Here is a 57,671-nt window from a genome sequence, read left to right as displayed (position 1 = left end):
GGCAACCATCCTTCCATTGGCGATTTTCTTTATAGTAGAGCACGATTTTTATTATGGGATTGCTTTTTTTGTTCCAGCACTCATCTATCTTGTGAATGTCTTAATGCTGTGGGCCTTACCATTTCCGAATCATCGCAAGGTGGAACAAGTCCAGGTGACGGAGCATGACGAACATCCGCGTTTCTCGTCTGAGCCTACGTTTTGGAGAGAAGGAATCGCCCTCATTGTGATCAGCTTTACGTCAAATGGGCTATATGCGTTGCCGCAAATTTGGCTTCCTACGTACGGTGAGGCCATATTGGGGATGACGTCTGGCAGTGCTGTGAAACTGCTCAGTTTCTATAGCATGGGCGGGCTGCTGTCCGTCTTATTGCTCGCATTTCTTTTGCGTCGTTTTGTCCGTCCTGTGACTGTGCTACTGATTTATCCAATCATTACTTTTGTTTCTATCTGTGTCTTATTGGTCGTGAAATCCCCAGTCATCGGAACCGTTAATGCCTTTGTATTGGGATTTTCAACAGCAGGAGTTTTTCAGCTGACGTTAACCGTGATGGCTGAATTTTTCTGGAAGAACAAAGGAACGATGACGGGAATTATATCCACAGCTGGCGGGGTGTCGGCGATCGTCATTCCGGTCGTCACAGGTTTAATTGAAAGTCACGCGACCATTTTACAAATCTTTATGTTTGATGCGGTGGTAGCAGCTGGCGCCATCATCGGCGCACTATATATCCTGAATCGATACCGAAAAATCATGGTCCGTGCATAAAAAAGAATGACCTCCGCATCAAGAGGGATTTCTCCATTAATTGATGAAATGTGGAATGAAGAAAAGGATAAAAACCGTTGGAAGATGAAGTTTATTTTGCCAGAACACAATGAAGCTCTTCGGCAACTTCATCTGAAGAAGCAAAAAATAGATCGGCCAACATTAAGCCCAGAACAGATTGAGGAATTTGAATATACAATTGCAGCTGCTATGAGCGAAGACTTATCCCTTAGTTTCGATCTGTACGACAATGGGTTTGTTCGTGAGATCACAGGGAAAGTCGGGTATGTGGATCATCTAAGAAAAGAATTCAGGGTTAAGGATGATCGTGGCGATACCAATTTCATTCGATTTATGGATATATTAAATGTCAAAACACCCTAACATTAGTTAGGGTGTTTTTATGTGCTTGTACATCATTCATGAGCAGGAGCAATTTTGGCTACTGGCGCACCACAAAACAGCATGAATATGGCTGGATTTTGCGGTATACCGAAAATTTACATATAGAGAGCATCCGTTCGATTTTAGAATAGTTAGACATGTTATATTGTATATAAATGGTTTTATAGGAATTTGAAGGGGGAGTAAATATGGGTGCTTCTATCACTTATGACGAAGTGGCGATCAAACTGAATGAATGGTATTCAGCCATTAAAAAAGATCAAATAACTGATGCAGAATTTTTAAAAGCAGATGTTCAACGACTCTTTGACAGTATGGAAGAAAATCAAACCGTTTTATTATATTTTAGTCTGCTGGATTTTCGACATGACTTAATGCTAAGTTACCTCAAACCTAAGTTATCTAGCCGAGAGTTAGATGAATATATGGTTCAGATCAATGAGCAGAAACATAAAATTGATCAATCACTTCATGAAGACAAAGATCAAATTGAAAAGATGTTAGATTTTTATTTTTGGTTTTTTAAAGGAATGCACGAATTTAGGAAAAAGCAATTTGACGAGGCGATCAGTTCTTATAAATCTGCTGAAAAAGTTCTCCTGGATATTGAAGACCCTACTGAAAAGGCCGAATTTTACTACAAATTATCAGAAGTGTACTACCACATAGATCAGTATCAAATTTCTGTCATGTATGCACATAAAGCATTGAGTCTATTTACAGAGCAACCATTAATGCAAGAAAAAATAGCCTGGTGTTATTCAGTCATCGCTGGAAATTATCTGTCTAAACTACAATACGCTGATGCACTTACTTACTTTGAAAAATCCCATTCTTTTGCACAGCAGACGAAAAACGAATACCTTATATCCTCTACGATCTTTAACTTAGGCAAGTGTTATTTCCACTTAGAAAAATATACAGATTCCCTGTCCCACTTTGATACTTCTTGTGAACTTTTTGAAAAGAATGAAACATCACATGTTCCAAAAGCCTATTTTAACAAGCTATACACCCTCTTGAAATTAGGACAAGTTGTTCCAGCAGCCGAAACATATGAGAAAGGAGTATCGGCAGCCCAACAACTGAATGACAAAATTTATGAAGAAGAAATGAAATTTTTATATTGCCTTTATTTTCAATCTAAGACACCAAATGCGATCACAGAGTTAAAACGTTGTCTTGACAATATACAAAGCAAAAATCTTTACGAAGATGTGTACCAACTAGCTTTTGAAGCTGCGCGATACTATAATAAAAGTAGGCAGTTGGAAATTGCTGTCGTTTTTTATGAAAGAGCACTTGAAGCAAAGTCGTTAATTCAAGGAGGGGAATTGTTAAATGTTGAAGAGTAAAATTTTTGTTCCCATCATGCTTGTAACTGTAGCATTAGCGTTACCAATTTTTCATTCTGCTGCTGTCTCACATGAAGTGGCTGACAAAGTGATTACATCGAGTGTAGGGAAAGAAGCTGGAAATACAATATAAGATCAAAGAAACGGTTCTGTGACATCCATTGTCATAGAACCGTTTTTTTAACTAACTGCTTTTGTAAACAACTTAAATCAGTGGTACGATATTGAAAAACATATAATTATTCATTAGGGTTCTTCTTTCAAGGGGGCAAGACAAATGTCTTTCTGGCTACTGACAACCATCCTATCAGTTATTATACTAGGTGTTTCTTTAATCTTTAAAAAAAAGAAGTCATCTTTCCAGTATGGATTTCCATCAGTTTTAATGCTGGTAAGTATCATCTTATTGCTCATAAGCTTTTTTGTGGGAGGATGGGAAGGTTTAGGGTTAGGAGCGATCAGCGTTTCTTTGTTAGTTTCATCAGTTATCACTTTAATTATTACAAGCATTTTGAGTTATTTTAGTGGTATGAAACAAAAATAAAGCTTATGTTTGTGGACATAAGCTTGTTGATTATGCTTTTTTATAGCGAATATACATGTCTCGAATAATTTTTGTAATTACAGAGGTGCACATGCATAAAAAAGTCACCACCCCTACCCAATACATATTTGACATGTCAAACCCAGTATAGGCAAATATAAAAATGGTTGAAGTTATAAATGTGATAGTTAAAACCACATGAACCTTCTTAAAGATTAAATATCCAATAAACCCCCAAGCCAAATACAACAATGGCAATGTGAATAACACAAGCCTCATGGGTTCAAGATAATGTAAGTTGATTTACTCCACACTCCTCGTCAGTTATTTTACAACTTCCAAGCTTGTCATTTCCCAATCTCTATCAGATTTTAGAGATATCTCTTTAGAGTCTTTGCTTTCAATATTATATTCAATAATTCTGCCAATAACTCCATCCTTATCTCTATCAAACATTCTTACCAATGCATAAATCTTGCCGTCTAAAATCTTGACCTCTTCTAAACGTTCGTCATCTGCTTTAAAATTAAGTGGAATTTTTTCAGAAGATATCTCTTTGAGGTCTTTGTTGAATGTCTTGACTTCTCCTTCATAGGAAACTATCGTGACTCTATCCTTGTCTACATTGATCTTGTAGATAATGAATCCTTTATCCATTACTATTTCTCTCTTCTTATCGAGATTTTTTTTGTCGAGTACAACCAACATCGATTCTTTCTTACTGTCAACGCCATCGTTTACGGCAAGAATTAATTCTTCATTGTTTAATGACTTCAAAGATTCATTATTGTCAGGAAAGAAGACTGAGTCGACGTCTAACTTTTTTCGTTTTTCTTTATGAGTTTTAGGGTCTATTGAAGACACTGTGACACTTTCATCATTACTGAGAATGGCATAGATTTTTTTGTCTTCAAATATAGCTGTTGTTAATTCTCCGTCTAATTCAACTTGATTTTTATCGTTGTCATCTTCATTCCAATATACTAATTCTCCTACTAAGCCATCCTCTGTAAAGCCAACGTTAATGTCGTGTATAACATACCCATTAGAGTAGTTAATAAAGAATGCACCCTCGTCATCTGTAGACTTTGAAAGTGATTTTGTATTCAAAGGCTCTACCTTCCCAGTCTTCTTATTTAGAGATACATGATAATTAGACCTATTAGATGAAAAGTACATATTATTATCGCTCTGAGTAGATGAGGTAAATCCCACACAGTCTTTCATTGTAATACTCGACAATTTCTTTCCTTCGTTGTTATAGTTGACCACCTCGCATCCTCTATCCATTACCTGCGAATAAATGATAGCAAATTTACTGTCTTTCATATTGCTCAATTCTCTCTTAGGTGAGTCAACAGCAGCCTCCTCTTTCTTTGAGCATGCTGCACATATTAATGCAATGGCACAAGCTGAAACAAGTAGTTTTAAGTATTTCATTCAATCATCTCCTTTCAATTTTAAACAAGTAAAGCAATCGAGGGAGTCCCCCGACTGCTTATTGACTTACTTTTTATGATAAAAGACCTTCGTGTTGTTAGAGTTGACTAATTCCATTGGCGACACAACCGAATCAATTTTTATATTGTCAATGTCGTGCCCTTGGTTCTTCCAAGCTCTCCAGGCCAATTGAGAACAATAGAATTTTTTTGTAGTTTTCTTGTCAAAGAAATTCATGTTGTATGGCTTCTTTTGGTCAGCTTGTTTTTCAGCATACTTAGCCGCATTTACATATTTGGTATTATTAGACTTCTTCACCCATAGCCCGTAAACCTTCTTTCTAGAACCCCAATTATTATTATATCTTCTGACTCCATGTTGTTTAATAGGACTCCAACTTTTATGCCAAGCCTCTACGGTCTTAGCTGCTTTTCTTGAGACAATTGCGGCGTGTCCGAAGCCAATTGCGGAGCTACCTGAATTCAAGTCATAGCCCACTAATACATCGCCCTTAGTGCCTAAATTCTTGGCGTTTACGCTTATCTTATCTTTCTCTTCGTTGTACTTAGGTAAATACTCGTCAATCACGCCTTCTTTAATATATTGATCGATATCTTTCTGCGACTCTTCGAATATAGCTTCTGCTTTTTCTTCTGTAGATACAGAGTTATACTCCTTTTTGCTCATCTCGTAAAGCTCATTAATCTGTTCAGAGGTCATACCCTCTGCTTTCATTTCTTCTATTTCTTCTTTGGCTCTTTCATTGTTCATAGAAGGGTATACATCTGTCGCTTGTGCATTTCCTTCCAATCCAAACCCAGTGAATAATACAGATGCTGACAACAAGGATGTGACAATAACGTTTCGTTTTTTCATATTATTACCTCCAATTCCTTTTTTAGCGTGGTCTACATTTACCATAATAATGGTTAATATGGATCATGTAAACATTACTAGAATTTTAAGGATATTTTAATATCTGATGAATTGACATGTTAAATTTGAGTGAATTTTTACATTAAAAAAGAGACTACTCGTAATAGTCTCCCTTTGAACATAAAGGACGCTTTTTCTTGTCTTGATACCGAAATGTATGAGAAATTAAACATATATCCATTAATCACTGTGATTTCATTGACGATTACATAATTAAAAAGTAAGAGGTGAATAATTATAACTTTACAAAAAATAACTTTTCTTAAAGATAAAGTGGCGTCCTATAATGAATATCCTTTTTGTGTTCCGGTAATAAAAAATTTAGATGAAATCAAAATCACAAACAATGTAACATTTTTTGTTGGTGAAAACGGATCAGGAAAGTCAACTTTACTAGAGTCTATTGCAGATAGTTGTGGTTTTAATATAAATGGTGGTGGCAGAAATAATTTGTATACTAATAATATAGATGAAACTACACTAGGTTCCTATTTGCGTTTATCTTGGCAACCTAAATTAACAAACGGTTTCTTTTTAAGAGCTGAATCTTTCTATAACTTCGCTGCATATTTAGATACTTTAAATCAAGAAAGCGGTGAAGATGTTTATGCTCCTTACGGAGGTACACCACTGCATAAGCAGTCTCATGGAGAATCTTTTTTATCTTTGTTTAATAATCGTTTTAACGGAAAAAGTGCTCTTTATTTACTTGATGAACCAGAATCTCCACTTTCTCCAGCAAGGCAGTTGGGATTATTGAAGATTATTCATGACCTTTCTACAAAGAGTAACTCTCAATTTATAATAGCTACCCACTCTCCAATTTTGTTAGGATATCCGGAAGCAACCATTTTAAATTTTGATGGAAAGAAAATAGAGGAAATACGCTATGAAATGACTGAGCATTATCAAATTACCAAATATTTTTTAGAAAATCGTACAGCTATGTTAGACCATTTGTTAAATGAAGATTGAATTTTTCAATTGTTGCTTAATTATTACCAGCCTTTTAAGAAATAAACCCCATTCTTAAAATGAGAATGGGGTTTATTTCTATTATACTCGCACTGATGTTGCAGGCTGTTCATCCCTTTTATCTACTCGATCCAGCATCTTGATGACTCGCTTGTAATAGCGCCCCGTTTCTTCTAGCTCTTCTCTTGAAACGTCAATTACTAGGACAGGTTTCTTTTTGTCTTGAGATTCAACCAAGACAATGTCACCTTGTTGTATCTGTCCTCTTAGTCTTTTGGGAATATGCCACTTGAAAGGCCTTGGTTTAACCTTCAATTCACCGTTCCTTCTCCAACAATGGAACGCTGTAATTGTATTTTTTTCATTGGTCATGTACACACACTCCCTCTGCGCTTTTACTCTAAGGATAACAACATAAAATAAAAAGAAGTAGGTCTAGCTCCTTCTGCTTCTTTTTCTCTCTTCATTAGATTTAATTAAAAGCAAAGATGAAACACCTAGAATGAGTAGTCCTACTTCAAACAGATTGATTACTACTTCTATTTTCAAATTGTCTCCTCTCTCAATCAACATTTCCTAAATTATAACATGTACCATACATTAGCCATCAAATGCAAAACAACGTCAGGATGAAAAACATTTCTTCTGCCCTGAAAACTCAATTCTTTTGCCCCTTTTTATATGACCTCTTATACCGATCTAACTCAATCTTAAATATTTTGAATACTTCTCCTGTATCCTCATCAGTACTTTTACATACCTTACAACTTAAATCATGCCCCCTCATCAATTACACACTCATATATTTCATTCCATAAATCACTATATTTCTTCCACTTGTTTTCAATATTATTTAGCGTCAAAATCATTATCTCACAAGGTTCTTTTAACATTTTCAGCCCACTACATGCCAACCTCAACATTGAAGCTCTTTGATCACGTTCCCCCACATTATCAATGAACACGTATTTATGTTTTCCCTTATATTCTAGTAACAGACAGCCTATGTATTTTATTCTTAAATTCTCTACATTTCTCACTTGATGAACCCTTATATATAAATTTACTTGTTTAATAATCCTCACCTGCACTCAAGATAGTACTTATCACCATAGAGCTTGTAATAGCAACCTGTTTCCTCTAGTGAAGTCAGCTAGAGTGACAGAAATCATAAAAGATTTCCATTGACAGCTTTCTTCTAGAGGCGTAAAATATGAAATTATTCAGAAATAGCAACATTTTAAGTAAATAACGAAGGCTATGATTGCTGTGGGTCACACTATGGCAGGAGCAGCTTCTGGAGAGACCGCATGTATGTGCGGCGCCGAAGGGTTCACAATCTCAGGCAAAAGGACAGAAGAGTACGAAATATTGTATTTGTAATGCATGGATGACGCCGTGTATTGCTTTTCTCTATTTTGCTATTCTTTTATGACCGTGAGATTGGAGCGCATCCAATCTCTTTTTTTATGGACTTTTTGAGGGTTCATTATTTCAGTATAAGATCGTGTCGTAGGAGGGCGTTAGCATTGGCACAACAAGAATTAAAACGAGATTTATCAAACCGCCATGTTCAGTTGATTGCAATTGGCGGAACCATTGGAACTGGGCTGTTTTTAGGCTCTGGAAAGGCCATTCAATTGGCAGGTCCATCGATCATTTTTGCTTATTTAATTGTCGGAATGGCGATCTTTTTTGTCATGAGGGCACTTGGTGAATTACTCTTATCGAAGGCGGGCTATCAGTCATTAACCGATATTGCAGAGGACTATCTCGGACCTTGGGCTTCCTTTGTGACAGGGTGGACGTATTGGTTTTGCTGGATTATGACAGCGATGGCAGATGTCATTGCTGTCGGAGTGTATGTGCAGTATTGGTTTGACATCCCGCAATGGATTCCTGCCATCATTTGTTTGTTGATTTTACTAGGGTTTAATTTATTAACGGTGAAGCTTTTCGGAGAAATGGAATTTTGGTTTGCACTCATTAAAGTGATTACGATTCTATTATTGATCGGCGTAGGAATTGTCCTTTTAATCATTGGTTTTCAAACAGATGCAGGTCCGGTGACGGTAACGAATCTTTGGTCACACGGCGGACTATTCCCGCATGGTGTCACAGGCTTCTTACTGTCATTCCAAATGGTAATCTTTGCGTATGTGGGAGTGGAATTGGTCGGTGTGTCCGCAGCAGAAACAGCCAATCCGCAAAAAAACATCCCGTCTGCGATTAATAAAATTCCTTTGAGAATTCTATTTTTCTATGTGGGTGCCATCTTTGTTTTACTATGTATCAACCCATGGACTGAGCTCAGTGCATCAGAAAGTCCTTTTGTAAAAACATTTGGGCTGATTGGGATACCAGTAGCAGCGGGACTTATTAATTTTGTTGTCTTAACGTCTGCGGCTTCAGCTTGTAATAGCGGTATGTTCTCAACAAGCCGTATTTTATATAATCTCAGTCATCAAAAACAGGGACCAGCTTCCTTTGGACGTCTGAACAAGCACGCTGTTCCAAGTAATGCACTTTTCGTTTCAACGATTGTGGTATCGGTCGGTGCTCTTTTAAGCAAGCTGATTCCCGAACAAGCCTTTGGTATTGTCACAACCATCAGCGCCATTTGTTTCATTTGGGTATGGAGTATTATTTTAATTTGCCATTTGAAATATAAAAAAACACGGCCTGAACTGCATGCGGCATCTACTTTTAAAGCACCGTTCACACCTTTTGTGAACATTTGTGTTCTTGTGCTCTTTGCTGCCATTCTTGTGATCATGCTGTTTGCGGATGCAACACGTCCGGCGCTCTTATTAACACCGGTTTGGTTTGGTTTCTTATTATTGATTTATGCACGAAAGAAACGCCGTGCGTCATAATGGACGGAAAAAAGCACAGACTTTGCATTAGGCTGTGCTTTTGTTCATTTAACGATTTCTAATCCTGAACATATAATTTGCATTCAAAATGATTAAAACAAGTCCAATCACCATGATTGAGAAGAGCTGAGAGTGATTGGCCCCAAGGGAATACACAATCAAAATAAACATGGCACCGATCAACAGGATATTCATCAATTGATATGTGTGAAACAGTCCGCCAAGCATCACATGCTTTTCACCTTCGTCAGAAATAGCGAGCAGCTTTTTACTATAATCTTTGTCAGATGGGCTTGGTAGGTTGCGATTAGGGTAGACAAGCTTTAGAACGGATATCGCTACATAAGAACTGATAATGGTGACGATAAATAAAGTAACATTGACCAGAATCAGCCAAATAGGCTGCTCGGTTACGATGGCCATACCGATGGCAATAATGGACAAAATGGTACTCACCGTATTGGCTAACGTCAAATCAGTAAAGGTTCGATACTGTTTTGCTTCCAGTTCATCCTCCTCATCACCAGATACCGAAAGTGATACTCTTTTTTTCATACGTGAAATCCCTGAAAAACAATAAATAATCAATAGAATCGTCAATCCGCTGATGACAAGAGTCGCTTCGAATGCAACATCAAGAAGTGTCATCTCAAATTCGGCTGCCAGCAGACAGTAAGCGCCGAGAAAGCCAAGGAGAGCACCTAAGAGCATTTTGTATACAGTTTTCATGTGAGTTCATCCTCCTCGAATAGAAAAATACGTTCAATGGGTTCCTGAAAAATTCGTGAAAGCTTAACAGCGAGCAAGAGAGACGGCATTAATTCATCTCGTTCCATCAAGCTGATGGTCTGACGAGAAACCTTTGCACGCTTTGCAAGCTCAGTTTGGTTCAACCCATCACGCGCACGAAGCTCTTTTAGCCGATTTTTCATTCTGTCACCTCAACTTTGATCGAAATCTTTCTTTAATTGTAAAGTATTGTATTCAATTTGACAAGTATAGTTGTCAAATTGATAAAAATAATTGTCAGAAAGATCATCTTTAATCAAAAGGTGAACCATGATACGCTAAAGGAAAGAGAAACAGAAAACAGGTGATGTCCGTGTTCATTGACCAATTAAAAAATGACTTACATCAATCACAACCGTTATTTATTGGAGAAGAGACAGCGTTCAAAGCTGCGGTCCTTGTCCCTTTGGTGCAAGTAAACGGGGAATGGCATATATTATTTGAGGTGCGATCGCTGACCATGAGAAAACAGCCGGGTGATATTAGCTTCCCTGGTGGCAAACTCGACGGCAGCGAAACAGCACAGGAAGCTGCATTGCGGGAAACATATGAGGAGCTGGGCATTCCGCCAGAATCGGTGGAGATTCTTGGACAGCTCAGTCCTTACATTGCTTCTCCATCCTTCGTGGTCTACCCATATGTCGGGATCATTGATGAACAAAAAGTGAAACACTCCTTCAATCAAGAAGAAGTAGAAGAGACCTTTACCGTGCCTCTATCATGGCTCAGCCAATATGAGCCGTACTTACATCATGTATCCGTTCAGCCAACACCAGGTGAGGATTTCCCTTATGAAAAAATCATGAATGGTGAGAAGTACCGCTGGGGGAGCCGATCGATAGAGGAATGGTTTTATGATTATGAAAACTACACCATTTGGGGATTAACAGCCCGCATATTAAAGCATTTTGTGACCGTTGCAAAAAGAAATTCCTAGAGATTCGCTCTCTAGGAATTTGTTGTTTTCAGCCGTTCTTTCGCTGTTTGTTTTCCTTTACCAATTGGAATAGGAGCTCTCGCTTGGCTCAGTCCGTAGGAAGGCATGTTCATATAGACGGATTCATACGAGCCGGCTTGAATTTGATAGGTTTCATGATAAATGCCCACTGCGTCATTGTTCTGAGCCTTCTGATGGAAGTTCTTCCAAGCCGCCAAATGTTTTTCCATCTTCGCATAGGCAAGGAGGTCATCTGTTGATTTCCAATATTGGATCATCGCTGTCGTGCGTAAGCCAAAGTAATTCTCTGTCCCGAGGAAACCAAGCTCATCTTGATGGGTATACAGCTCTTTGATCATGCCAGGCATCGCCATGAACACAGGCAGCCATTGATGAACTGCCCAGCGTTTGTTAATCCGCATGCCGATAATGAACACAACAATCGAGTCAGAATTCTCTGTTGTAAACCTGCCAGCACGTATGTCTTTTTTCATTCATTTACCCTTCCTTCTTCATCAAATGGGATGTTTCCACGCACCAATCAATTCCCGCTTGAGCCACTCTTTTTCCGTAATCTAAAGTAAACAGCCAATACTTCGCATCCGCTTCATCTGGATAAAGCTCTTGAATGTTTTCTTCAATCGAAACATAGGTCTCATAACGGATACGAAGCTGCCTTTCATAATCCTGTAGAAGCACCAGCTTTTTCTCAAACGAAAGATATTGTCCAAAGAATAACTTTAATAACACTTCATTTCGTTCTGTTGGTAACTGATCGAGCGGCTGCGCTAACCACTGCCTTAACGTCTTCAGCCCTTTTTCAGTCAAATGATATTCCCGCTTGTCTGAGCGGCCAGACGTAGAAGCGGGTGAAACCTTAGCAAGACCTTCCTCGACTATAAACTTTAAAGCTGGATAAATTTGTCCATAACTAATTTTCCAAAAATGATGCAAGCTCTTATCAATTAATTGCTTCACTTCGTACCCTGACTTACAATCTGTCGTTAAAATACCTAAAATTGCATACGTCGTATCATTGTATTTTTTCATATCAGCACACCTATCTAAAAGATATATCAATTAGATATATAATAAATTTGAAATGAATAAAAAGCAAGAAAATAATAATTGATAGATTTATATTTTTGAAATACAGGAGATAAATCATAAATATGGTAATATATACTTGATGTGTAAAGTGCTTGCGCATCTATTCATAAAAGAATGGAGGGTGTACAAATGAAGTTGAGGAACATAGGAATATTGTTCATGATTGTTGCACTATTGATTGGTGTTGGAAGTTTTGGAGGAAACAAAGCATCTGCTAAAAAAGAATCACTGAATCAATCTTATGCATATGCTTATAAAACAAAGGACAATGTCAGTTGGCTGAAGGTGATTGAAAAGAAAGGCAAGGTCACGGGTTACCTAAACGGTAAGGGTGTTAAGATTGATCCAATTGAACCTTTTATGGTGAAAACAAAATACAAACTAACGGGGAAAACCACCAAAAAAGGATACAAACTTAAAGTCCAACAAAAGAAGAAAACAATCGTATATGACATCTATTTTTCTGGAAAAGATCTCATGGTCAAAAAGCAAGGAGCAAAGAAAAGTAAACGCTATCAAGCTGTTGATGAGAAGAAATTAAAAGAATACAAAAAAGCCATAGATAAGCGCTATGATGAGTACGTGGATACAGCAGAAGACCGTTACTATGAGGTCATAGGGAAATACACAGATAATTTAAATAAAGCCTACGGCTATCTGTATACAGCAAAAAACAATTCATATCAAATTTTCCTTGATATCGAAGAAGCCGTTTTTGAAGGGGATTTTTCAGGGGCTATTACAATCTCCAAAGCCACAGGGAAGAAAAGTAAGCCATTGAAAAAAGAAAAATATCAAGCAGTTGGAACCACAGGTTTTAAAAACTTTTGGGTATATCCCACACCAAAAATAAAGTGTGGCTTGTCTAAGATGATAGGGTCATCTGATGTAGAGGCTTCCTATATTGAGTTACCGATTTGGAAAAAGAATGAAAAAATGAAACTGAAAGCTGTGAATAAGAAACAATATCAAAAGCAAGAAGAAGCATTTAAAAATGCCGCAAAGAAAAAAGCAAAGAAAAAATAATGATAATAATTAAGTCAGATAGGACATTTGAGACTATCTGACTTTTTCGATTTAAATTTCCTCTAAAGTAAAATGAGGTCGTTTTGATGACATTAGACTTGTAAAAAAATATTTTTTAAATTCAAAAATATATGTTGACGCTTACATTAACTCAATATATACTAAAATCAAATCCAATATTGATAAATTAGACATGTGACTGGTCATGCAGGCAGGATCTAAAAACGATGAATTTCTTTAATTTGTCGTTTTAGGTCCTTTTTTTATTGCCGAAATATAGGTCTCATGTATGAGAAAAGGGGGAGAAAAAATGGATTACAAACAGGTTGCCAAAGACGTTTTACAGCATGTAGGTGGCAAAGAAAACATTGCGCACCTTGAGCACTGTTCAACAAGACTTCGCTTCACACTGATTGATCAGAAGAAGGCAGATGTACCGGCTCTAGAAAAAACGCCAGGTGTCATAGCTGTCAGAATGTCAGGTCAATGCCAAGTGGTCATTGGGAATGACGTCATCGAAGTGTATCAAAAGTTAACAAGTTTAATAGGTAGCAGCTCATCAGGGAAAGACGCGCCTTCCAATCAGCCAAAAGAAAAAAGAAAAGCAGGCACAGTTCTGTTAGATTTCATTGTAGGTGTCTTCCAGCCGCTTGTTCCAGCTATCGCAGGCGGAGGGATTTTAAAATCATTTCTTCTCCTTTTCTCTTTATTAGGCTGGATGGATGCAAAGGGCCAAACCTATCAAATATTGAACATGGTAGGGGACGCACCTCTTTACTTCCTCCCTTTACTAGTCGCTGTAACGACTGCCAATAAACTAAAAGTAAACCCACTGGTCGCATTATCAGCAGTCGGTGCGCTCCTTCTTCCGAACATGACGGCTATGCTTACTGAAGGTGCGCAATTGATGACATTCGACGTAAAAAATATAGCTTATGCGTATCAAGTGTTCCCAGCAATCCTTTCTGTATTGCTTTACGCTCAAATGGAAAAATTCTTTACACGATTTTCACCAAAACCAATTCGGATTTTCTTTGTCCCAATGATGTCATTGGTCATTACTGTACCAGTTACGTTACTTCTATTAGGACCGATTGGTTTTACAGCAGGACAAGGTTTTTCATCCATCATTCTTGCAATGTTTAATACAGTAGGCTGGGTAGCTGTCGCAATTTTAGCAGCAGTCCTCCCATTCATGGTCGCATCAGGTATGCACAAAGCAATGGTCCCTTATGCAGTCACAACAATGGGGACCCTTGGGAAAGAAGCGCTTTATTTACCTGCATCACTTGCGCATAATATTGCTGAAAGTGGAGCGTGTTTCGCTGTGGCACTACGCACAAAAGACAAGGTACTCAGATCAACAGCTATTTCGGCAGGGATTTCAGCATTTTTTGGCATCACAGAGCCTGCTTTGTATGGTGTGACACTTCAAAATAAGCGGGTCCTTGGAAGTGTCATGATTGGTTCGTTTGTTGGCGGAATCTTCATTGGATTAGTTGGTATACAAGCCTTTGTACTTGTTGGCCCTGGATTAGCAAGTATGTCGATGTTTATCTCAGATGAGCTCCCGCGAAATCTGATGTTTGCTGTCATTGGAGCAGTCATTTCGTTTATTGTCGCCTTTATCGCTGCTTTTGTATTAGGTAAGGATAAAACAGGAGAAGAAAAGACAAATGATCAAGCTGCATTTGCTGAACAAATTGGGGCAGGTGAAACATTCAAAAGCCCTGTGATTGGTCAAATGATCTCTCTATCTGAAGTAAAAGATGATATTTTCTCTTCAAAGGTCATGGGTGAAGGAATTGCCATAGTACCTTCAAAAGGAGCGCTTTATGCACCAGTAGATGGCGAGGTGACCTTGCTGTTCGAAACAAATCACGCACTTGGTATGAAAACGGACCAAGGGGTTGAAGTATTATTCCACATTGGCATCGATACCGTTCAGCTGGAAGGACAGTATTTTCATCCAAAAGTGCAGGCAGGAGAACGTGTTCAAGCAGGAGATTTACTGATTGAATTTGATGTAGAAAAAATCATAGCAGCAGGATATGATCCAGTTACACTTGCTGTAATCACAAATACAGATCAATATGATATTAAGGTACAGCCATTACAAGAGGTCAATCGTCAAGATACATTGATGGTTGTCACACAATTAGGAGGCTAATCATATGACAACAATTAAAGGTTTTCCAAAAGGATTTTTATGGGGCGGCGCCATTGCCGCCAACCAGGCAGAAGGCGCCTGGAATATAGATGGAAAGGGACCATCAGTTGCAGATATTGCAATGTATCGTTCCAATTTAAGTGTAGAAGATTATGAAGGACATCTTGCTGTTACTTCTGAAAATATAGACCGTGCAATAAAAGATCCAGACGATAAAAAGTACCCAAAACGCAGAGGTATTGATTTCTATCATCACTATAAAGAGGATTTGGCTCTATTTGCTGAAATGGGCTTTAAAACACTTCGCATTTCTATTGCATGGAGCCGTATCTTCCCTACTGGAGAAGAAGCTGAACCGAATGAAAAAGGGCTGCAATTTTATGATCGTGTATTTGCCGAAATGAAAAAACTCAACATAGAACCGATTGTGACACTCTCTCATTATGAAATGCCTTTAGCCCTTAGTGTGAAATATAACGGCTGGGTTGAAAGAAAAGTGGTCGATCTCTTTGTGAAGTTCGCCAATGTTTGTTTCGAACGTTATCAACATGATGTGAAATATTGGCTCACTTTTAATGAAATTGATAGTATACACCGCCACTCATTCATTACTGCAGGAATTATTCCTGATCGTTGCCCAGAAGGAAAAGTAGAAGAGACGGTGTCTCAAGCGCTTCATCATCAATTTGTCGCATCTGCTCTTGTAACAGCAGATTGCCATCGTATTATCCCAGGCAGCCAGGTTGGGTGTATGCTGACAAAATTGACAACGTATCCGCATACATGTCATCCGAATGATGTGGAACAAGCCTTGAAACAAAACTTAGAAAACTACTTCTATGCAGATGTTCAGGTGTTTGGCGAATATCCGCCACTGATTACACGTATGCTTGAGAGAAAAAATATTCATATTCATATGGAAGCAGATGATCTAACCATTCTAAAAGAAAACACAGTAGATTTTATCTCATTTAGCTACTATATGTCTTTAACTGAATCAGCCCAAGAAGGATTAGAACAGACAGAAGGGAATACGATTCGTGGAGTCAAAAACCCTTATCTTCCTTCAACTGACTGGGGCTGGCAAATTGATCCGGTTGGTCTGAAAATTTCTTTAATCGAATTGTATGATCGCTATCAAAAACCTCTTATCATTGTCGAGAACGGAATGGGTGCAAAGGATGTAGTTGAAAGTGATGGCTCTATCCATGACGACTATCGTATTAACTATTTTAAAGAGCATTTCCGTCAGATGAGAGAAGCGATTGAAGAAGGCGTCGATCTCTTTGGATATACGAGCTGGGGCTCAATTGATATTATTAGTGCAGGTACATCACAAATGTCAAAACGCTATGGCTTCATTCACGTAGATCAAGATGATGATGGCAACGGAACCTTAAAACGATCTCGAAAAGACTCATTTTATTGGTACCAAAAAGTCATTGAGACAAATGGTGAATCGCTTGATTGAACACCACAATCATGAAAACAGGTGATGACGATGTTTAAAATCAAAAAAGTTTTAAACTCGAGTGTGGTCCTGGCTGAAGATCAGAACCACCAGGAGATGGTTTTGTTTGGCCGAGGGATTGGCTATGGACAGAAACCGGGTCAAATGATAGAAGAGAAAAAAGCGGACCAAGTCTTTATGTCAGTCGATAACATGAGAGCAAAAGAATTTCTTCAACTGTTAGATTCAATGCCTCAAGAGTTTATCGATTTAACTCAGCACATCGTCCAATATGCAGAAAAACGGTTAAATTCAAATCTAAATTCAGGTGTTTATTTTACCTTAATGGATCATTTGAATTTTGCTGTCGAACGACATAAAAAGAATATTAATATTACGAATCGCGTGTACTGGGAAATCAAAAATTACTATACTGAAGAATTTGAAGTAGGGAAGTACGCACTTGAGTTAGTCAATGGTACATTGGGCATACAATTACCAAAAGAAGAAGCCGCCAATATCGCCTTTCACTTAATTAATGCATTAGGTGAAGAATCTGATTCGAAAGATGGCATGAAATATGCCAAAATGATCGGGAGTATTGTCAATCTTGTGCGCTATACATTGAATATGAAAATGGACCAAGAGAATATTCATTACAGTCGGTTCATTACACATGTGAAGTTCTTTGTAGAAAGATTTTATGCAAATAAATTACTCTCAGATCAAGAAAATGAGTTGTTTGAACAAATTGCACACTTGTATCCTCAAGCGATGGACGTTGCTTTTAAAATCAAAGATTATATTAAACAGGTGCATAGTATCGTCATTCCTAATGATGAGCTTACTTATCTTGCGGTACATATACACCGCCTCATATCTTATCAGCAATTAAAATAATGGTGGAACCACTTGCCTTATAATCAGGCAAGTGGTTCTTTGCTTTTTATATTAAGTTCCGATAGGTCGTTCTGTTGTACCAGCATTCGTCTCATTTAACGAATTGAAAGACGCTGTTTGTCCGAAAACAACGATGGTTAAAGCGATGATCAATAAACTCATTTTTTTCATTAGAATTCCTCCAGTCAAGTATAGGATGGTTCCTGTGATAGGCTTCCTTTAAAAAGAGATAGGCTTGATGAATGTCACCCAATTCCTCAAAGTGTTTTGCAGCTAGAGCACTTAATTCACAGGCACCTTCAGCATCCTTTAATTCTTTTAGAATGCTGATTTCATCGAAACAGGCTTGAGCTTTTTGAGCCATATCTTCAGTAAAATATAGATGGTAAAGCAAATTCATTTTTGCTGTATAGATGGGGCATTTCTCTGATTCATGTTTTTGGTTGACCAATTCGAAGTAATAGAGAGCTTGTGTTCTTTCATCAATAGAGAGCAGCTCTTTGATTAACATAAACATGGAGTGGTGGAAATAGCACGATGAGAGGTAGTTTCCATCACTTAGAGCCTTTTCTAGGGCATCGATACATTTTTTCGATTCTCCAGCTTCGGCATACAGAATACTGATATTATGAAAAAGCTGTGAAGTTAGAAAATGATCATTTATACTGTCAGCGATGTGTATTGCTTTTTTGTAGTAGTTTTCTGCTCTTATGAAGTCGCCAATGTCCATATAATTAGCAGCGGCGATGACAAAGGCTGTCGCTAGTCTTCTTTCATATCCTTCATGACTTTTGAAAATATCTATAGCATTCTGAATATAGTGAAGAGAAATTAGGCTTTGACGAAGTAGCATATATAAGTTTGCGATTTTCGTATGAAATTCTGCTACTTCTATTTCATCCGGAATGTTTTGCAGTTTTTTCTCGGCAATTTTAAACAGTCCAATGGCTGATGCATAGTCCCTGTTATATGAAGCGTAAAGGGCTTTGTATAGGTAAAAATAGTATTCAATTAAATCGTTTGTTTTAGAGGGGCAATCTAGCTCTGTCTGTTCATTCAGTTTTTTACCTCTCCGTTCATATAACATGAGTTTATACTTGCCTTCTAGCAATGAATAATAAGTCAAGACCTCCTGATTCTTTTCCATTTCTTGAAGTAATTGCTTTAATTCTGTGTACATTGCGTTAGCACTGTGTACATCATGCTTGCGAATCGCAATTCGCCAATCATTTAAACGGTTCCCCACCTGTTCAGCAGAAATGATAGCCATGAAATTTCACCTCTTTAAGATCCTTTCACCTGTTTCACTAAAAAACAATATCACAATTTTTGGAAGAATATAATCATTTCTGCGAGGTGATTGCCAAGAGGTAATAAAAAGGACCTAAGGTCATGTGATGTACGAAATTGTAATGGTGATTGAATGTTTTCACAAATGATTAAAATCTTTTTTTAGTCGTCTAAAAAAGGGATATATACATTAGGTTTTATAATTATGTTCGAAAATATCACTGGTATATTACAAATAAAGTGATTTTAGGTAAGGAATAGAGAAGTTGGAAGGTCGATCTATTAAAGAAAATCAGTTATGATGATGCTAGATCAAATTTGGAATAGAAACTGATAGAAGCAGACAAAAGTAAATGCCAATCACAAACACTAGTCTATTAGAAAGGACGTTGATATGAAAAAAAGATTTCAAATCTTAAACTGGCAAATCACAGTGATCATGACGACGCTGTTACTCGTTTTAGTGACTCTGTATATGTCAAAGAGATACTTTTATAGCAAAGAAATAGAGTTGCTGACAGAATCTTGTCAACAAGTAGGCGGCAAAATCATATTAGAAACAAATCGTTTTTCGATGGATTATTCGTTTGAGTGCCAGAAAAAGTAGAACAGGCAGCTTTCTGCCTGTTTTTACTCCAATTACAAACCTAAATTTTGCAGCCATTGATTTAATCTAAATTCTCGATTCTCGGCAGTTGAGTCATCATATCTCCCTAAATGTAAGCTGGCTGTTATTTCTCCGTCATTCATAAACATGATTCTTTCAGAACGAAGAGCAACCTTTGGGTCATGTGTGACAAGCAGTAGTGTTGCTCCTTCAGAATGGATTTTCGAAAATATATTCATCACTTCCTTCGTTGCATTAGAGTTAAGAGCACCTGTTGGTTCATCAGCGAAAAGAATGTCTGGTTCATTCATAAGCGCTCGACAGATAGAGGCCCTTTGAAGCTGACCTCCTGATACTTCTGACAAATATCGATCTGCTAAATGATCAATATCAAGTTTTTCCATTAAATATCTAGCTCGTTCATTCACTTCTTTTCTTGGCTTTTTCTTTGTTAAGTAAGCGGCAGCAATGATGTTGTCAAATAGATTAAGATTTTTTAGTAAGTGGCTGTGTTGAAAGACAAATCCCATATCTGTTAAGCGCAGAGCAGTTAACTGTTTGTCTGTCATTTCTGATAGTAATCGGCCTTTATATTTGATCTCACCTGTTGAGGCTGTTTCTATCCCGCTAAGTTGATAAAGCAAGGAAGTTTTCCCGCATCCGGAAGGCCCCATAATGGTCACAAATTCCCCAGGCTTTATCGATAAATGGATATCTTTAAGAATGATTTGTTTCTGTCCTTTTAAAGAATCGATTTGCAAAGACAATCGCTTTGTTTCAATCAAGTGTTCCATGTGAAACATCTCCTTATGAAAGTGTATGACGTGTAGTTTGATTAGTAAAAAACGTCTTCAATAACGAAGCGGTTAAAGCTAAGCTGACAATCAACAGTGTGATTGGGTACACAACTGACACCCATTGTGGTGCCAGCCACTGCAGGCTTGATGCCCCTAGGGAGGCTCCACCTACACTCATCAAAGCTGGTCCAATCGTATGGACAGCGATCGTACCAATAAAGGTGCCCAAAGAGATAACGACGATAAAACTTGTGATATATTGTGCTGTTACATCTTTTTTAGAAAATCCAATCATTCTTAACATGTGGTTTCGACTTGAATCTTTCGTTTTTAACATGTGCAGAAACATGAATAGCATCAAACTGGCGGTTCCAAAAGCAGCTAATGTAGACAAAAATGCAACGATTTTTACTAAAGAGGCTGTGCTGCCGATTGTTTGATGAACGTATTCTTTCATATCTGTCACTTTTGCAGGAGATATCCCTTTTTCAAATACTGTCTTTTTCTCCGCAATTTCTACTCCTTGTTTTAGTTGGATTTGAATGGTTTTCCAAAGGGCTGATTGGGAAAATGGCTGTGATATTGCTTTTGCTGTTTTGCCGCCGTTGGTGACATCCTGATAAATGCCAGTCACTGTTTTTTGAATTTCATGCCCGTTTGTTACGAGAGTGATTTTTTCTCCCACCTTTTTCTGGAGTGAATCTGAACTGAGCACTGATAAGGCAATTTCTTTATTCTTTAAAGGTTGTCGCCCTTGTAAATAGGTGAGAGGAAATGCTGAGAGATTACCTGTTTCTAAATAGAGTGTTTCTAATGTATTCTCCTTTGCTTTTGCCTGAAGAGAAGTTGTTTCATATATGGCTGATGTATGAATATCCCGATCTTCACGAATTATTGATTTTATTTCATTTGTATTTTCCTCTAGATGATTTCCTTGTCGTATATCAATTCGAAGGTCACTTTGACCAGAGCCAAGATATGTGATGAAATCCGGCGATTGTAAGGTGTGCCATAGCTGAATAGGCAGCAGCATCAAAAATGTACAAAGCGCGATAATACAAGTAATCGTTGTGTACAACTTCTTTCGTGATAACAGATCTTTTAAACCAAGCCAAATATTGACCGGTATGAACCTGTTTTTCTTGAGATGTAGGGGTATTTGTTTTTTATCATTCGTTGAAATGGCGCCGCCTTGAAGTGCTTGAGCGGCTGATACTCGACCAAACTTTCTTAGGACAGCATAGCTGCAAGAAATGACGATCATTGCTATCACTATAGAAACACAAAGCGGGATGAACCAAGAAGTAAAAGAAGGCTGACTCCCCATGTATCGCTGAATATTGGCCGTAAACATATCACCAAATATAAGCGTTAACCCATATCCTGCTATACACCCTACACAAGCAAGCACGGCATACTTTCCAACGTATAATTGCTTGATTCTTGTTAAAGGAATCCCAAGCACCTTCAGTATTCCAATTTCACGTTCATCCTCTTCTATAGAAGCTGTCATAGCAAGATGGAGAGAGAGGAGGGCTATACCGATAAGTAGCATGCAAACAAGCAGGAGAATGGCAATCACCATTCCATCTGTCAATGCATTCAGCATACGGAGCAAAGGTAATGTGACAGCTGGACCTTGCTGTGGAAGCTGTGATGACTGGTAGATTGCTTGAAAGGCATCTGCCTGAGCGGCATCATGCAGTAAAAATTCAATTAAATATTCCTTTTTATGAAACACTTGATTCATTGCGTCCCAATCCTTGTGATGAAGAAGGAATCTTTTCGAACTAACAAGACTGGGGTTCATTTGTGCATCTCGCAAGAACGCTTTGATGCGGAAAGAGAATTGATTAGACCCTTTCCCAATCAGTAACGTTTCTCCTATCTTGAGATGATACTTTTGTTGAAAATAGATAGGGACAGCCACTTCACCTTTATTGACAGTGAGCTTTTCATTTTGTTCATTTAAAAGAAAATCAAAATGACGATTTTGTTTCACAAATAAATGATCCATCACACCTGCTTTGGCGGGTTCATGTCCGAACTTGATGTTTGCATATTCAATTGGAATCATTGGGACGATTTGATGTGCTTTTACCATTGACTGCTTGTTTGAAAATGCTTCAATGTCTTTTTCATTTAGGCTGCCGTCATGCATTTGGACAAAATCTGGTGCCTTGGCTGAATGGAGCAGATTAGAAATGGAACCATTCAGCTGTACTGTCATTTGAGCGGCGTTTGTTGCGAGAAATGATGTCAACATAATACAAATGGTTAAACCGATGGAAATGAGACGGTGGCGGGTTAAGTCTTTCTTTATAAACGTCAGTCTCATGAGGCTGATTCTCCTTCATGTTGAAGCATATTTTTTGTTAAGTAGGCAAGGGCAAACATGAAAGTACTGACTATTAGTACTGTCACATACATGTTGGCTGAAAACGTGTTGAACAAGAACCCATACATCATTTGACCAAGCGGGGCAGCACATTGAGAAACCATTGTCAGGTTTGCCATCACTTTTCCTAATTGACTATTTGGCGTTTTCTTTTGAACATGTGAAATCACAACGATTGAGATCATTGTAAGCAGCATAGCAATTGGAAGACATCCTGCTAGAAAGAGAAAATAAGCTGGATAAGTGCCAAATTGAAGAGCTGTGTTGGATGTTGAGAATGCGACAGGTAGCAAGATGATCGCGATGACGATCAGCCAGCGATATAAAGTAGGTATCTGCCAATGCTTTGCTACAAGTCCAACTAGCAGAGCCCCTGCGATCACAGCGAACTCAATCAAGCCCATGCCTATTCCATACATGATGTCACTGCTTTTCATTGTGACCCTTAAAATGATTGGACCACCCACGATAAAAAATGGCGTGAGGATGAAATTTAACATTGCAGCAAGCAGCATGGCTCTTTTTAAAAATGGCTGACTGCCAATATAGGAAAATCCTTGTTTCATATCTTTTACGAGCACTTTGCCCATAGTTTTTGTTAGCGGGCTAGGTGAGAAGGATATGTTTAACCGTAAAAGCATGCATGCTGATAGAAAAAACACGATAGCACTGGCACCTATGATGGATTGACTTCCAATCAGTCCGTACAGAACCCCGCCGATAATAGGAGCGAGAACACCTGAAAGTGCCTGCACGCCATTGACGATTCCGTTTGCTTGTTCTAATTGTTCCTGTTTTACTAACTGTGGAATGCTGGACATCACAGCAGGAGCATAGAACGTACTCATCACACCAAGAAGCACCATGACTGCTCCGATCATATAGAGTGAATCATTTCCTGAGAATAACCAAAAATAAAAAGCCAGAATCATGATGCCGGTGAGAACATCAAATAAAATCATCAAGTTCCTTCTGTTAAACCGGTCAGCGATTGCGCCTGCTAAGGGAGAAAGAAGGAGCGGGACATTGGATAAAGCGAATAGTAAGGCATATAAGTCAACACGCTGCGTCATATCCAGTACGTGTAAAGATAGAACAAACCGAATTAAGGAAGAACCAAAAACGGAAATAATTTGTCCGAGAACGAGGTACATAAAGTGGGATGAACCTCTTTTGGATAATAAAGACATGGGTATCACTCTCCTTTTAGACCGACCGTCAGTCTATAATGTATGCAGGATTGGTATGGAAGTGACCAATCACTGATTCTTTTCATCCAGCTCTCCAGTTAATCGCTTTAGAAGAAAGGAGAAGCTTCCCTTTTCTGCATGTAATGAGGATTCGAGGATATCGATAAAAGCTAGAGCGCGTCGTATACTTTCTTCGGCTGTCCATTGAAAAAGGCCCTCATCAAATATGACCTGTGCAGAAGCAAGAAGGAATTCCACCGTTTCTTGCGGGAACTTTGTTTTGAATGTTCCTTCTTCCACCCCTTGCTGAATGACGTCTGCCAATACGGGTGATAGTTCTTTAATCGCTTTGATTAAGCTTTTTTGGTGCATCTCCGCATTAGAAGGCTGATGGAATTGTTCAATCATCCCCTGTTTATTGCTTCCTTGCTGAGGCGATTGTGCCATGATGATACGAAATAGTTTGTCGACGACTGGAAGGTCTGGCTCAGCCGCAACACGCTTTGCCACGATGATATCTGCTTTGATGATCCTGTCAATAATGGCATCCATCACTTCTTCTTTGGATGAAAAGTAATAATAAAAAGTGCCTTTTGCAATGCCAACAGCTCTCAGAATGTCGATAATCGTTGTTTGCTGATAGCCTTTGGTAGAAAAAAGCTCTTCTGCTGCATTTAAGATGTCATTTTTACGTTCTTCAGGATGTTTAACGGTTCTCATAAAGCCATCCTTTCTTTTGACTAGACTGTCGGTCGGTCTCTTGATTTGATTAAACACTTTTCAATGTACCTTTGTCAATGCCTCATTTTTAAACAGATGGCATTTATTGTGCAATGACACTATGATACATTGAATGAAAACACTTTCAGGAGAGATGCCTCATGCAATTTTTAACCACTGATTTGGCACAAGAAATGGTTGAACGTACGATGCGTATTTTAGATAAAAACATTAATGTGATGAATGCGGATGGTGTCATAATTGGTTCTGGTGAACGAAACAGGATTGGTCAGAAACATGATGGTGCACGACTTGTGCTGACAAGCGGGAACAGTATGGAAATTGACCACGAGGCGTCCTTGCGCTTAGTAGGAGTGAGACCTGGAATCAATTTGCCTATTTGCTTTCGTGAACAAGTAGTTGGTGTGATTGGCATTACTGGTGAGCCAGAGGACATTCGGCATCATGCCGAGCTGGTGAAAATGGCAGCTGAGCTTGTGTTAGAGCAGTCTTTTCTGCTTGAACGAATTCAGTGGCGGCAAAGAATAGTGAGTGAAATTGTCAATCAGTTAATTTCTGATTCGGACGTTGGTGATCATCAGCTAAAGAAACGAGCTGCATGGCTGGGAATGGATTTAGATAAGCGCCGAAAGGTCATCGTTTTTCAGCCAGTTCCATCCTCGGAAGACGCTGTGCATAAAATGATGCATGCGATTCAATACGATAAGAATGCGGATGATTTGCTTGGCATGACCTTTCGTCATGAATTGGTTCTTTTAAGGCAGCCAATCCCTGATCATCGTTTAAAGCATGTGACAGGGCAGCTGCAAAGAACAATGGAAAAAGCAGTAGGAGGTCAGGTGCTGGTGGGAATAGGGACTGTCGCCGACGACATAAGCCGACTGTCATTGTCCTTTGAGCACGCAAGAGATTCCTTGCGGTTGGGGAAGGCTCTTCATCCGGAGGAAAGTATTTATTTTTTTGAATCTTATCAGTTGGAAAGGCTATTCCTCACTGCAGGAGCTGTTGAAGAGGAGATTAGATGGACTGACTTTTACAACCCATTAACACAGGAAGCGGAGCTCGCCCAAACATTAAGGATTTACATTGAAGAGGGCGGTGATTTACAAAGAATTGTTGATCGTTTATTTATTCACCGGAATACTTTGCGATATCGTTTAGATAAAATTCAAGCATTGACCGGGAAAAATCCCCGTCATGTGAAACAGTTGATGGAGCTTTATATGGCGCAGTTGATGAGTCAACTATCTTGATTGTGCATATGCACAATGGAATGAAGGGATAAATTAAAAAAATTCATCTAGATTCACAACCCGATCCCCACTAGTAAACGCTTACAATTGGAGAAAGACATTTTTGGGGGAGATCGAGGATGAGTGGAGATGTGACAGTAAGTACACTGGGAGCCGTGACGGCGCTTGTGATAGCGATTGTTCTTATTCTAAAAAAAGTATCACCTGCATATGGCATGCTGGCAGGTGCCTTCATAGGCGGCTTGGTAGGCGGTGTAGATATTGTTCAGACCGTCAACGTCATGATGGAAGGCGCTAAGGATATGATTCCGGCTGTCCTCAGAATTATGGCGGCAGGTGTACTAGCTGGCGTTTTGATTGAGTCGGGTGCAGCTTTAACTATCGCCGAGGCTATCGTGAAAAAGCTTGGAGAGGCGAGGGCGTTATTAGCACTCGCACTGGCAACCATGATTTTAACAACAGTGGGCGTTTTTGTAGATGTAGCTGTTATCACGGTAGCGCCCATTGCACTTGCCATTGCCAAACGGGCAAAGCTGTCGAAAACGGGGATTCTACTTGCCATGATTGGAGGCGGGAAGGCAGGGAATATCATGTCACCGAATCCGAATGCCATTGCCGCTTCTGATGCTTTTGGTGTACCGCTTACTTCAATGATGGCTGCGGGTGTCATCCCGGCTGTGTTTGGATTGGCTGTTACATATGTGTTAGCCAAAAAGCTTGCAAAAAAAGGGACACCTGTTCTTGAAGAGGAAACTGCGCAAAGCAAAGTTCAAGTGCCAGCTTTTTTTCAAGCACTTGCGGGTCCGCTTGTCACCATTTTATTGTTGGCTTTAAGACCGCTTTTTCAAATCAATATAGACCCAATGATCGCCTTACCGATCGGAGGCATTGTAGGCGCTCTTTTCATGAAAAAAGGGAAGTTTCTCAATGATTATGCGATGTCGGGGCTTCATAAAATGTCGGGTGTAGCGATTATGTTATTAGGGACAGGCACACTAGCAGGAATTGTATCGAATTCTTCCTTAAAAGATGTGTTTATTCAAGCACTCGATGCATCGGGATTACCTCCGTATTTACTTGCACCAGCTTCAGGGATATTTATGTCAGCCGCCACCGCTTCGACAACAGCAGGAACGGCGGTAGCGAGTGGCGTATTTAGCGGTACATTAATTGGCCTTGGCGTATCTGCTCTTTCAGGAGCAGCCATGATTCATGCTGGGGCAACAGTGCTAGATCATATGCCGCACGGGAGCTTTTTCCATGCCACAGCAGGAAGTGTTCAAATGGACATCAAAGAGCGGTTGAAACTCATGCCATTTGAATCGTTAATTGGTTTGACATTAACCGTCGTATCGACCATTATATTCGGCGTTTTCCAGTTGTTTGGCTGATGACATTTGATAAGAAACGAGGGGCTTTAGGATGAAAATTGTGATTGCACCAGATTCATTTAAAGAAAGTTTATCTGCATATGAGACAGCATGTGCCATTGAACGAGGATTTCATGCGATTTTGCCAAACGCTGAATATATCAAACTTCCAATGGCAGATGGAGGAGAGGGAACTGTTCAATCGCTAGTTGATGCGACGGGCGGGCACATTGTCAATCAAGTGGTCACAGGCCCGCTTGGGGAGCCTGTTGATGCCTTTTTTGGCATGTTAGGGGACGGTCAGACTGCCGTCATAGAGATGGCCGCAGCCTCTGGGTTACACCTTGTTCCGCAAGAAAAACGCAATCCCTTATTCACGACATCGAGAGGAACAGGGGAATTAATGCTTGCGGCACTGGATCAAGGAGCGAAGCATGTCATCATTGGGCTTGGCGGAAGTGCAACAAATGATGGCGGAGTTGGGATGATGCAAGGATTAGGTGCGGCTTTTTTTGATAATGCAGGACAGGATCTGTCGCCAGGCGGTGGAGCCCTTCATCAATTAGCTTCTATTGATCTATCTGGACTTGACCCAAGACTGCAATCCGTTCGGCTGGAGGCAGCTTGTGATGTGGACAATCCTTTAACGGGTGAAAGAGGAGCATCTGCTGTATTTGGTCCTCAAAAGGGTGCTGATAAAGAAACGGTTCAAGTGTTAGATAAAAACTTAGCTCATTTTGCACAAGTAGCAGAAAAACAGTTCAATGTATTTTTTGAAGGTGTAGCAGGGGCAGGAGCGGCAGGAGGACTTGGTGCGAGTTTATTAGGCTTTTTACACGCCGATTTGCAACGAGGAATTGATATTGTGCTGAAGGCAGTTCATTTTGATGATGTCATCAAGGAGGCAAACCTAGTCATTACTGGGGAAGGCCGGATTGACCAGCAGACCATTTATGGAAAAACGCCAATTGGTGTAGCCAAAGCAGCAAAGCAGTATAACCTGCCTGTGATTGGTATTGCGGGCTCCCTCTCAAAAGACAGTGCAGTTGTACATGAGCATGGAATTGATGCACTTTTTAGTATCGTTCCAGGTGTAACTTCTCTTTCTGAGGCGATGAGAGATGGGGCTCTTCATGTAGAGAGAACCGCTCGGAATATTGCGGCTGCTATATCAATTGGAAGAAATAAGTAAGCGTTGAAAAATGTTTCCTTTTCTATCACATTCCTTTCTATAGAAATGTGGTAAAATTGTATGAAATAAAATAGAAAGTTGGAGGAAACACAAATGTCTAATCTACCGAATTGTCCTTCATGCAGTTCAACGTATACTTATGAGGATGGCAGTCTGCTGGTTTGTCCTGAATGTGCGCATGAATGGTCACTTGAACAAGAACAAGCGGCAGAGGACCAGCTTGTTGTCAAAGATGCGAATGGGAATCTGTTAAATGATGGGGACACGGTCTCTGTCATCAAAGATTTAAAAGTAAAAGGTTCTTCTTCCGTTTTAAAAATAGGGACGAAGGTCAAAGGCATTCGTTTAGTTGAAGGCGATCATAACATTGATTGTAAAATTCCTAGCTTTGGCGCAATGAAGTTAAAATCAGAGTTTGTGAAAAAGGTATTATGACAAAACAGTAAGTTTGTATTCATCTTATTAATGACATTCCGTTTATGAAAAAATTTCAGTAAAGAGCGGACGGTCTGCTTTATTTGTTTCTTAATTATTTAGAAATAAAGATTTGGTCTGTAACGAACGAAAAACACCTAAGTTGTTAAAGGGAATATGTCTCTTAACAATTTAGGTGTTTATGTTTTTCATTTATAATATACAATGTAAAAATTCTATTGTCATTTAAAATTTTATAATAAAGTAGAAACTTCCCATAATGCTTCTATAACTTTAGTGATTTTTGCACCGGGAACAAAAGTGAGAATTAAATTACCGATATCTAGAATGGCTCCTCCTAAGTCTGCCCATGAGAATTTGCCATCAAATGATCTATAGATGATTTTAAGTTTTGTGGTTAAACTGTCTAATAATCTGCTTACATCCCCAACAATATTAAACTTCCTTTTTAGTACTGCAACGATGCTATTTGCTAATCCAGCTGCACCTGTTCCAGATACAAAAAAATTATAAAACATCTTAAATCCCTCCTTAATATTTATTTGCAAATCTATTATATACACAAAAAAAGAATAAAAAGGATAATATTCCCGAAAGTACTTCTAAAACCACTGAAATGTTCTTATTTCATCATGTATAGTAAATATAACCTTTAAAGTTTAAATCTGTCTTAAAATATCCAAAAAATATTGATAATGTATTAATAAAACATATATCATAAAAAATGTAAAATACATTCGAATAAAGGAGTTATGAAATGAAAAATGTTTGGGTTGCAGGATTTTTATCTCTTTTAATGCCAGGTATCGGTCATCTTTATCTAGGAAAGGTTTTAAAAGGGGTGGTGTTAATTATACTAAATATTTTATTTATCACGACTATGTCAACTCTAATAGGATTACTCTGTTTTCTTGCGAATTGGATTTATGCCATTATCAATTCAGTTAGGATAGTTAGGTTCACCAATTATAAAAGTTAACATTGGAGTGTTTGGAAATGGATATTAAAAGATATATATCACTATATTTTATTTTAAGTATCAGTATTATCTTTTTTATTAATATTTTTATAGAGCATAATACGGAAATTAGTGATATACCGGAGTTAAGTTTTGTGGATGTATTTTATATAGCTATGAATAATATTTTCTTTACAATCTTTGCATATATTATGTCTCTATTCGGATTGTCATTTATTTTCATTTTTAAGATTATATTTTTAATTGGTGAGGGACCTTCAACAGCCGGTATTGACCCTGTAATATATTACTTCTCTTCAATATCTCATGGTTTACTAGAACTTTTTGTAGGATGTTTACTCTTTTGTTTTTCAATACAGTTTCTTAAGATCATTATTGATTATACAAAGGGATATGTGATGGTAGAAACTATCAAGTGTTTTTTAATCAAAACAGTAAAATATACAATCCCGTTTGTATGTCTTGTTATTTTAATAGGGGCATTGTTTGAAGTCTATATTTCTAATAAATTAATTAATTTTATATTATCAATAGGGGGATAAAAATGGAATTTGGATATTTTAAAAAGCCTGTTATGAAAAAAACGACTAAGTGTATACCTATTATTAATAAAGAAGATGTCAAAATAGGATTAATAAAAAGGTTTTATAAAAATAAAGCTGAGAGAATTTTTGATCATATATTTGATGAATTCTTTGTGAATGTTGAAGTAATGGATGCAAATTCAAACACTCTTGTAAAAGCTACTGAAAATATAACCCTAAAATCAATGTATCGTTCAAATTGGGTTATAGATTGTAAGGATAAAGGAAGGTTAGTCTTAGAAGATAGAACTAAAATTAAAACAAATCCAACGATGAACTTAATAATAAATGACGATATTTATTATTTAAAGAAAGATTTTGCAGATAGACGTGTTAGATTGGAAGACTCAAATCAAACTATAGCTGAAATTACATATGATAAAATTCTGCCTCCTGCAACAGTTACTATTGAAAAAAAACAGGATGACTTATCTGTACATCTTATTGCATGCCTCTATTATATTTTTATGTTAAGGGAGTAGGGTTTAGTAATGATTAAGATTGTTGATAAAAAACTTATTATAAAAAAGAAAAGAGATATTCATTTTGTTCCACTTAAACAAGTATTATATTTTGAAAAATTTAATCATAAGACATATGTGCACCTAGAAAACAAAAATGAAATTTCATTAAATATGTCTTTAAAGCAATTAGAAATTATTTTACCAAGTAATTTTAAACGAACTCATAGATCTTTCCTTATTAACAAGGAGTTATTAGAAGGGTTAATATTTTTAAATGAAAAGTCATATGAGGCAATTTTCCCGAACAATAAAACAGCTCTAGTTGTTAAAGGTTGTCTGAGTATGGTAATGCCTGAAGGAGTTATCAATCATGATTGAGATAGAAAAGGTTACAAAAAAAATTAAATCGACTGAAATATTAAAAGATATATCTTTTAGTTTAAGATGTGGAGAGATAGTAGGTTTACTAGGTCCAAACGGAGCGGGGAAAACCACTTTGATGAGAGCTATTTTGGGCTTAACATCAATAAGTAAAGGAGACATAAGATTTAAGGGTAATAGTATACTGACGAATTATAATTTTTTTTTAAAAGAAGTAGGTGCTTTAATTGAGACCCCTAAATTTTATCCTGATTTATCTGGATATGAAAACTTATTTTATTACGATATATTAAATAATAGAAAAGCTAATGTGCATGAAATAATGAACTCCCTTGGGTTAGGAAATTATAAGTACCTAAAAGTGAAAAAATACTCTTTAGGTATGAAGCAAAGGCTAGGAATTGCTCAAGCAATTATGCATAAACCACAAGTTTTAATTTTAGATGAACCGATGAATGCACTCGACCCATCAGGAATAATGTTCTTAAAAAAATATATAAAACATTTTGTTGAAAATAAGGGATCAGTTATTATATCGAGTCATCTGATCTCTGAAATTGAATCCATGTGTGATAAAGTCCTTATAATAGATAAAGGAGATGTAAAAAAAAGAATAATCATAGATGAAGACTTTTCTCAATCTGGTTTTTTTTCTATTCAAGTTAAAAAACAGAATTTAAATGAGGCCTATGATTTATTAAAAGACTCTATTAATAAAGCCATAATAAATAAGAGCCAATCAACTTTAGAGTTTAGCTGCTCTAAAGATAGAATACCTGGGTTAATTTATATATTATTAAAAAAGAATATCCCAGTTTACGAAGTAAGGAAGTTAAGAACACCTTTGGAAGAAGTCTATTTCAAAAGTATAGTGGGAAGTTAGATATGATATCAATTATAAAGGCAGAGTTTTATAAACACTATAAAATTAAACATAACTATCTTTTTCTTATTTTCATAATTCTCTGTATAGCTGTTAGCGGGATAGAGCTATTCAATCAGTCTGCAACGGATTGGAAACAAGATCTAAAAGAAAATATAGAAGTAGATGAGAACCTCCTAAGCACTTTGGAGAATAAAAATTCTAATTATTATTTAGAGATTGAAAAAAAAATAAAATTAAATAAATATTCTTTGAAAAACAATATTCCTTCCTTTCAAGACCACAATTTTTTAGGTTTTATAATGAAAAATATTAATATATGCCTTTTGATAGGGGTATATTCTATATATTTATCAACCATTTCATTTTCTAAAGAATTTCAATTAGAAACTTTTGAATATCTCTTTATTAGGCCATATAACAAAAAGAAAATACTTATCGGTAAATTCCTTTTTATTCTGATTTATTCCTTGTTTCTTTTCTTTATTCTATTTATCTGTTCAATATTGGTAGGTATGATCATACATGGTGTTGATTTAAATAATCTTATATATTTAAGTTTTGAAAATGACAAAATAATAGAGAAGAACGGTTTGGAGATTGTGATTTTTACATATTCTATGTATTATCTGAGTTCTATATCGTATACAAGTTTGGCCTTCATGCTCACAAATGTCTTTAAGACAGGTGGCATACCTTTCAGTCTTACTATTTTCAGCATGCTGTTTGGCCAAAACTTAATAAATTCATTACCAAAGTGGGTATCTGATTTATCATTATTTTCAAATGCAAATAGCATAACTCATTTAGGTACTCTAAAAAATACGGCTAATCCCATAATAATTTTAATTTTATACATAATAGTTTTTCTATCAATATCAATCTATTTCTTTGGAAAGAACAAAAATTCAAACAATAAGTAATTTTTCCATGAAGTGATTTTCTTAACCCTACCTTAAAAAAGGCAGATGATTCGCTAAATTTTGCCTAATCCCCTTCACAACTTTTGGGCATTGCTGTACCATATGGAAGTGTTCTTCTATTTTTAACGGATCATGGTGTTTATCAGGAAATAGATGATAGATGATACTTAGACAAAGAAGGAGAGGTAACGTGACGAACGTTTTAGAACTGCATAATGTATCTAGGCATATTCACGGGAAAAAGATCGTTCAAGACTTGAGCTTTTCTGTCCAAGCGGGCGAAGTCTTTGGCTTCTTAGGACCAAACGGCGCAGGGAAAACAACAACCATTCGCATGATGGTCGGTCTTTCTCCAATTACATCTGGCGACATTCTGATTAATGGTCATAGTATTCAATCCTCATATCAGCATGCCATCCAAGATGTTGGTGCCATTATTGAAAACCCAGAAATGTATAATCACTTAACAGCCAGACAAAATCTTGTTCACTTTGCCAGAATGAATGGGAAAGTGGATGAAGGGCGAATTGATGAGCTGCTAGAGCTGGTCAGCTTACAGCACGTGAAACATAAGCGTGTCCGTACGTTTTCATTAGGAATGAAGCAGCGTTTAGGCATTGCGCAGGCTCTTATACATAGACCGAAACTGCTGATATTAGATGAGCCGACCAATGGACTTGATCCAGAGGGAATTCGCATGATACGAGATTACTTGAGAAGGCTGGCAAAGGAAGAAGGGCTGGCTGTTATTGTTTCAAGTCACCTCATGTCAGAAATGGAATTGATGTGTGATCGTTTTGCGATTATCCAAAAAGGAAAGCTGATTGCGATTGAGGATCAGCGTACAGAGACGAATCAAGACGAACTGGTCAATTATCGAATGAAGGTCGCATCCGGTGAGCTGGAAGAAGCGCAGAAGCTCATTGGTGTATTTGAGGAAGGCACGACTGTAAGAGAAGAGGAGCAGTATTTATTCTTCTCCTTGCCAGAAGAGAAAATGCCGGAATTGATTCGTCATTTGAGTGACGCGTCCATTCATTTGTACGAAATCAAAATAGAAAAACAAACCTTAGAAGATAAGTTCTTAAGCTTAACAGGTAAAAAGGAGGCAGACGTATGATTCGCCTCATTCAAAACGAGTGGATGAAGATCAGTTATCGTGTTGGAACTTGGATTATGGTTGGACTTCTTGTTTTAGGTATGATTGCTACACTGATCTTTGCACTTAAAACAAATGACGAAGATCAATCATCCGGAGCTTGGAAAGACCAACTAGAAATGATGAATACTGAGAACAAGAAGGAACTCAAAGAAACAGAAAATGGTTTCTTTAAAAGAAGCCTTGAAAAAGAGATCGCTATTAATGATTATCGAATCAAGCATAACTTACCGCCAGCTAATCAGTTTAGTGACAGTGTATGGGATTATGTGAAAACAAACGCCAATTTACTTCAGCTTGTAGGTGTGTTTGTGATCATTATTGCTTCCACCATTGTCTCGGCTGAATACAAGCATGGTACAATTAAATTATTATTGATTCGCCCACCATCAAGGCTAAAGATCCTAATATCTAAATATATTACGGTGCAGCTATATGCTCTTTTACTTGTTGTGGTACTGTTTATCTTGTCATTTATATTGGGTGCCATTTTCTTCGGCCTCAACACTGATTATGTGAATTTGGTCTATCAAAATGGTGAAGTGATTGAACGTTCGCAGTTTGCAAATATGGTCTTTTATTATCTTGCTCATTGTGCAATGTTTGTCGTACTGGGAACACTTTCGTTCGCCATTTCTACAGTATTTAGAAGTGAAGCTATCTCCATCGCTATTAGTGTGTTAGCTTATATTGTGGGTGGATCAATTACAGGTATTTTAATGCTCTTCTTTGATTGGGCAAAATATTTGTTATTTGCAAATGATCCATCTCAATATTTTATGGAAGAGGTTACTCTTATCGAAGGTATGTCTCTCGGATTCTCATTAACAGTCCTAGTCATCTATTGGGCTATTTTCTTGGCCATTGCCCTGATTGTCTTCCAAAAGCGAGAAGTGAAAACAGGCAGTTAATTTAACTTTTTAGGAGGTTTACACATGATTAGACGTAAAGGTGAAAAAATTATGGGGATTATTAGTATTGTCCTCAATGTCATTGGAGTTGGATTTGGAGCATTAATTCTCTCCTTAGGTCCATCATTTTATGATGAAATCAATGAAGTGTTACAAGAGGAAGGAGAAACATTGCCGATTGAAACGCTTCAAGCTTCTGTCAATGCATTTGGTACGCAGTTCATGGTCGTTTCCGCAATTGCGGCTGTGCTATCGATTGTCGGTGTGATTTTCTTGAAAACAGACCGCCGTGCCGTGCTTTCAGGTATTCTTTTCTTGGTGTCTGCTGTGACTCTTTTAATTGGAACAGTCGGCCTTGCATTTGCTCCAATGGTTCTATTGTTTATCATTGGATTGATGTCTCTTATTAGAAAGCCGAAAACAGACATTCACACGAGTGAATATCCTTCATAAATACAAAGAAAAAGACATGCGTCGTTGTACGCATGTCTTTCTTTTTTAAATGATACCGATCAGCATCGCCACGAACAGAAGGATAATACTGAATCCCCACATCCAAAAGAAGGAGTAGCGGATATGTTTCCCCATATCGACTCCCGCAAGACCTATCGCAAGCCAAACGGCTGGAGCGAGTGGACTGACAAAGGTTCCGATGATGTTTCCAATCATCATGGCATACGCAGCGGAAGTGCCCGACACGCCAACCTCAGATGTAATCGATTCGACAATTGGAAGTAGAGCATAATAATAGGCGTCTGTGCTTGTCAGCATATCCAGCGGTACCCCAAACATCCCAACAATGATATGTAAAAATGGAAGCAGGAAAGCAGGTAGAATCTGAATGCTGTCCACAGCAATAGCTTTTAGCATGCCCGTTCCTTCGAGAATTCCTAAAAATGAACCTGCGGAGAAAATAACGGCAGCCATCATGAGTGCACTAGGTGCATGCGCCTTGATTCTCTCCATTTGTACATCCACTTTCGGATAGTTAATTAATAGTGCGAGAGAAAGACCAATCATAAACATATAACTAGCCGGAATCACGTTGAGCACAAGAAGGACAACAACGGCTACAAACAGAATGAAATTCACCCACATCAAGTGATAACGTTTTAAAGCGGCATCACCTGTCTCGCTAATGGATTGAATAGCCCGGTCCCAATCTGCGCCTTCTAATTGAACAGCAGCGATTTCATTTGCGGCGATTTTGACCCGAATGCGTTTTTCTTCTCTTTTTCCTAAAATAAATGCCATTCCTAATACGAGAACGACCCCAATGAGCTGAATGGGAATGAGCGGCACCCAAAGTTCAGATGGGTCCATATTAAGGACACTCGCTGCCCGTCCTGTGGGGCCAGCCCACGGCACCATATTCGTTAAGCCGGCACTTGTTCCGATCAATAACAGCAATAAGTACGGACTCATATGTAATTTTTTATAAAGTGGAAGCAGTGCAGGTACAGTTAATAAAAATGTAGTCGCTCCTGCTCCGTCTAAATGAGCGATGACTCCTATTAGAGCTGTTCCCATCGCAACCGTGACAACATTTCCCTTTGTCAGTTTAATCAGTGTTTTTATTACAGGTTCAAAGAACCCTGTATCTTGTAAAATACCAAAAAATAAAATGGCGAAGATGAACATGGTCGCCACTGGCAGTACTTTGATAATCCCCTCTTCAAAGAAAGATTGAATGTCATTGATTCCAAATCCTGCGATGAATGCCCCGATTAAAGGCACCATGACCATGGCAACAATTGGACTTGCTTTCCCCCAAATCAGCAATACAACAATCGTTAAAATAATCAATAATCCAACAAACGTTAACATAAGTCCCTCCCCCTACAATAAACCGTTTACATTTTCTTGCTCTTTTTATGACAATGCAGTCCCATATCTGCATTGAAAAAAAGGGTATCAAAAATATGAGTATTAGGCAACCGCTTTCATACCTATACAATGGTAAAAAAGGATGGTGAATCCATTCACGGCGCGGTATCAAACATGTCAAAAAATTTAGATAAAATATAACGATTCAAGGGCATTTCTACAAGTGAATATATTTATATAGGTGTTTAGAATCATTAAAATAAAAGAAGCGTCCAATGAATGAACGCTTCTTTCAAATTATTTTTTCAAGATGACGTACTCGTAAGGGTCAAGCTGAAGCTGGTCTGGCACCTGCTCTTCAGTCAGCATATTTTCATAGCTTTCCGCTGAATCTAGTGATATGTTCTGCAGCTCTTCTGTAAAATTCATCATAAATACATAGTCCTGCGACCCATCTGTTCGTTTTTGTACACTAACTCCCTCTGGAATCACAGATGATAGGACGGGCTGTATACCCATTCCTGCGATGAGATCCTCGTAAAACTCATCATAAAAAATCTGCTCATTTTCGGAAGCCATATAGTATGCTTTTCCATCTCCAAAAGGATGGACAGTAAGGGCTGGCTGTCCTTCATAGCAGCCATTCTCAAAATGCCCTAACACAGAAGCCGTTTCAGGATGAATGGATTCGCAATATTGCCCGACATGGTAGGTGCGTCCATTCCCTGTGGTTATTAACACATGTTCATCTGGCATCAATGTGTTGATTTCCTCAGCCCATATGCCAAGTACATGACGGAGAGGGCCGGGGAAACCACCGAGGAAACATAGGTCATTTTCGTCGACCATGCCGCTCCAATATGTCGCGATAAAAATACCGCCCTTTTTGACAAAGGCTTCGATTTTTTCTGCGACGCCTGGTTTGATCATGTAGAGCATTGGAGCAACCAGCACACGATAGGATGAGAAATCCTTCTCCATGCCGACAATGTCAACAGGGATGCCTTTTTTCCAAAAGCTTCGATAGTGAGTTTGACAAGCCTCTACATAGCGTTTGTTTGTATTATTTAAGCCTTGCGCATCATCAATGGCCCAGTGGTTTTCCCAATCGTATATGATGGCGACTTCTGGTTGTACGGACGTGCCCGCAATGGGCTGCAGCTGCTCCAATTGTTTCCCTAGATCAGCGACTTCTTGAAACACGCGCGTATGTTCATGCCCGGAATGATCGACTACGGCGCCATGGAATTTCTCGGAGGCACCTCGGCCTTGGCGCCACTGAAAGTAAAGCACGGAGTCTGATCCGTGGGCAATCGCCTGTATGGCAGAAAGGTGTGCCATTCCTTTGTGTTTGACCTTATTCACTTCATGCCAGTTCACAAGGCTCGGTGTACTCTCCATAACGAGAAATGGCTGACCGTCCTTTAATGAACGATATAAATCGTGAACGAAGGCGACGTTTGACGCTAATTCGGCGGTTGTTTCCCTGCCGCTATGCCATGCTGGATAGCTATCCCATGAAATCACGTCGACCTCTTTTGCAAATTGATGATAATCCAGCCCAAGGAATGGGCGCATATGCGGGTAGTCGCCCATAAAGTTGGTGGTCACTGGGATATGAGGCGTTAATTCCCGCAGCGGTTCAATTTCATTTTGATAAAAATTGATCGTTTGCGCTGTGACAAAGCGCTTCCAGTCTAGGTTCATCCCGTGAATCATGTGCTCCCCGTGCGGTGCAGGTGATTCGATTTGTGACCAGTCACTATACGTGTGGCTCCAAAAACCCGTCCACCATGCTTGATTCAAAACTTCAAGGTCATGATTGTATTTGTCTTTCAAATAGTCCCGAAATGCTTCCTGGCAAAGATCACAATGACATTCGCCGCCGTACTCATTCGAAATGTGCCACATAATCAGTGCTGGATGATCCTTGTAGCGTTCAGCCAGCAGCCGGTTGAGTGTATTCGTTTTTTCTCGATAAACCGGTGAGGTGAAGCAATGATTATGGCGCAGTCCATGTAAATTACGCTGACGGTTCGCTTCGACGCGCAATACCTCTGGATATGCTTGTGACAGCCAAGCAGGTCTTGCCCCGCTTGGCGTTGCGAGAATGGCGTGAGCCCCCTGAGCTGCCAAGCGGTCCATGATGTCATCCAGCCATGCAAAATCATACTGCCCTTCTTTTGGCTCTAGCTTACTCCATGCGAAAATGTTGATGGAGAATGTTTGACAGTGTGCAAGCTTCATTAATCGAAAATCTTCGTCAATGATCTCCGGCATATGGAGCCATTGATCTGGATTATAATCGCCACCATGCAAAAAGCCTTTCACATTTGGGTGAACGAGTGGGTAACGCTTTCCCATTTTGTCACGTCCTATCCTTTTAATTACGGTGTCATTTGTTTAAATACATCAAGAGAAGGCAGTGCTTTTCCGTTGAAATCAAACATCGCTTGATTTTCCCAAGCATTTCCGACTGTACCGGTTGTTTGGATATAAGCCAGCCCGTATTGACTAGACCACGGAGCGCCTTTCGCTGGAATCCAAAGCGGCTCCCAATAAAAGAACCCTTTTCCGCGATTGTTTTTCACTTGTGAAATTTTCTCTGATAGATCTCGTATAAAAGATGCCTGACCTTGAGGTGAAGCCGGGTAGCCGGCTGTTTTGACAGAGTCTTGATTAAATGAATTCTCTAGGTTGTCGCCATTTGCTGTCGTAAACCCATAGGCGGTTTCCACAACAATCACGTCTTTGTGATAGCGGGCACTAATATCATTCATATTAGACGTCAGACCATTAAATCCACCGTCCCAATACGGGTAATAAGATAGACCGATCGTATCGAATGAGACGGCTCGTTTTGTGATTTCATCAAACCACCAGCGGGACGCACCATTGTCCCCTCCGTGTGCAAGGTGAAGCATGATTTTGATGTTAGAATCGACAGAGCGGACAGCATTTGTGCCAGCCTTTAGCAAAGCGGCGAGCCGGTCAAATTCCCCGCCGCCTTCACCCCAGCTCTTTCCATTTGGCCACAGCATGCCTGAGTTCAGTTCATTCCCAACCTGAACCATGTTCGGAAGGGCATTTTGTGCTCTCATCGCTTTGAGTACATCCCCTGTGTAAGTGCCGACCGCTTTTACTAAATCGTTTTGTGAAAGAGATGCCCACACTTTCGGTTTGAACTGTTTACCAGGATCAGTCCAGAAATCACTGTAGTGAAAATCAAGCAGCACTTTCATATTTTGTGCTTTTGCACGTTTCGATAGAGCGATGGCTGTGTTTAAATCATTTGTCCCGCCGTTATAGGCACGGCCTTGGTTGTCGTATGGATTGTTCCACAGTCTAATGCGCACATAGTTGACGCCTTTTTCCTTTAATAGCTTGAGCGGGTCCACCTGTTTTCCGTTCTGGTCGAAGTATCTGCCGCCGCTTCTCTCTACTTCTGCAAGCATAGAGATATCGGCTCCTTTGATGAAATCACCTTGCAGTCCATTGATCGGCTGAACAGAAATCGTATCGGCTTTTGCTTCAGGCAAAATACCTAACCCCATAAAAAAGAAAACGACAACCGTGACGAGCATCCTTTTTTTCATCAAATCTCCCCTTATCCTTTTGTCCCGCCTTGTGTGAGGCCGGATACAAATTGTTTTTGTAAAACAAGAAACAATAAAGCGACTGGAATCGCAATGAGTAAAGCCCCGGCTGCAAAGGTCGTGTAGCTGGCCCCCATTTTGTCTGACACAAGATTGTACAGACCGATCGGGAGCGTATACATTTCGGGTGAGCGGACAATGACACTGGAGATGATGAAATCACCCAGTGGTCCTGTAAAAGAGTTGATGGCAACAACCGCCAAAATCGGCTTAGCAAGCGGCATAATAATTTGGATGAAAATCCGGAAATGCCCTGCGCCGTCCATTCTGGCTGATTCATCGAGATCCTTCGGAATCGCATCAAGATAGCCTTTCATTAAATACGTATTCATCGGAATTTGCCCGCCTGCATAAATCAAAATCAGTGCAAGGTGGCTGTTAATCAGTCCAAGCATTTGAGCCAAAACAAAAATCGCAATCAGCGCTGAAAATTGCGGAATCATTTGCAGCAGCAAAAAGAGCATCAGCCCATTTTTCCGTCCTTTGAAACGGAATCTGGAAAAGGCATAGCCTGTAAAGCTGACAAGAATTAACGTTAAGAGCATAGTCGTAATACTGATCTTCATTGAATTCCAATACCATTTTGCATAAAGTGCTCCCTGACCGAAAAAGAGCTCGGTAAAGTGGCTGAACGTTGGATTCTTCGGAAACATACTTGTACTCATGAGGCTGTTTCCAGGATTAAAGGAAGCACCGATTGTCCAAAGCAGTGGATATAGAATACAAATGGAGGCAATGAAAAGGATAAAATAAGTAATGCTCAGGCGAATGAGCTTGTTTTGTTGTGATCCCATATCACATCATGTCCTCCTCTTTGAATGAATTCGTTCTCTTAAACTGCCAGAGTGCAATGGCGATGACAAAGATTGAAAGTAAAATCGTGACAGCCGCAGCGAGTGCATATTGAGAGGACTGCATCGTAAGTTTATAAATCCAAGAAACCAAGATGTCCGTTCCTCCAGCGGTTGACCCCGCAACAGGCGGTCCCCCGCCATTAAATAAGTAGATAATATTAAAGTTGTTAAAGTTAAACGTATATTGTGTGATAAGGATGGGTGCAATGGAATAGAGAACAAGCGGTAACGTGATGGACCGGAATTTCTGAAAAAAATTGGCTCCATCGATGGTCGCAGCCTCATATAAATCCTCGGGAATCGCCTGCAAAACGCCTGTTGTCATAATGAAAACAAAAGGGAATCCAAGCCAAGTCTGCATCGCAATAAGGGCAATTTTGCTCCAAAATGGATCTGTGAGCCATGGTTTTGGATCAATCCCTATCGATGCAAAAAGTGTATTGTTAATGGCACCAAAGGTATCATTGAACAGTCCAGCAAACACCAAAATGGTCACAAAGCCCGGAACAGCCCAAGGAAGAATCAAAATCGTTCTAAAAAACCGTTTTCCCTTTAAATCCTTCTGATTGAGCAGAACCGCTAAAAAGATGCCGATGGCACATTGAAGGGTCGACGCAGCCAAAGTCCATACGACGGTCCAGCCAAGTACATCAATGAAGGTGTCTCTCCAAATATCAATGGAAAAGATATTTTGAAAGTTCTTGATTCCTACCCAGTCGATCAGATTGGCAGGAGGCGAGTGGTATAAATCATAGTTCGTAAAGGCAAGCGCAAAGCTGAACATAATAGGAAAGACAACAGAAAATAGAAGTAAAAAGAAAGCAGGAGTGCTCATTAAGTAAGGGAAGCCTTGATCGATGAGCTGATGATATTGAGCACGGATGGAATGAAGTGGTACCCCTTGATCCCGTTTCTTTCCATTCATAAAAGCATCACGCATCATGAGTACATAAAAGCCGATACCAAAACCAGCTGTTAACAGCGCAATAATCCCTTTGGCTAAAAGAAAAACAGAGTTGTCACGAGGCAGCATCGTCCCCAGTGTGAACAGTCCCCAAAAGCCAATATTGAATAAATCATAAAATACAATCAAAAAAGAGACGCCAAACAGGAAAAAGAGTGCCCCTTTGCCGTATTGTTTGTTGTATATCTGCCCCATCCCGGGTATAAAGGAGAACATTAGCGCCCGTCTCCGGTGTGTCTTTGATTCCACTGTGTGTGTGCGGTCTAGTTCAAGGTTACCCGTCACGTCTAACACCTACTTCATATGAAATTAGATCAACTACGGGCAGCTTGATAGACTACCCGCATTTGATGGTTATTTGGAGTGATTTGCTTTAATTTGAGAGTCGATTTGATTGACCGCATCATCAAATGCCTTTTTCACATCTGTACGACCAGTTGCAATGAGACCTAATGCACTATCAATCGGCTTCCACACTTCTGCCATTTCAGGATTGTTCGGTGTCAGCGTGGCATATTTCGTTTGTTTTGAAACAGCATCCGCATTAGCGTTTTCCGTAATGATTGGATCTTTCATCAGTTTTTTCACTGGTGGAATTTCCTCTGTCAATTCAAAGCGCTTCTTCGAATTTTTTTCGTTCGTGATAAACTCAACAAATTTCTCAGCAAGTTCTTTATTTTTAGAATAAGAGGAGACGTTGTAGCTCTTTACACCTAAGAATGAGCTCATATGTTTTCCGTTAGGGAGTGTTAGCAGCTCGGCCACGCCATAGTCAATACCCGCCTCTTTATATGGACCAAATGACCATGGACCAGAAATGACAGCTGCCGCCTTTTTCTCTGTGAATAAGGAGTTGAGGACATTGATTCCTTGTTCACCAATGATGCCTTTCGGGAAAAGCCCTTCGCTAAAGAATTTTTGAATGTATTCTCCGCCTTGGATGGCGCCATCGTTGTTCAGACCAATGTCATTAACATCATAAGAGCCATCGCTTTTCTGCTTGAAAATATAGCCCCCAGATCCGCCTAAAACACTTTGCGCATAGTAAATTTCATCCCATTTCGCAACAAAGCCGTACTTTCCGTCTTTTGTCAGCTTTTTCGATAGATCATACCAGCCATCAAGTGTCGTTGGTGCCTTTTTGACAAGGTCTTTATTATAGAAAAGCACCGTCGTTTCAACGGATTTAGGAAGACCATACAGCTTGCCGTCTACCGTTTGTGATTGAATCGATTCGTCTGTGAAGGAGTTAATCACTTTTTGATCTGGTTTGATTTCCTGTAATAGCCCCTCAGTGACAGCTGATCCAATTTGATCGTGAGGCATCGTGATGACGTCTGGACCTGTCCCAGCTGCGCCATCTAGACGTAGAGCTTCAATTTGGTCGGCATAAGCTTTTTCGACCACTTTGATTTTCACATCATTTTGTTTTTCGAATTCTTTTACAGCGTCTTGAATCCCATCAGACTTTTTGACATCCTCCCACACTAGCAAGGTCTTTGTACCTGTAGATGCCGGCTGTGTACCGCTTGAATTGTCATCTCCCGGTCCGCAAGCTGAAAGCAGAAGCACAGCAGTACCAACGACTGCTGATAATGTCGCCCATTTTCCCTTTTTCATTGGTAATCCCCTCTCGTTCTATTTTCACAGATGATAAGAAAACGCTTTCTTAATGTGAGAATATCAACTTAAGTAAAAAATGTAAACATATTTCATTAAATTTATTAAGTAAAATTTTTTACTCATATAGAGAGAAAAGAAGCCCTCCACATTGGACGGGGCTTCTAGTTGTTTATATCGTACTTTTTCGAAAGACAGGTTCTGAGGCAATCAGCACAGTTTTAGGTAATGTTCTGCCGTCCACAAGTCTTTCTAACAGTAAATCGACAGCTGTTTCACAAAGTAAAGACGTGTGGATATGATACGTGGTGAGCGGTGGTGACACATATTGAGACACATGAATATCGTTGATACTAAAGACGCTCACGCGGTTCGGCAGAGAAAATCCGCGCTCGTTTAATGCTTGTAAGCAGCCGATGGCAAGAGGATCACTAGCGACACAAAAAGCGGTGGGCAGGTCATCACCAAGCTCATCAATCGCCTTCATCATCAGCGAATACCCTTCATCTACTGAGAAATGATGACCGACATAGACCAATCGCTCATCAAGGACATTGTGAGCCATCAGATATTCACGGAAAGTCGTTTCGCGAATATCTGGAATATGCACATTCGTATTCAGGTCAAGGTCTGTGCCGCCAACGAATCCAATGGAAATGTGCTCTTTTTCAATAAAAGAATCGATGATCTTTTCAACAATTCGTTTCAGGTTTGGCTTTACAGAATCAAAACGGTCTTCATCCGGTGACGTATCAATAAAGACGATATGCTGAGTGATCGCATATAATTGATCAAGCTCTGACGTTTTAAATCGGCCGATGGCGATGATCCCTTCTGTAGAAGGATCAATGGAATGAAGCCCATCAGATGGATTGTAAGCGGTGACATTTAAACTCCGAGTATTGGTCAGTTCCTCAATGCCCAGACGAATGGATTTGAAATAAATATCTTCAAGCTCTTCCTTTTCGGTCATCCAATAGAGAAAGGCGATTTTTTTTAATGAATGTTTGAATGTTTTCTTTTGATAGGACAAAGCTTCTGCGGCGGCGTATACTTTTTCGCGTGTTTGATCCGTGACTGATAGGTTGGGATCTTGGTTCAGTACGCGAGATACAGTCGCAATGGATAATCCAGCTTTTTCAGCAATGTCCTTTATTTTAGCTGCCAAATCAGCACCTCCTATAGAAAATATCTCCTCCTAGTATAGAGTCTTTAAAAAAGTTAGTAAATATTTTTATTAAATTGTTTTCAGTAAGCGCTTCTTTACGCACTGGGAAGGAATTAGTAAGATATATATATGAAAGGTTTTGGATTAAGATTTCTGATAGGAGAGGGACCGATGTATTACGATGCACTGAAGACATTTGTGACAGTTGTGGAAGAGAAAAACTTTACAAAAGCAGCCCAAAAGCTGCGGATTTCTCAGCCGAGTGTCAGTCTTCATATTAAGAACTTGGAGCAGGAATTCCAGACCGTTCTGCTGAATCGTTCGCCAAAGCAATTAACGGTTACACCAACTGGGGATATGCTGTACCATCGATCAAAACAAATTATTCGTTTATATGAACAGGCGAAGCAGGATATTTATGAGCATCATCATCTGGCAAGAGGGAAGCTGACAATCGGGGCGAGTTTCACCATTGGAGAGTACGTGCTGCCGCAAATATTGGCAGAGTTTCATCAGCTCTATCCGCATGTTGATATTGAGGTGGTCATTGATAACACAGAGGCGATCGCCAGACATGTCCGCTTATTCCATGTCGACATCGGTTTAATCGAAGGACAGACCAATGACAAAGAACTAACTGTCGAAACTTTTCTAGAAGACGAGCTCTATATCGTGGCGCCATTGGATCACCCCTTTGCTAAGAAAAAGGATGTCACGATTGATCAACTGCAGAACGAAACATGGATCACGAGAGAAGAGGGATCAGGTACCGGAGAATACTTACAGCACGTCCTGAAATCAAATGGACTGAAAGCACGGACCTTTGTGACATTTAGCAGCAATCAAGCGATTAAAGAAGCTGTGATCCACGGAATGGGGCTTTCCGTTTTATCTAAATATGTCCTCCAGCGAGGCAGCATTGGCGGTGAATTGGCTGTCATTTCTGTGAGAGGAATGGATTTCAAACGAAAATTCTCCTATGTCGAGTCACCCATGACAGGGGGAAATAAAAATAAAGAATTGCTCGTTGAATTGTTAAGGAAAGAGAGAAAAGACGCTTCTCCTCAGTAGGAGAAACGTCTTTTTTTATAATCCTTTGATTTTGATTTCATCAACTGGAAGGAAGATTTCACCTGTATCTGTGTATTTCATGGTGACCTGATCGCCTTCTTTTAAATAAATGACAAGAGGTTCTTTTTCAGATGACATGGTGTAGCTTTTCCCATCGTCTAGCAGGAAGGTGACGGTTGTATAATCACCGGTCTTTTCTTTATAGACTCGTTTGACTTTTCCTGTAGCTTCTTTCTTTTCCTGCTTAGATGAACTGTTGACGGTGCCGCCGCCTTTTTGAAGAGCTGTCTTATAGGCTCTCAATGCTTCGTTTGGTGTTGAAGCGTACGCAGCGATTTCAGGATTGGCTGCAGAAACGATAAAGTAGTTTTGCAGGAATCCATTTGAATCGAGAACCGGTGTGAGCCAGCTGGCTTCTCCATAGAAATTATAGAGAATGGGCATGCGCCCTTTCCATTTCTTCTCGATGAATCGTTTTTCAATAATTTGCAGAGCACCTTGAGAATCCATGTAGGACTCTTCAAGATTACCGGTATAGTAAGTCGCTTTTCCTGTCCGGGCATTTGTCAGGGCATACCCAAGCATCGAATCAACGCCCTCTTTCGGACTTGTGAAATCTGTGAAGTAATACATATCTCCTTTTGAATCAAACACTGGACTTACATTGGCTTCTGTTCCTTCATCTGAAGGCAGCTTCACATCTGATTTTCCAAACATACTGTTCCAGAACCCGTGAATATAGTTTCCGAAATAACTGTTTTGCAGACTGACCGCTTCTGGTGAAACAGCACCATCAATAAAAGCAGGTACTTGATCTAGAGCATATTTCTTCGTTGCACCTGTTTTGGCATCAACAACGACTACGCCTGAAGCTTTAAAGCCGTTTCGGGCAGAGATAAAATCGCCATACGTGCGAATGTAATAAGGCTTACCATCATCATTGATTTCCAGCTGGGTGTCGCCGTAGAAAATCAAATCAGGGTACTGAAGCCGGATATGCCGCTCAATTTCTTTGTTGAAATAAGAGGAAGGCGTATAAACCATCTCTGTTTTTACAAACTTTGGATTAGCAGATGAGTCGGTCGCACTTAATGTAAAGTAACCCGGCGTACTGCCCGAACGAATCCATTTAAAGAAGTCCGAGAATTCCACTGGGGCGATGTACACATACTCACCGTTGACCTTCTGGATTTGCAGGCTGCCAAGCTCATAGTAGCTTGTGTTCGGAACCTGTCCAAACGATTTCTTCATTTTGTTCCGAGCGAATTGAGGCGGTACACTTGCAGGTGTTTCCGTCTCATCAAACGCTTTGATTTCCACTTTTTGTTCCATTTTGGAGACATCAAATTTCTCATTCGCATTGAATAGAAAAGCTGTCGCCATATAAACACCGAGCAGTAATAGAATAAGAAACAGCACGCCTTTGATCTTACGCTCCAATCCAACTGACAAAAAGGCGCCTGCTGCTGTCACAACAAGTCCAATCAACCATAGGGATGAAGGGTTACGATCTAAATTGGTGATGTAATAGAAAATAAAAATACCGACCATGAACAGCAAAGTAAGGCCTGCAATCCACACAAGCGGAACCTGCTGTTCTGTTCCTTTCTTTCTAACGAAAAATCTGAGCGGTGTGAGCAAAAGGGTCAAAATCAGACCGATCACAACCGAAAATAACAAAATATATCCCACAAACAGATCTCCTTTCAAATCAATCACTCTTTTAGTATATACGAGTGAGACGGGGAAAAGATTCATAAGAATCATACAGATAAGGTTTATAAAAAAATGAGTTTAAAAGACACTTATATATCGGAAGTTTAGATGAAGTTTTCCTTGCGCTATATGATTAAATTATAGTGAATATTTTGTTATGTCATTCAAATATATCATTTTCCTTTTCTAATTATTTTTACTTTAATTGTATCGTTATTCTCACCGTCTGTAACATTCCATATTATTCGAGAGGCTTCTTCAAGTGACAAAAGTGTATAAATTGGTTATAAAGGAGCCGATGCAGTATGGGGTCTTGTCATCCGTACTATTTTTGTAGACTAAAAAAGTTACAGTAAATAATAAAAAATTGTTATCGGAGTTAAAACAGATTGAAGGAGGGACTTGGAAAAAAGTATATAAAGATGGATATAAAGACGAAAAAAAGGTTTCTGTGCATTATTTTCAAAGTAAATCTGGTTTGGTGTATGATGTGAAAAGGTTGGAGTGTGAAATGATTGATGAATAAAATTGAACTCAAATATTCTTCATATGAAGATTTAGATAGGATCATTGTTATAAATATTATTGGTGTAATAATATCGCTAAAAGAAGGATTAATCACTATAGAAGCGGAAAAGCTTATGTTCAGTCCGCGAACTATCGATTTTTTAAAACAGAAAGGAATAAATGAAGAACTGATAAATATACTTCATTTGGGAACAGAACTTGAAGATGTAGAAAGTTTAATACCACATGAATTAAGTGATAGTTTAGAAGAAATAAGGGTAAAATGCTTAAAATTTCTAAAAAGAAATATAGAAAATGTAGTTGAAGATAATGTAATAGATTGCTGAGTTAAAGTGTGTAGTATAAAATTTGGAGGAAGCCAACTGATTTATTAATCAAAACGATGAATGCTTAGAAAAGAAGTCTGTGCAAACAGGCTTCTTTTTTATAAGATGGGAACATGAGGAAATGTATGCGTTCACATCAATAAGGGAGGAGTGAAGTCATTTGGCTTCTGTTAGTTTAAGTAGTATTGAAAAAATACGAGCAGCAAGCAGGGGATTGCCGCCAAAGCTGAAAGGAATTGCAGAACATATTACGAGTGAGCCCCGCGACATCATCCATTTGTCTATTGTAGAACTTGCGAAAAAGACAGCGAGCTCAGAGGCAACGATTTTTCGTCTTTGTAAAAGGCTTGGATTTGAGGGCTTTCAAGATTTGAAGATTGCTATTGCCCAGGAAATAGACCAAACAAAGCCTAATTATGTAGATGAAGAAATGAGTCTTGATGATGATACAGCGATTTTTATGCAAAAGGTTTTTCAGGCGAATATATCCGCTTTAAAGGATAGCTTTCAATTGTTGAATCCAGAGGATGTAGAAAAGGCCATACAAATCATACATGAAGCGAAACGCTTAGAGTTTTATGGGAGTGGTGGGTCTGGACTCATTGCAACAGACGCTTTTCATAAATTTATGAGGACAGGTATCAACTGTATTGTTCACACAGATTCTCACTTTCAAGCGATGTCTGCTGGTCTCCTTGACCAGCACAGTACAGTGATCGGTATATCTCATTCTGGACGTAATAAAGATTTACTCGATGCGATGAAAACAGCAAAGGGAAAAGGAGCCAAAACCATCGGCATTACAAGCTATCAGCGCTCTCCATTGAGTCAGCTTGCAGATGTCACGTTGTATACAGCGACGCAAGAAACGGCTTTTCGAACAGAAGCGATGTCTGCAAGACTTGCTCAGCTGACTGTCATTGACGTTCTATATTTTGCACTTGCTCACTTAAGGCAGCAGGAAACAATAACAAATTTAAAGCAAATGCGAGAAACCATATCACAAAAAAGGGTGTAATGATTCCAAAAATAAATTTTTCTGATGATGAAAAATGCTGCTATGGTAACGATTGTGAGCTTTTGGATGAAAATAATTTTCTTTTCGGTCGTTGAATGTCGAAAAAAATATTTTTATAATGGGATTTAACAGGTATATCAAAAACTACATATCTGATTTCAAATCAATGATTGGGCGTGATACAGATGAAGGGAAACCAGGCGGTAATTGGTTTGGATATTGGAACAACAAGTACAAAGGCGGTTCTGTTTGGACCACAGGGGAAAGTAATAACGAAGCATTCAGTACCTTATGATCTCATTCAGCCCCAGCCAGCATGGGTTGAGCAGGACCCTGAAAAGATATTAGAAGCCGTCATTGCGAGTGTAAGAGGTGCATTGACGACAGCAGCATTTGATGTAGCAAATCTCATTGGCATCGGGATTAGTACTGCGATGCATTCCTTAATTGTGATGGATGAGGATGGCAAGGCGTTAACGAACAGTATCATTTGGGCAGATAACAGAAGTGCAGAACAAGCGAAACGAATCTTATCAGATATGGATGGCTTCCACATTTATAAAAGGACAGGTACACCGATCCATCCAATGTCACCGCTTTCAAAAATACGTTGGATCAAGGAAATGACACCTGATCTCTTCAAGAAGGCAGCGAAATTTATTTCTATCAAAGAATATATTCTTTATCATTTCTTCGGTCAGTATGTCGTCGATTATTCAATCGCTTCAGCAACAGGTCTGTTCCATTTGGAAACGCTTCAATGGGATGAACAGGCGCTTCGTATTGCTGGAATTGAAGCCAGTCAACTGTCTGAACTTGTCCCAACGACGTATCAGCTGAGAGGACTTCAGCCTGAGATTGCACTGCGCATGGGCATTAAAGAAGATACACCATTTGTGATTGGTGCGAATGATGGCGTTCTAGCGAATTTAGGTGTTGGCGCGATTGGAAAAGGAGAGGTGGCTGTTACGATTGGGACAAGCGGTGCGGTCCGTACGGTTGTAGACAAACCAATCACAGATGAGCAATCAAGAACGTTCTGCTATGCGCTGACAGATAAACATTGGGTTGTGGGAGGACCGACCAATAATGGCGGAATCATGCTGAGATGGCTGAAGGATGAATTTGGATCTTCAGAGGTGGAGGTAGCAAAGCGCCTTGGTGTGGACCCTTACGATTTAATGATGGATATTGCGGAAAAGATTCCAGCAGGCTCAGAGGGACTGCTGTTTCTGCCATTTTTATCGGGTGAGCGTGCACCTTATTGGAATCCAAATGCGAGAGGCACCTTCTTTGGGATCGGTCTCCAGCATAAGCGGGAGCATTTTATTAGAGCTGTGTTAGAAGGCGTCATTATGAGTGTTTTCTCGATCGGTGTTGCTTTAAGAGATTTAACCGGTTCTGCAAAGGATGTCAGAGCTTCGGGCGGATTTGCACGATCTCCGCTGTGGCGGCAAATTTTAGCGGATACGATGGGCAGAGAAGTACTTGTTCCAGAAAGTTATGAAGCGTCAGCACTTGGGGCGGCTGTCCTCGCACTTCATAGTTTAGGTCATATGGAAGAGATAGAAGAGGTTCAAGAGTGGATTCGAATCTCTGCTCGTCATGAACCTAATATGAAGAACAATGAAACTTACATAGAGCTGTTTTATTTATATGAGCGTCTCTACGACAAACTGAAGGATGAATTTGATGTCATTAGTGCGCTGCAATTAAAACAAAATCGTTAAACATCAGGGAAAAGGTGGGAGAACATGCTTTTATTCATCGTGATTGCGGCGATTGTCCTTTTACTCATTCTCATTACAGTCGCTAAGCTGAATCCATTTGTGAGTTTAATTATTACTTCGATGCTAGTGGGCTTTGCTACTGGAATGGATTTGCAGGAAATCATTCAATCGATTAAAACGGGATTAGGCAATACGTTATCATTGCTGGCCATTGTTCTAGCGCTTGGTACAATGCTTGGGAAAATGATGGCTGAATCAGGGGGAGCAGAGCGGATAGCTCAAACTTTAATCGGCCGGTTTGGGACGAAAAATGTGCATTGGGCAATGATGTTTGTTGCCTTTATCGTGGGGATACCTGTCTTTTTCCAGGTCGGTTTCGTTCTTCTCATTCCTTTACTTTTTACAATTGCCATTGAAACAGGCATCTCACTCGTGACAATTGGGCTCTCGTTAATTGCTGGCTTGTCTGTCGTGCATGGACTAGTGCCGCCTCATCCAGCGGCAATGGCAGCCGTTGGCATCTATCATGCCAACGTGGGGAAAACCATTTTCTTTTCTATAATTGTCGGATTGCCGACAGCGATTATTGCTGGACCGCTGTATGGTAAGTGGATTGGAAAACGGATACATAAACCAGTTCCGGAGATGCTGAGGAAGCAATTCACTGAACGAAATGAAGATCGAAGGCTCCCCGGCTTTGCGAATACGATGTTTACCATATTGGTGCCGGTGATTCTGATGCTTCTTGCCACATTGGCGGACATTATCTTACCAGAGGACAATATGTGGTTCCAGGTATTCAAGTACATCGGGGATCCAATTACAGCACTGCTGATTGCAACGGTGTATTCTTTCTTCAGTCTTGGCTTTATGCAAGGAATGAGCCGTGACCGAGTGCTTTCATTTAGCAACGAGTGCTTAGGACCAATCGCTTCCATTTTGCTTGTCATTGGAGCAGGCGGGGCTTTCAATAATGTGCTCATTGATTCGGGCGTTGGTGATTATATTGCAGATGTAGCCAAACACTCGCCGATTTCACCGATTTTGCTAAGCTGGCTAATTGCTGCGGTGATTCGTGTAGCAACAGGATCTGCGACGGTCTCTATGATGACGGCAGCAGGTATTGTAGCCCCAATTGCTGCAACTATGCCGGATGTGAGCAGAGAGCTGCTTGTGTTAGCCACAGGAGCGGGTTCGTTAATTTTATCTCACGTCAATGACTCTGGTTTTTGGCTGATCAAGGAGTATTTTGGTATGACCATTAAAGAGACGTTTTTGACATGGACGGCTATGGAGACGATCATTTCCGTTAGTGCTATTGCATTTATTATGATCATTAATATGTTTATATAGCGAACAACAGCCTGGTTCTTTGGAATTGGGCTGTTTTTGCTTGTTGTGATACCACTTTCTTCAGATTGGGGTAAAATAATGATATTGAGATGTGGGAGGCGGACACGATCGAACCATTAAAACATGTGTACCATGAATTATTTATTCAAGAATTAGCGGAGAAACTTGTACAGGCTTCGACTGTATTTGATGCTGAGCAATTCCAGCGGCTCGTGCTTCAAGAGGATTGGCAGCAGCTTGAGTTAAAAGGACGGATGAGAAGAGTCACTGAATCGATGCATGCCTGTCTGCCTGAGGATTATAAGCAGGCAATTGAGGTACTGCGTCAGGCAGCCCCGCATTTTTCAGGGCTTAGTGCGCTCGTATTTCCAGACTATGTCGAGACATATGGCCTTGCACATTGGGATCTCTCGATCAAGGCGCTCGAATTCTTCACGCCTTTTTCCACTTCTGAATTTGCCGTTCGGCCATTTCTGATTCAAGATCAAGACAAAATGCTGGCGCAAATGCTCGTATGGTCTCAGGATCAAAATGAGCATATACGGAGGCTTGCTAGTGAAGGCTGCAGACCGCGTCTGCCATGGGGCTTATCTGTTCCTTCGCTTAAAAAAAATCCTTCGGTCACACTGCCGATTTTGGAAAATTTGAAGTCTGACTCGGCGCGGTATGTGCAAAAAAGTGTAGCGAACCATCTAAATGATATCTCAGCAATTCAGCCTGATCTGATGAAGCAGACAGTTCAAAACTGGTATGGAACTAACAAACATACGAACTGGATTGTCAAACATGCATCCCGTACTTTACTCAAAAAAGGAGATCCAGATATCATGGCTTTGTTTGGCTATGGAGACGATCCATCCGTTCAGGTAACGGATTTGAAGATAGTACAAGACCCTATTCGGATCGGTGAGAAAATGACTTTTCATTTTACACTTCAGGCCGATAAGCCGCTAAAGCTGCGTGTAGAGTATGCCATAGACTACGTCAAAGCTCGGGGGACCCGCAATCAGAAGGTATTTAAAATTACAGAGTTTGAAACAGGCTCAGCGTTACATAGAGAATTCGTCAGGTCACAGTCTTTTCAAAATATGACGACGAGAAAACATTATGAGGGAACCCATACTTTATCGATTATCATCAACGGTATCCCAAAAGCGTCGGTTGATTTTGAAGTGACAGAAGCCAGCAGTTCATGAAAAAAACCCGCCTCAATGGCGGGTTTTAGCGTTTAAGCCTTCTTTTTCATTAAGAATGAAGCAATGATGGCTGCGACTAAGAAACCGATGCTGATAATCGAGCTAGGCAAGTTTTCAGGTCTGAATAGAAACATCACAAAACTCACACTTAGTACAAGACCTGCAAATAAAGTCAAATACGGAAACAGCCACACCTTAAAATACGGCTCCTGTGGATATTTCGGGCGAAGTTTCAGATGTGCCATGCAAATGCTAATCCAAATGAGTGAAACAGCAAAACCAGGAATAGCCAGCATATAGCTGAAAATTTGCTCTGGATATAAGTAAGCAAAGAATGTTCCGATGAGAAGAAACAGAACGGTCACCCATAAACTCAAAATGGGTACGCCTCTTTTATTGACCTGTGCCAGCTTTTTCGGACCGCCATCTGATTTAGAAAGAGAATGCATCATTCTCGTCGTTCCATAAATGCCAGAATTGGCCGCAGATAAAACGGCTGTAATCAATACAAAATTAATGAAGTGAGAGGCGCCTTGCATACCGGCTGCTGAAAAGACTTGAACAAATGGGCTGTTATTTGGATCAATTTGATTCCAAGGAATGAGTCCGCAGATGATCAAAATCGGCAAAGTGTAAAATAAGATAATACGCCACATCATACTTTTAACAACACCAGGCAAGACCTTCTCGGCATCCTTTGTTTCTGTAATGGTCAGCCCGATCAATTCAGAGCCCCCGTAAGAGAAGATAACGACTAATAAAGATGCAAAGATCGCACCCCATCCGTTCGGGACGAAGTTTTGATAGTTGGTGAGTGCAGGTGTGCTTTGTTCGTTCGGAATGATCCCAAATAATAGGGCTGCACCAAGAATAATAAACACAATAATAACGAAAATCTTCATTCCAGCGAACCAAAACTCAATTTCACCAAAGTATTTTACATTATTTAAGTTAATTCCGATGACTAAGAGTGAGCAGAGTAAACATAGTGACCATAGCGGCACGTTCGGCATCCAGTATTGAAGCAAGCTGCCTGCCGCGATAATCTCAATGACACACACAGTGAGCCACATGAAACAGTAAACCCAGCCGACGACAAATGAAAAACGTTGACCAAGCGCAATCTGTATCAGGTCACGAAGGTTATTTCCCGGATAGACAATCGCCATTTCAGCTAAGGCTGCCATCACGATGAGCAATAATAATCCGGCAAATACATAGGAAAAGATGACCCCTGGACCTGCTAAACCGATTGTATCGGCACTTCCTTTAAAAATTCCTGTACCAATGACCCCGCCCAATGCAATCATGCGAATGTGACGCGGTGATAAAAGCTTTTTTAATTCTTGTTGTTCCTGATTCGCGCTCATGACGTTCTCCTTTTTTAAAAATGCTTATGTTCCATTTTCTTTTTTCGGGACGTCAGTGTCAATATAAAAAAAGAGATTTTTCAGACAAAAAAGGCGGTTGTTTCTTTCAAATGAGCCGTTTTTTTCCATAAATTCTTTCCATGACCCATCACCAAAATCTGAAACTTCGTGAAAAAATGAACATTTGCCTTAATTATGACATAAACAATTTTCAGTTTTTGTCGATATATCTTTTGTGATACTAAAGTCCTAATAAAGAATTGTTTATAACTGTAAAATATTTCAAAAATGTAGGAAGAAGTGAAAGGAGTTATGAAAGATGTTTATGAGAAAAGCGAATGATTCATCGTCGGGAACCCTTTTAAATGAAAGTAGTCAATTAGTAGAACGAATTGAGAAGGGAGACCTTTCAGCAAGAATAGATACTGCTGCATTCTCTTCAAGTCAAACGATTGAAGCAGTAGCCCAAATAAATGAAGCTTTGCAAAAGATGCAGGAAGTAAATGAAGATATTCAAATGCGGATGAATTTAGTGACAAAAGCCATTCAAGTTGGTTTATGGGATATGATCGTTGTCGCTGGAGATCCGGTCAATCCAAAAAATGAGTTCACATGGACGGATGATTTCCGCAAAATGATCGGCTTTCAAAATGAGCACGATTTTCCAAATGTTTTAGACAGCTGGGCATCTCGAATCCATCCGGATGAACAAGAATATACCTTAAATGCATTCTCTTCGCATTTATTGGATCATTCGGGACGTACACCATATGATATCGAATATCGCTTGAAGTTGAAAAACGGAGATTATCGCTGGTTCAAAGCAACTGGCACGACCATTCGTGATCGAAATGGCGTCCCTCTTCGTGTAGCGGGAGCTCTTTTTGATATTCATGATCAGAAATTGAAAGAAGAAGAGCTGCAAGCATTCGTGACGAGATATGACTTGATCAACCGTGCGCTTGTGGAAGCTCCTTGGGACATGGTCGTAGAGGCCGGCGATCCAGTCAATCCGAATAACGAGTTCTGGTGGTCCCCGCAGTTCAGAAAAACGCTTGGTTTTACGGATGAAAAGGATTTCCCGAACGTGTTAAGCAGCTGGAGCGATCGCCTGCATCCTGAGGATCAAGAAAAGGCTCTCCAAGCTTTTGCAGATCATTTAAATGATCACTCTGGACGCACACCATTTGACATTGATTACAGATTGCAGAGCAAAAATGGCGAGTATCGCTGGTATCATGCTGGTGGTGAAACCATTCGTGATGAAAAAGGTGTTCCTCTTCGTGTGGCTGGAACCATTCGTGACATCACGTTAGAAAAAAACAAAGAGAAAACAGCGAATGAAATGGCTTCACAAGTAGAACAGCTTTCAAGTTCGATCAGCGAGATGGTATCAGGCATCAGCTCTGTGACAAACCAAGCGCAAGAGCTTGCTGTCGCACAAGAGCAGTCAACATCTGCTGCCAATCTAGCAAAAAATAGTGCAGATGAGACGAAAAATATTTCTGACTTGATCAAAGAAGTAGCGAACCAAACGAACCTGCTTGGTTTAAATGCTGCGATCGAGGCAGCGAGAGCTGGTGAGCAAGGAAGAGGATTCTCAGTCGTTGCAGATGAAGTGCGTAAGCTGGCGCTTCATAGTGCCAATGCAACGGAGAATATCGAATCTAGTTTAACGGAAATGAAAACACAAATTGATGAAATTCTTGAAAATATCTCGAACATGACAGCTCTTACACAAACACAGGCTGCTTTAACAGAGCAAGTAAATGCTTCAGTCGATGAAGTGAACCACATGTCTCAGCGCCTTGTGGCCTATTCAAAGAGTATTTAATCATCAAGAACCGCCCTCTTTCATAGAAGGCGGTTTTTTTGATTAAAATTGATCTGCTGGGAAAACAATACCTGCATCTTTTCTTGCAGCTTCAAGGACTTTCATTACGGAGAGACTTTCATCAAGCCATGCATAGCACTGTTCATAATTTTTTGTTTCAATGATGTGCTGAAAAGCTTCTGTTTCATAAAACAGACGGTT

The 57,671-nt window shown here is 39.5% G+C and carries 57 protein-coding genes and 1 riboswitch (2 of these 58 running past the window's edge); of the genes, 33 read left to right on the top strand and 24 right to left on the bottom strand.

Annotated features, from left to right (window positions below; translation table 11 throughout):
• From MKZ03_RS18405 to MKZ03_RS18385, 5 genes are all read left to right on the top strand, one after another.
• Window positions 1–769, top strand: the 3' portion of a protein-coding gene (locus tag MKZ03_RS18405; protein WP_341032572.1) for an MFS transporter. It extends 425 nt beyond the left edge of the window; only the last 769 of its 1,194 coding nucleotides appear in the window; the start codon falls outside the window, past its left edge; the stop codon is at window positions 767–769.
• Between the two features lie 96 nt (window positions 770–865).
• The gene (locus tag MKZ03_RS18400; RefSeq protein ID WP_341032571.1) at window positions 866–1,153 is read left to right on the top strand and encodes a YolD-like family protein; all 288 of its coding nucleotides are present in this window, start codon (window positions 866–868) and stop codon (window positions 1,151–1,153) included.
• Between the two features lie 209 nt (window positions 1,154–1,362).
• Window positions 1,363–2,529, top strand: a complete 1,167-nt coding sequence (locus MKZ03_RS18395; protein ID WP_341032570.1) for a Rap family tetratricopeptide repeat protein — start codon at window positions 1,363–1,365, stop codon at window positions 2,527–2,529.
• Window positions 2,516–2,662 (top strand): hypothetical protein, encoded by a 147-nt coding sequence (locus MKZ03_RS18390; RefSeq protein WP_186300447.1) that lies wholly within the window; start codon window positions 2,516–2,518, stop codon window positions 2,660–2,662. The genes MKZ03_RS18395 and MKZ03_RS18390 overlap by 14 nt, the downstream gene beginning before the upstream one ends.
• Before the next feature lie 144 nt (window positions 2,663–2,806).
• Window positions 2,807–3,073: a YesK family protein gene (locus MKZ03_RS18385; protein ID WP_341032569.1), complete on the top strand. Its 267-nt coding sequence runs from the start codon at window positions 2,807–2,809 to the stop codon at window positions 3,071–3,073.
• Between the two features lie 324 nt (window positions 3,074–3,397).
• Here the strand turns inward: MKZ03_RS18385 and MKZ03_RS18375 are convergent, their stop codons facing one another.
• Window positions 3,398–4,513: a hypothetical protein gene (locus tag MKZ03_RS18375; RefSeq protein WP_341032567.1), complete on the bottom strand. Its 1,116-nt coding sequence runs from the start codon at window positions 4,511–4,513 to the stop codon at window positions 3,398–3,400.
• Between the two features lie 66 nt (window positions 4,514–4,579).
• The gene (locus tag MKZ03_RS18370; RefSeq protein WP_341032566.1) at window positions 4,580–5,389 is read right to left on the bottom strand and encodes a septation ring formation regulator EzrA; all 810 of its coding nucleotides are present in this window, start codon (window positions 5,387–5,389) and stop codon (window positions 4,580–4,582) included.
• 297 nt (window positions 5,390–5,686) lie between these two features.
• Between MKZ03_RS18370 and MKZ03_RS18365 the strand changes: the two genes are divergently transcribed.
• Window positions 5,687–6,424 (top strand): AAA family ATPase, encoded by a 738-nt coding sequence (locus MKZ03_RS18365; RefSeq protein WP_136945101.1) that lies wholly within the window; start codon window positions 5,687–5,689, stop codon window positions 6,422–6,424.
• 81 nt (window positions 6,425–6,505) lie between these two features.
• Here MKZ03_RS18365 and MKZ03_RS18360 read toward each other — a convergent pair whose 3' ends face one another.
• Together MKZ03_RS18360 and MKZ03_RS18355 are read right to left on the bottom strand one after the other, a co-directional pair.
• On the bottom strand, window positions 6,506–6,796 hold the full coding sequence (locus MKZ03_RS18360) for a DUF5839 family protein (protein WP_034620732.1): 291 nt from the start codon (window positions 6,794–6,796) through the stop codon (window positions 6,506–6,508).
• A gap of 401 nt (window positions 6,797–7,197) precedes the next feature.
• Window positions 7,198–7,464, bottom strand: a complete 267-nt coding sequence (locus MKZ03_RS18355) for a hypothetical protein (RefSeq protein ID WP_341032565.1) — start codon at window positions 7,462–7,464, stop codon at window positions 7,198–7,200.
• Between the two features lie 247 nt (window positions 7,465–7,711).
• Window positions 7,712–7,791, top strand: a riboswitch (glycine riboswitch).
• 162 nt (window positions 7,792–7,953) lie between these two features.
• Here MKZ03_RS18355 and MKZ03_RS18350 point away from each other — a divergent pair.
• Window positions 7,954–9,300: an amino acid permease gene (locus MKZ03_RS18350; protein ID WP_334750623.1), complete on the top strand. Its 1,347-nt coding sequence runs from the start codon at window positions 7,954–7,956 to the stop codon at window positions 9,298–9,300.
• A gap of 48 nt (window positions 9,301–9,348) precedes the next feature.
• Here MKZ03_RS18350 and MKZ03_RS18345 read toward each other — a convergent pair whose 3' ends face one another.
• Window positions 9,349–10,029 (bottom strand): DUF3169 family protein, encoded by a 681-nt coding sequence (locus MKZ03_RS18345; RefSeq protein WP_060597653.1) that lies wholly within the window; start codon window positions 10,027–10,029, stop codon window positions 9,349–9,351.
• Entirely contained in the window at window positions 10,026–10,232 is a 207-nt protein-coding gene (locus MKZ03_RS18340; RefSeq protein ID WP_034323321.1) for a helix-turn-helix transcriptional regulator, read from the bottom strand. The genes MKZ03_RS18345 and MKZ03_RS18340 overlap by 4 nt, the downstream gene beginning before the upstream one ends.
• A gap of 170 nt (window positions 10,233–10,402) precedes the next feature.
• Between MKZ03_RS18340 and MKZ03_RS18335 the strand changes: the two genes are divergently transcribed.
• Window positions 10,403–11,026 carry an NUDIX hydrolase gene (locus MKZ03_RS18335; RefSeq protein WP_034660554.1) on the top strand — a complete coding sequence of 208 codons (624 nt, stop codon included), beginning with the start codon at window positions 10,403–10,405 and terminating at the stop codon, window positions 11,024–11,026.
• Between the two features lie 11 nt (window positions 11,027–11,037).
• Here MKZ03_RS18335 and MKZ03_RS18330 read toward each other — a convergent pair whose 3' ends face one another.
• Together MKZ03_RS18330 and MKZ03_RS18325 are read right to left on the bottom strand one after the other, a co-directional pair.
• Complete coding sequence (locus tag MKZ03_RS18330) at window positions 11,038–11,520, bottom strand: DUF4188 domain-containing protein (RefSeq protein WP_095285585.1); 483 nt, start codon at window positions 11,518–11,520, stop codon at window positions 11,038–11,040.
• Between the two features lie 4 nt (window positions 11,521–11,524).
• Entirely contained in the window at window positions 11,525–12,076 is a 552-nt protein-coding gene (locus MKZ03_RS18325; protein ID WP_340974149.1) for a PadR family transcriptional regulator, read from the bottom strand.
• Between the two features lie 189 nt (window positions 12,077–12,265).
• Between MKZ03_RS18325 and MKZ03_RS18320 the strand changes: the two genes are divergently transcribed.
• The 4 genes from MKZ03_RS18320 to MKZ03_RS18305 all read left to right on the top strand — a co-directional run bounded on the left by MKZ03_RS18320 (window position 12,266) and on the right by MKZ03_RS18305 (window position 17,682).
• On the top strand, window positions 12,266–13,162 hold the full coding sequence (locus MKZ03_RS18320) for a hypothetical protein (RefSeq protein WP_341032562.1): 897 nt from the start codon (window positions 12,266–12,268) through the stop codon (window positions 13,160–13,162).
• 310 nt (window positions 13,163–13,472) lie between these two features.
• On the top strand, window positions 13,473–15,332 hold the full coding sequence (locus MKZ03_RS18315) for a beta-glucoside-specific PTS transporter subunit IIABC (protein ID WP_341032561.1): 1,860 nt from the start codon (window positions 13,473–13,475) through the stop codon (window positions 15,330–15,332).
• Between the two features lie 4 nt (window positions 15,333–15,336).
• Window positions 15,337–16,803, top strand: coding sequence for a glycoside hydrolase family 1 protein (locus MKZ03_RS18310; RefSeq protein WP_340974145.1), 1,467 nt, complete (start codon window positions 15,337–15,339; stop codon window positions 16,801–16,803).
• A 30-nt stretch (window positions 16,804–16,833) separates the two neighbouring features.
• Window positions 16,834–17,682, top strand: a complete 849-nt coding sequence (locus MKZ03_RS18305) for a PRD domain-containing protein (RefSeq protein WP_307500557.1) — start codon at window positions 16,834–16,836, stop codon at window positions 17,680–17,682.
• Between the two features lie 91 nt (window positions 17,683–17,773).
• Here the strand turns inward: MKZ03_RS18305 and MKZ03_RS18300 are convergent, their stop codons facing one another.
• A complete protein-coding gene (locus MKZ03_RS18300) occupies window positions 17,774–18,952 on the bottom strand; it encodes a Rap family tetratricopeptide repeat protein (protein WP_341032560.1) in 1,179 nt (392 codons plus the stop codon).
• Between the two features lie 414 nt (window positions 18,953–19,366).
• Between MKZ03_RS18300 and MKZ03_RS18295 the strand changes: the two genes are divergently transcribed.
• Window positions 19,367–19,579 carry a hypothetical protein gene (locus MKZ03_RS18295; protein ID WP_066031504.1) on the top strand — a complete coding sequence of 71 codons (213 nt, stop codon included), beginning with the start codon at window positions 19,367–19,369 and terminating at the stop codon, window positions 19,577–19,579.
• Window positions 19,580–19,611: 32 nt separating this feature from the next.
• Here the strand turns inward: MKZ03_RS18295 and MKZ03_RS18290 are convergent, their stop codons facing one another.
• The 4 genes from MKZ03_RS18290 to MKZ03_RS18275 all read right to left on the bottom strand — a co-directional run bounded on the left by MKZ03_RS18290 (window position 19,612) and on the right by MKZ03_RS18275 (window position 24,684).
• The gene (locus tag MKZ03_RS18290) at window positions 19,612–20,373 is read right to left on the bottom strand and encodes an ABC transporter ATP-binding protein (RefSeq protein WP_060597643.1); all 762 of its coding nucleotides are present in this window, start codon (window positions 20,371–20,373) and stop codon (window positions 19,612–19,614) included.
• Window positions 20,374–20,386: 13 nt separating this feature from the next.
• Complete coding sequence (locus MKZ03_RS18285) at window positions 20,387–22,714, bottom strand: ABC transporter permease (RefSeq protein WP_341032558.1); 2,328 nt, start codon at window positions 22,712–22,714, stop codon at window positions 20,387–20,389.
• On the bottom strand, window positions 22,711–23,964 hold the full coding sequence (locus MKZ03_RS18280; protein WP_341032557.1) for an MFS transporter: 1,254 nt from the start codon (window positions 23,962–23,964) through the stop codon (window positions 22,711–22,713). The genes MKZ03_RS18285 and MKZ03_RS18280 overlap by 4 nt, the downstream gene beginning before the upstream one ends.
• A gap of 69 nt (window positions 23,965–24,033) precedes the next feature.
• Window positions 24,034–24,684, bottom strand: coding sequence for a TetR/AcrR family transcriptional regulator (locus MKZ03_RS18275; RefSeq protein WP_341032556.1), 651 nt, complete (start codon window positions 24,682–24,684; stop codon window positions 24,034–24,036).
• A 161-nt stretch (window positions 24,685–24,845) separates the two neighbouring features.
• On the opposite strand from MKZ03_RS18275, the gene MKZ03_RS18270 reads away from it, so the two are divergent.
• The 4 genes from MKZ03_RS18270 (at window position 24,846) to MKZ03_RS18255 (ending at window position 28,955) form a co-directional block, all read left to right on the top strand.
• Entirely contained in the window at window positions 24,846–25,958 is a 1,113-nt protein-coding gene (locus MKZ03_RS18270; protein ID WP_341032555.1) for a CdaR family transcriptional regulator, read from the top strand.
• Between the two features lie 119 nt (window positions 25,959–26,077).
• Window positions 26,078–27,349, top strand: coding sequence for a GntP family permease (locus MKZ03_RS18265; RefSeq protein WP_034660535.1), 1,272 nt, complete (start codon window positions 26,078–26,080; stop codon window positions 27,347–27,349).
• Window positions 27,350–27,380: 31 nt separating this feature from the next.
• Window positions 27,381–28,520, top strand: a complete 1,140-nt coding sequence (locus MKZ03_RS18260; RefSeq protein ID WP_341032554.1) for a glycerate kinase — start codon at window positions 27,381–27,383, stop codon at window positions 28,518–28,520.
• A gap of 93 nt (window positions 28,521–28,613) precedes the next feature.
• Window positions 28,614–28,955, top strand: coding sequence for a zinc ribbon domain-containing protein YjdM (locus MKZ03_RS18255; RefSeq protein ID WP_341032553.1), 342 nt, complete (start codon window positions 28,614–28,616; stop codon window positions 28,953–28,955).
• Window positions 28,956–29,188: 233 nt separating this feature from the next.
• On the opposite strand, the gene MKZ03_RS18250 is transcribed toward MKZ03_RS18255, so the two are convergent.
• The gene (locus tag MKZ03_RS18250; RefSeq protein WP_212040777.1) at window positions 29,189–29,473 is read right to left on the bottom strand and encodes a hypothetical protein; all 285 of its coding nucleotides are present in this window, start codon (window positions 29,471–29,473) and stop codon (window positions 29,189–29,191) included.
• Window positions 29,474–29,712: 239 nt separating this feature from the next.
• Here MKZ03_RS18250 and MKZ03_RS18245 point away from each other — a divergent pair, with 239 nt between their 5' ends.
• The 9 genes from MKZ03_RS18245 (at window position 29,713) to MKZ03_RS18205 (ending at window position 35,692) form a co-directional block, all read left to right on the top strand.
• Window positions 29,713–29,934: a DUF6677 family protein gene (locus tag MKZ03_RS18245; protein ID WP_319003355.1), complete on the top strand. Its 222-nt coding sequence runs from the start codon at window positions 29,713–29,715 to the stop codon at window positions 29,932–29,934.
• A gap of 17 nt (window positions 29,935–29,951) precedes the next feature.
• Complete coding sequence (locus tag MKZ03_RS18240) at window positions 29,952–30,476, top strand: hypothetical protein (protein ID WP_212040778.1); 525 nt, start codon at window positions 29,952–29,954, stop codon at window positions 30,474–30,476.
• 2 nt (window positions 30,477–30,478) lie between these two features.
• A complete protein-coding gene (locus tag MKZ03_RS18235; RefSeq protein WP_212040779.1) occupies window positions 30,479–31,000 on the top strand; it encodes a tubby C-terminal domain-like protein in 522 nt (173 codons plus the stop codon).
• A gap of 9 nt (window positions 31,001–31,009) precedes the next feature.
• Window positions 31,010–31,360, top strand: a complete 351-nt coding sequence (locus tag MKZ03_RS18230) for a LytTR family DNA-binding domain-containing protein (protein ID WP_341032552.1) — start codon at window positions 31,010–31,012, stop codon at window positions 31,358–31,360.
• Window positions 31,353–32,246 (top strand): ABC transporter ATP-binding protein, encoded by an 894-nt coding sequence (locus MKZ03_RS18225; RefSeq protein WP_212040781.1) that lies wholly within the window; start codon window positions 31,353–31,355, stop codon window positions 32,244–32,246. The genes MKZ03_RS18230 and MKZ03_RS18225 overlap by 8 nt, the downstream gene beginning before the upstream one ends.
• Before the next feature lie 2 nt (window positions 32,247–32,248).
• Window positions 32,249–33,169: an ABC transporter permease gene (locus MKZ03_RS18220; RefSeq protein ID WP_341032551.1), complete on the top strand. Its 921-nt coding sequence runs from the start codon at window positions 32,249–32,251 to the stop codon at window positions 33,167–33,169.
• A gap of 190 nt (window positions 33,170–33,359) precedes the next feature.
• A complete protein-coding gene (locus tag MKZ03_RS18215; protein ID WP_034660532.1) occupies window positions 33,360–34,289 on the top strand; it encodes an ABC transporter ATP-binding protein in 930 nt (309 codons plus the stop codon).
• Window positions 34,286–35,239: an ABC transporter permease gene (locus MKZ03_RS18210; protein ID WP_034660531.1), complete on the top strand. Its 954-nt coding sequence runs from the start codon at window positions 34,286–34,288 to the stop codon at window positions 35,237–35,239. The genes MKZ03_RS18215 and MKZ03_RS18210 overlap by 4 nt, the downstream gene beginning before the upstream one ends.
• A gap of 24 nt (window positions 35,240–35,263) precedes the next feature.
• On the top strand, window positions 35,264–35,692 hold the full coding sequence (locus MKZ03_RS18205; protein ID WP_340974130.1) for a DUF4064 domain-containing protein: 429 nt from the start codon (window positions 35,264–35,266) through the stop codon (window positions 35,690–35,692).
• A 45-nt stretch (window positions 35,693–35,737) separates the two neighbouring features.
• On the opposite strand, the gene MKZ03_RS18200 is transcribed toward MKZ03_RS18205, so the two are convergent.
• From MKZ03_RS18200 to MKZ03_RS18170, 7 genes are all read right to left on the bottom strand, one after another.
• Entirely contained in the window at window positions 35,738–37,066 is a 1,329-nt protein-coding gene (locus tag MKZ03_RS18200; RefSeq protein ID WP_334750609.1) for a CitMHS family transporter, read from the bottom strand.
• Between the two features lie 297 nt (window positions 37,067–37,363).
• Entirely contained in the window at window positions 37,364–39,430 is a 2,067-nt protein-coding gene (locus MKZ03_RS18195; protein ID WP_341032550.1) for a beta-galactosidase, read from the bottom strand.
• A gap of 23 nt (window positions 39,431–39,453) precedes the next feature.
• Entirely contained in the window at window positions 39,454–40,662 is a 1,209-nt protein-coding gene (locus MKZ03_RS18190; protein ID WP_341032549.1) for a glycoside hydrolase family 53 protein, read from the bottom strand.
• An 11-nt stretch (window positions 40,663–40,673) separates the two neighbouring features.
• Window positions 40,674–41,516: a sugar ABC transporter permease gene (locus MKZ03_RS18185; RefSeq protein WP_106048009.1), complete on the bottom strand. Its 843-nt coding sequence runs from the start codon at window positions 41,514–41,516 to the stop codon at window positions 40,674–40,676.
• A 1-nt stretch (window position 41,517) separates the two neighbouring features.
• The gene (locus tag MKZ03_RS18180; RefSeq protein WP_066031516.1) at window positions 41,518–42,756 is read right to left on the bottom strand and encodes a carbohydrate ABC transporter permease; all 1,239 of its coding nucleotides are present in this window, start codon (window positions 42,754–42,756) and stop codon (window positions 41,518–41,520) included.
• Window positions 42,757–42,894: 138 nt separating this feature from the next.
• The gene (locus MKZ03_RS18175) at window positions 42,895–44,160 is read right to left on the bottom strand and encodes an extracellular solute-binding protein (protein WP_340974122.1); all 1,266 of its coding nucleotides are present in this window, start codon (window positions 44,158–44,160) and stop codon (window positions 42,895–42,897) included.
• 172 nt (window positions 44,161–44,332) lie between these two features.
• The gene (locus MKZ03_RS18170; protein ID WP_341032548.1) at window positions 44,333–45,328 is read right to left on the bottom strand and encodes a LacI family DNA-binding transcriptional regulator; all 996 of its coding nucleotides are present in this window, start codon (window positions 45,326–45,328) and stop codon (window positions 44,333–44,335) included.
• 171 nt (window positions 45,329–45,499) lie between these two features.
• On the opposite strand from MKZ03_RS18170, the gene MKZ03_RS18165 reads away from it, so the two are divergent.
• Window positions 45,500–46,399: a LysR family transcriptional regulator gene (locus tag MKZ03_RS18165; RefSeq protein WP_034660520.1), complete on the top strand. Its 900-nt coding sequence runs from the start codon at window positions 45,500–45,502 to the stop codon at window positions 46,397–46,399.
• A gap of 15 nt (window positions 46,400–46,414) precedes the next feature.
• Here MKZ03_RS18165 and MKZ03_RS18160 read toward each other — a convergent pair whose 3' ends face one another.
• Window positions 46,415–48,091, bottom strand: coding sequence for a hypothetical protein (locus tag MKZ03_RS18160; RefSeq protein ID WP_341032547.1), 1,677 nt, complete (start codon window positions 48,089–48,091; stop codon window positions 46,415–46,417).
• Window positions 48,092–48,633: 542 nt separating this feature from the next.
• On the opposite strand from MKZ03_RS18160, the gene MKZ03_RS18155 reads away from it, so the two are divergent.
• The 5 genes from MKZ03_RS18155 to MKZ03_RS18135 all read left to right on the top strand — a co-directional run bounded on the left by MKZ03_RS18155 (window position 48,634) and on the right by MKZ03_RS18135 (window position 54,266).
• Window positions 48,634–48,969: a DUF3969 family protein gene (locus MKZ03_RS18155; RefSeq protein ID WP_341032546.1), complete on the top strand. Its 336-nt coding sequence runs from the start codon at window positions 48,634–48,636 to the stop codon at window positions 48,967–48,969.
• Window positions 48,970–49,129: 160 nt separating this feature from the next.
• Window positions 49,130–49,987, top strand: a complete 858-nt coding sequence (locus MKZ03_RS18150) for a MurR/RpiR family transcriptional regulator (RefSeq protein ID WP_060597627.1) — start codon at window positions 49,130–49,132, stop codon at window positions 49,985–49,987.
• Window positions 49,988–50,172: 185 nt separating this feature from the next.
• Window positions 50,173–51,717 carry a gluconokinase gene (gene gntK, locus MKZ03_RS18145; protein ID WP_034660516.1) on the top strand — a complete coding sequence of 515 codons (1,545 nt, stop codon included), beginning with the start codon at window positions 50,173–50,175 and terminating at the stop codon, window positions 51,715–51,717.
• 24 nt (window positions 51,718–51,741) lie between these two features.
• On the top strand, window positions 51,742–53,070 hold the full coding sequence (locus tag MKZ03_RS18140) for a GntP family permease (protein WP_113767919.1): 1,329 nt from the start codon (window positions 51,742–51,744) through the stop codon (window positions 53,068–53,070).
• An 89-nt stretch (window positions 53,071–53,159) separates the two neighbouring features.
• A complete protein-coding gene (locus MKZ03_RS18135) occupies window positions 53,160–54,266 on the top strand; it encodes a DNA alkylation repair protein (protein WP_034660514.1) in 1,107 nt (368 codons plus the stop codon).
• Between the two features lie 32 nt (window positions 54,267–54,298).
• Here the strand turns inward: MKZ03_RS18135 and MKZ03_RS18130 are convergent, their stop codons facing one another.
• Window positions 54,299–55,636 (bottom strand): amino acid permease, encoded by a 1,338-nt coding sequence (locus MKZ03_RS18130; RefSeq protein WP_034660513.1) that lies wholly within the window; start codon window positions 55,634–55,636, stop codon window positions 54,299–54,301.
• A gap of 319 nt (window positions 55,637–55,955) precedes the next feature.
• On the opposite strand from MKZ03_RS18130, the gene MKZ03_RS18125 reads away from it, so the two are divergent.
• Window positions 55,956–57,470, top strand: coding sequence for a methyl-accepting chemotaxis protein (locus tag MKZ03_RS18125; protein ID WP_095285597.1), 1,515 nt, complete (start codon window positions 55,956–55,958; stop codon window positions 57,468–57,470).
• Window positions 57,471–57,512: 42 nt separating this feature from the next.
• Here the strand turns inward: MKZ03_RS18125 and MKZ03_RS18120 are convergent, their stop codons facing one another.
• Window positions 57,513–57,671 carry the 3' portion of a Gfo/Idh/MocA family protein gene (locus MKZ03_RS18120; RefSeq protein ID WP_341032545.1) on the bottom strand. 825 nt of this gene lie beyond the right edge of the window, so the window shows 159 of its 984 coding nt (coding positions 826–984); its start codon lies off the right edge, out of view — the gene reads right to left on this strand; the stop codon is at window positions 57,513–57,515.

It is taken from the genome of Bacillus sp. FSL R5-0431 (assembly GCF_038002985.1).
Taxonomy (GTDB): Bacteria; Bacillota; Bacilli; order Bacillales; family Bacillaceae; genus Bacillus.
The sequence above is the reverse complement of the archived record's forward strand: the minus strand, read 5'-3'. Positions and strand labels throughout refer to the sequence as shown.

Excerpts from the sequence above, each read along its gene's own strand:
- MKZ03_RS18260 (WP_341032554.1), top strand. The coding sequence starts at position 27,381 with ATGAAAATTGTGATTGCACCAGATTCATTTAAAGAAAGTTTATCTGCA.
- MKZ03_RS18125 (WP_095285597.1), top strand. The coding sequence starts at position 55,956 with ATGTTTATGAGAAAAGCGAATGATTCATCGTCGGGAACCCTTTTAAAT.
- MKZ03_RS18305 (WP_307500557.1), top strand. The coding sequence starts at position 16,834 with ATGTTTAAAATCAAAAAAGTTTTAAACTCGAGTGTGGTCCTGGCTGAA.
- MKZ03_RS18265 (WP_034660535.1), top strand. The coding sequence starts at position 26,078 with ATGAGTGGAGATGTGACAGTAAGTACACTGGGAGCCGTGACGGCGCTT.
- MKZ03_RS18275 (WP_341032556.1), bottom strand. The coding sequence starts at position 24,684 with ATGAGAACCGTTAAACATCCTGAAGAACGTAAAAATGACATCTTAAAT.
- MKZ03_RS18175 (WP_340974122.1), bottom strand. The coding sequence starts at position 44,160 with ATGAAAAAGGGAAAATGGGCGACATTATCAGCAGTCGTTGGTACTGCT.
- MKZ03_RS18390 (WP_186300447.1), top strand. The coding sequence starts at position 2,516 with ATGTTGAAGAGTAAAATTTTTGTTCCCATCATGCTTGTAACTGTAGCA.
- MKZ03_RS18245 (WP_319003355.1), top strand. The coding sequence starts at position 29,713 with ATGAAAAATGTTTGGGTTGCAGGATTTTTATCTCTTTTAATGCCAGGT.
- MKZ03_RS18325 (WP_340974149.1), bottom strand. The coding sequence starts at position 12,076 with ATGAAAAAATACAATGATACGACGTATGCAATTTTAGGTATTTTAACG.
- MKZ03_RS18300 (WP_341032560.1), bottom strand. The coding sequence starts at position 18,952 with ATGGCTATCATTTCTGCTGAACAGGTGGGGAACCGTTTAAATGATTGG.
- MKZ03_RS18180 (WP_066031516.1), bottom strand. The coding sequence starts at position 42,756 with ATGTTCTCCTTTATACCCGGGATGGGGCAGATATACAACAAACAATAC.
- MKZ03_RS18295 (WP_066031504.1), top strand. The coding sequence starts at position 19,367 with ATGAAAAAAAGATTTCAAATCTTAAACTGGCAAATCACAGTGATCATG.
- MKZ03_RS18190 (WP_341032549.1), bottom strand. The coding sequence starts at position 40,662 with ATGAAAAAAAGGATGCTCGTCACGGTTGTCGTTTTCTTTTTTATGGGG.
- MKZ03_RS18340 (WP_034323321.1), bottom strand. The coding sequence starts at position 10,232 with ATGAAAAATCGGCTAAAAGAGCTTCGTGCGCGTGATGGGTTGAACCAA.
- MKZ03_RS18270 (WP_341032555.1), top strand. The coding sequence starts at position 24,846 with ATGCAATTTTTAACCACTGATTTGGCACAAGAAATGGTTGAACGTACG.
- MKZ03_RS18240 (WP_212040778.1), top strand. The coding sequence starts at position 29,952 with ATGGATATTAAAAGATATATATCACTATATTTTATTTTAAGTATCAGT.
- MKZ03_RS18360 (WP_034620732.1), bottom strand. The coding sequence starts at position 6,796 with ATGACCAATGAAAAAAATACAATTACAGCGTTCCATTGTTGGAGAAGG.
- MKZ03_RS18220 (WP_341032551.1), top strand. The coding sequence starts at position 32,249 with ATGATATCAATTATAAAGGCAGAGTTTTATAAACACTATAAAATTAAA.
- MKZ03_RS18280 (WP_341032557.1), bottom strand. The coding sequence starts at position 23,964 with ATGTCTTTATTATCCAAAAGAGGTTCATCCCACTTTATGTACCTCGTT.
- MKZ03_RS18230 (WP_341032552.1), top strand. The coding sequence starts at position 31,010 with ATGATTAAGATTGTTGATAAAAAACTTATTATAAAAAAGAAAAGAGAT.
- MKZ03_RS18155 (WP_341032546.1), top strand. The coding sequence starts at position 48,634 with ATGAATAAAATTGAACTCAAATATTCTTCATATGAAGATTTAGATAGG.
- MKZ03_RS18200 (WP_334750609.1), bottom strand. The coding sequence starts at position 37,066 with ATGTTAACGTTTGTTGGATTATTGATTATTTTAACGATTGTTGTATTG.
- MKZ03_RS18255 (WP_341032553.1), top strand. The coding sequence starts at position 28,614 with ATGTCTAATCTACCGAATTGTCCTTCATGCAGTTCAACGTATACTTAT.
- MKZ03_RS18375 (WP_341032567.1), bottom strand. The coding sequence starts at position 4,513 with ATGAAATACTTAAAACTACTTGTTTCAGCTTGTGCCATTGCATTAATA.
- MKZ03_RS18225 (WP_212040781.1), top strand. The coding sequence starts at position 31,353 with ATGATTGAGATAGAAAAGGTTACAAAAAAAATTAAATCGACTGAAATA.
- MKZ03_RS18205 (WP_340974130.1), top strand. The coding sequence starts at position 35,264 with ATGATTAGACGTAAAGGTGAAAAAATTATGGGGATTATTAGTATTGTC.
- MKZ03_RS18315 (WP_341032561.1), top strand. The coding sequence starts at position 13,473 with ATGGATTACAAACAGGTTGCCAAAGACGTTTTACAGCATGTAGGTGGC.
- MKZ03_RS18395 (WP_341032570.1), top strand. The coding sequence starts at position 1,363 with ATGGGTGCTTCTATCACTTATGACGAAGTGGCGATCAAACTGAATGAA.
- gntK (WP_034660516.1), top strand. The coding sequence starts at position 50,173 with ATGAAGGGAAACCAGGCGGTAATTGGTTTGGATATTGGAACAACAAGT.
- MKZ03_RS18250 (WP_212040777.1), bottom strand. The coding sequence starts at position 29,473 with ATGTTTTATAATTTTTTTGTATCTGGAACAGGTGCAGCTGGATTAGCA.
- MKZ03_RS18370 (WP_341032566.1), bottom strand. The coding sequence starts at position 5,389 with ATGAAAAAACGAAACGTTATTGTCACATCCTTGTTGTCAGCATCTGTA.
- MKZ03_RS18130 (WP_034660513.1), bottom strand. The coding sequence starts at position 55,636 with ATGAGCGCGAATCAGGAACAACAAGAATTAAAAAAGCTTTTATCACCG.
- MKZ03_RS18140 (WP_113767919.1), top strand. The coding sequence starts at position 51,742 with ATGCTTTTATTCATCGTGATTGCGGCGATTGTCCTTTTACTCATTCTC.
- MKZ03_RS18320 (WP_341032562.1), top strand. The coding sequence starts at position 12,266 with ATGAAGTTGAGGAACATAGGAATATTGTTCATGATTGTTGCACTATTG.
- MKZ03_RS18195 (WP_341032550.1), bottom strand. The coding sequence starts at position 39,430 with ATGGGAAAGCGTTACCCACTCGTTCACCCAAATGTGAAAGGCTTTTTG.
- MKZ03_RS18385 (WP_341032569.1), top strand. The coding sequence starts at position 2,807 with ATGTCTTTCTGGCTACTGACAACCATCCTATCAGTTATTATACTAGGT.
- MKZ03_RS18135 (WP_034660514.1), top strand. The coding sequence starts at position 53,160 with ATGTGGGAGGCGGACACGATCGAACCATTAAAACATGTGTACCATGAA.
- MKZ03_RS18310 (WP_340974145.1), top strand. The coding sequence starts at position 15,337 with ATGACAACAATTAAAGGTTTTCCAAAAGGATTTTTATGGGGCGGCGCC.
- MKZ03_RS18210 (WP_034660531.1), top strand. The coding sequence starts at position 34,286 with ATGATTCGCCTCATTCAAAACGAGTGGATGAAGATCAGTTATCGTGTT.
- MKZ03_RS18290 (WP_060597643.1), bottom strand. The coding sequence starts at position 20,373 with ATGGAACACTTGATTGAAACAAAGCGATTGTCTTTGCAAATCGATTCT.
- MKZ03_RS18345 (WP_060597653.1), bottom strand. The coding sequence starts at position 10,029 with ATGAAAACTGTATACAAAATGCTCTTAGGTGCTCTCCTTGGCTTTCTC.
- MKZ03_RS18235 (WP_212040779.1), top strand. The coding sequence starts at position 30,479 with ATGGAATTTGGATATTTTAAAAAGCCTGTTATGAAAAAAACGACTAAG.
- MKZ03_RS18330 (WP_095285585.1), bottom strand. The coding sequence starts at position 11,520 with ATGAAAAAAGACATACGTGCTGGCAGGTTTACAACAGAGAATTCTGAC.
- MKZ03_RS18285 (WP_341032558.1), bottom strand. The coding sequence starts at position 22,714 with ATGAGACTGACGTTTATAAAGAAAGACTTAACCCGCCACCGTCTCATT.
- MKZ03_RS18165 (WP_034660520.1), top strand. The coding sequence starts at position 45,500 with ATGTATTACGATGCACTGAAGACATTTGTGACAGTTGTGGAAGAGAAA.
- MKZ03_RS18185 (WP_106048009.1), bottom strand. The coding sequence starts at position 41,516 with ATGGGATCACAACAAAACAAGCTCATTCGCCTGAGCATTACTTATTTT.